General features: G+C 47.0%; 51 protein-coding genes, 1 other RNA gene and 1 pseudogene (1 of these 53 running past the window's edge). 36 read left to right on the top strand and 17 right to left on the bottom strand.

The window, feature by feature from the left end; genetic code table 11:
- From Nant_RS02380 to Nant_RS02370, 3 genes are all read right to left on the bottom strand, one after another.
- On the bottom strand, window positions 1-571 hold the 5' portion of the coding sequence (locus Nant_RS02380; RefSeq protein ID WP_054340049.1) for a TRAP transporter large permease. Its footprint begins 818 nt before the window's first position; 571 of the gene's 1,389 nt are visible here — the first part of the coding sequence; its start codon is at window positions 569-571; the stop codon falls past the left edge of the window.
- A gap of 2 nt (window positions 572-573) precedes the next feature.
- Window positions 574-1,098 (bottom strand): TRAP transporter small permease subunit, encoded by a 525-nt coding sequence (locus Nant_RS02375; protein WP_054340048.1) that lies wholly within the window; start codon window positions 1,096-1,098, stop codon window positions 574-576.
- Between the two features lie 136 nt (window positions 1,099-1,234).
- Window positions 1,235-2,302 carry a TRAP transporter substrate-binding protein gene (locus tag Nant_RS02370; protein ID WP_054340047.1) on the bottom strand — a complete coding sequence of 356 codons (1,068 nt, stop codon included), beginning with the start codon at window positions 2,300-2,302 and terminating at the stop codon, window positions 1,235-1,237.
- A 328-nt stretch (window positions 2,303-2,630) separates the two neighbouring features.
- Here Nant_RS02370 and pdhR point away from each other — a divergent pair, with 328 nt between their 5' ends.
- From pdhR to wecC, 5 genes are all read left to right on the top strand, one after another.
- Window positions 2,631-3,389: a pyruvate dehydrogenase complex transcriptional repressor PdhR gene (gene pdhR / locus Nant_RS02365; RefSeq protein WP_054340046.1), complete on the top strand. Its 759-nt coding sequence runs from the start codon at window positions 2,631-2,633 to the stop codon at window positions 3,387-3,389.
- 351 nt (window positions 3,390-3,740) lie between these two features.
- Window positions 3,741-6,401: a pyruvate dehydrogenase (acetyl-transferring), homodimeric type gene (gene aceE / locus Nant_RS02360; protein WP_202904932.1), complete on the top strand. Its 2,661-nt coding sequence runs from the start codon at window positions 3,741-3,743 to the stop codon at window positions 6,399-6,401.
- Between the two features lie 91 nt (window positions 6,402-6,492).
- Window positions 6,493-8,430 carry a pyruvate dehydrogenase complex dihydrolipoyllysine-residue acetyltransferase gene (aceF, locus tag Nant_RS02355; RefSeq protein WP_054340044.1) on the top strand — a complete coding sequence of 646 codons (1,938 nt, stop codon included), beginning with the start codon at window positions 6,493-6,495 and terminating at the stop codon, window positions 8,428-8,430.
- Between the two features lie 344 nt (window positions 8,431-8,774).
- The gene (gene wecB, locus Nant_RS02350) at window positions 8,775-9,896 is read left to right on the top strand and encodes a non-hydrolyzing UDP-N-acetylglucosamine 2-epimerase (protein ID WP_054340043.1); all 1,122 of its coding nucleotides are present in this window, start codon (window positions 8,775-8,777) and stop codon (window positions 9,894-9,896) included.
- 95 nt (window positions 9,897-9,991) lie between these two features.
- Window positions 9,992-11,245, top strand: coding sequence for a UDP-N-acetyl-D-mannosamine dehydrogenase (gene wecC / locus Nant_RS02345; protein WP_054340042.1), 1,254 nt, complete (start codon window positions 9,992-9,994; stop codon window positions 11,243-11,245).
- 190 nt (window positions 11,246-11,435) lie between these two features.
- Here wecC and Nant_RS02340 read toward each other — a convergent pair whose 3' ends face one another.
- Window positions 11,436-12,779, bottom strand: a complete 1,344-nt coding sequence (locus Nant_RS02340) for a UDP-glucose dehydrogenase family protein (protein WP_054340041.1) — start codon at window positions 12,777-12,779, stop codon at window positions 11,436-11,438.
- A gap of 310 nt (window positions 12,780-13,089) precedes the next feature.
- Between Nant_RS02340 and Nant_RS02335 the strand changes: the two genes are divergently transcribed.
- From Nant_RS02335 to Nant_RS02320, 4 genes are all read left to right on the top strand, one after another.
- Window positions 13,090-14,529: a mannose-1-phosphate guanylyltransferase/mannose-6-phosphate isomerase gene (locus Nant_RS02335; RefSeq protein WP_054340040.1), complete on the top strand. Its 1,440-nt coding sequence runs from the start codon at window positions 13,090-13,092 to the stop codon at window positions 14,527-14,529.
- 162 nt (window positions 14,530-14,691) lie between these two features.
- On the top strand, window positions 14,692-15,726 hold the full coding sequence (gene galE, locus Nant_RS02330; protein ID WP_054340039.1) for a UDP-glucose 4-epimerase GalE: 1,035 nt from the start codon (window positions 14,692-14,694) through the stop codon (window positions 15,724-15,726).
- Between the two features lie 459 nt (window positions 15,727-16,185).
- Window positions 16,186-17,595: an MBL fold metallo-hydrolase gene (locus Nant_RS02325; RefSeq protein WP_054340038.1), complete on the top strand. Its 1,410-nt coding sequence runs from the start codon at window positions 16,186-16,188 to the stop codon at window positions 17,593-17,595.
- Between the two features lie 24 nt (window positions 17,596-17,619).
- Entirely contained in the window at window positions 17,620-17,991 is a 372-nt protein-coding gene (locus Nant_RS02320) for a VanZ family protein (RefSeq protein WP_054340037.1), read from the top strand.
- Here Nant_RS02320 and Nant_RS02315 read toward each other — a convergent pair.
- From Nant_RS02315 to galU, 3 genes are all read right to left on the bottom strand, one after another.
- Window positions 17,966-19,234 carry a nucleotide sugar dehydrogenase gene (locus Nant_RS02315; RefSeq protein ID WP_054340036.1) on the bottom strand — a complete coding sequence of 423 codons (1,269 nt, stop codon included), beginning with the start codon at window positions 19,232-19,234 and terminating at the stop codon, window positions 17,966-17,968. The genes Nant_RS02320 and Nant_RS02315 overlap by 26 nt on opposite strands.
- Entirely contained in the window at window positions 19,231-20,880 is a 1,650-nt protein-coding gene (pgi, locus tag Nant_RS02310; protein WP_054340035.1) for a glucose-6-phosphate isomerase, read from the bottom strand. Before pgi ends, Nant_RS02315 begins: the two co-directional genes overlap by 4 nt.
- A 62-nt stretch (window positions 20,881-20,942) precedes the next feature.
- Window positions 20,943-21,839 carry a UTP--glucose-1-phosphate uridylyltransferase GalU gene (gene galU, locus Nant_RS02305; protein WP_054340034.1) on the bottom strand — a complete coding sequence of 299 codons (897 nt, stop codon included), beginning with the start codon at window positions 21,837-21,839 and terminating at the stop codon, window positions 20,943-20,945.
- 399 nt (window positions 21,840-22,238) lie between these two features.
- Here galU and Nant_RS02300 point away from each other — a divergent pair, with 399 nt between their 5' ends.
- On the top strand, window positions 22,239-22,823 hold the full coding sequence (locus Nant_RS02300) for a TMEM165/GDT1 family protein (RefSeq protein ID WP_082400031.1): 585 nt from the start codon (window positions 22,239-22,241) through the stop codon (window positions 22,821-22,823).
- A gap of 111 nt (window positions 22,824-22,934) precedes the next feature.
- Here Nant_RS02300 and Nant_RS02295 read toward each other — a convergent pair whose 3' ends face one another.
- From Nant_RS02295 to Nant_RS02270, 6 genes are all read right to left on the bottom strand, one after another.
- Window positions 22,935-24,425 (bottom strand): CoA-acylating methylmalonate-semialdehyde dehydrogenase, encoded by a 1,491-nt coding sequence (locus Nant_RS02295; RefSeq protein WP_054340032.1) that lies wholly within the window; start codon window positions 24,423-24,425, stop codon window positions 22,935-22,937.
- Between the two features lie 28 nt (window positions 24,426-24,453).
- Entirely contained in the window at window positions 24,454-25,611 is a 1,158-nt protein-coding gene (locus Nant_RS02290; RefSeq protein ID WP_054340031.1) for an iron-containing alcohol dehydrogenase, read from the bottom strand.
- Window positions 25,612-25,641: 30 nt separating this feature from the next.
- The gene (locus tag Nant_RS02285; protein WP_054340030.1) at window positions 25,642-26,994 is read right to left on the bottom strand and encodes a TRAP transporter large permease; all 1,353 of its coding nucleotides are present in this window, start codon (window positions 26,992-26,994) and stop codon (window positions 25,642-25,644) included.
- Between the two features lie 8 nt (window positions 26,995-27,002).
- The gene (locus tag Nant_RS02280; protein ID WP_054340029.1) at window positions 27,003-27,629 is read right to left on the bottom strand and encodes a TRAP transporter small permease subunit; all 627 of its coding nucleotides are present in this window, start codon (window positions 27,627-27,629) and stop codon (window positions 27,003-27,005) included.
- An 83-nt stretch (window positions 27,630-27,712) separates the two neighbouring features.
- Window positions 27,713-28,792, bottom strand: coding sequence for a TRAP transporter substrate-binding protein (locus Nant_RS02275; protein ID WP_054340028.1), 1,080 nt, complete (start codon window positions 28,790-28,792; stop codon window positions 27,713-27,715).
- A gap of 438 nt (window positions 28,793-29,230) precedes the next feature.
- Complete coding sequence (locus tag Nant_RS02270; RefSeq protein WP_054340027.1) at window positions 29,231-30,013, bottom strand: IclR family transcriptional regulator; 783 nt, start codon at window positions 30,011-30,013, stop codon at window positions 29,231-29,233.
- Window positions 30,014-30,214: 201 nt separating this feature from the next.
- Here Nant_RS02270 and Nant_RS02265 point away from each other — a divergent pair, with 201 nt between their 5' ends.
- From Nant_RS02265 to Nant_RS02220, 10 genes are all read left to right on the top strand, one after another.
- A complete protein-coding gene (locus tag Nant_RS02265) occupies window positions 30,215-30,571 on the top strand; it encodes a CidA/LrgA family protein (protein WP_054340026.1) in 357 nt (118 codons plus the stop codon).
- Window positions 30,571-31,278 carry an LrgB family protein gene (locus Nant_RS02260; RefSeq protein WP_054340025.1) on the top strand — a complete coding sequence of 236 codons (708 nt, stop codon included), beginning with the start codon at window positions 30,571-30,573 and terminating at the stop codon, window positions 31,276-31,278. Before Nant_RS02265 ends, Nant_RS02260 begins: the two co-directional genes overlap by 1 nt.
- 98 nt (window positions 31,279-31,376) lie before the next feature.
- On the top strand, window positions 31,377-32,483 hold the full coding sequence (gene zapE, locus Nant_RS02255; protein ID WP_054340024.1) for a cell division protein ZapE: 1,107 nt from the start codon (window positions 31,377-31,379) through the stop codon (window positions 32,481-32,483).
- 277 nt (window positions 32,484-32,760) lie between these two features.
- Window positions 32,761-33,189: a 50S ribosomal protein L13 gene (gene rplM, locus Nant_RS02250; protein WP_054340023.1), complete on the top strand. Its 429-nt coding sequence runs from the start codon at window positions 32,761-32,763 to the stop codon at window positions 33,187-33,189.
- 13 nt (window positions 33,190-33,202) lie between these two features.
- Window positions 33,203-33,595, top strand: coding sequence for a 30S ribosomal protein S9 (gene rpsI / locus Nant_RS02245; protein ID WP_054340022.1), 393 nt, complete (start codon window positions 33,203-33,205; stop codon window positions 33,593-33,595).
- A gap of 253 nt (window positions 33,596-33,848) precedes the next feature.
- Window positions 33,849-34,448 (top strand): ubiquinol-cytochrome c reductase iron-sulfur subunit, encoded by a 600-nt coding sequence (petA, locus tag Nant_RS02240; protein ID WP_054340021.1) that lies wholly within the window; start codon window positions 33,849-33,851, stop codon window positions 34,446-34,448.
- The gene (locus tag Nant_RS02235; RefSeq protein WP_054340020.1) at window positions 34,448-35,695 is read left to right on the top strand and encodes a cytochrome b; all 1,248 of its coding nucleotides are present in this window, start codon (window positions 34,448-34,450) and stop codon (window positions 35,693-35,695) included. The genes petA and Nant_RS02235 overlap by 1 nt, the downstream gene beginning before the upstream one ends.
- Entirely contained in the window at window positions 35,695-36,456 is a 762-nt protein-coding gene (locus Nant_RS02230) for a cytochrome c1 (protein WP_054340019.1), read from the top strand. The genes Nant_RS02235 and Nant_RS02230 overlap by 1 nt, the downstream gene beginning before the upstream one ends.
- A 95-nt stretch (window positions 36,457-36,551) precedes the next feature.
- Complete coding sequence (locus Nant_RS02225; protein WP_054340018.1) at window positions 36,552-37,184, top strand: glutathione S-transferase N-terminal domain-containing protein; 633 nt, start codon at window positions 36,552-36,554, stop codon at window positions 37,182-37,184.
- Between the two features lie 101 nt (window positions 37,185-37,285).
- Window positions 37,286-37,690, top strand: coding sequence for a ClpXP protease specificity-enhancing factor (locus tag Nant_RS02220; protein WP_054340017.1), 405 nt, complete (start codon window positions 37,286-37,288; stop codon window positions 37,688-37,690).
- Window positions 37,691-37,754: 64 nt separating this feature from the next.
- On the opposite strand, the gene Nant_RS02215 is transcribed toward Nant_RS02220, so the two are convergent.
- The 4 genes from Nant_RS02215 to Nant_RS02200 are packed head-to-tail and all read right to left on the bottom strand — an operon-like array spanning window position 37,755 to window position 41,130.
- Window positions 37,755-38,339, bottom strand: coding sequence for a BON domain-containing protein (locus tag Nant_RS02215; protein ID WP_054340016.1), 585 nt, complete (start codon window positions 38,337-38,339; stop codon window positions 37,755-37,757).
- A 4-nt stretch (window positions 38,340-38,343) separates the two neighbouring features.
- Entirely contained in the window at window positions 38,344-38,931 is a 588-nt protein-coding gene (locus tag Nant_RS02210; RefSeq protein ID WP_054340015.1) for an SIS domain-containing protein, read from the bottom strand.
- Between the two features lie 15 nt (window positions 38,932-38,946).
- Window positions 38,947-39,306, bottom strand: a complete 360-nt coding sequence (locus tag Nant_RS02205) for a YraN family protein (RefSeq protein WP_054340014.1) — start codon at window positions 39,304-39,306, stop codon at window positions 38,947-38,949.
- A 9-nt stretch (window positions 39,307-39,315) separates the two neighbouring features.
- The gene (locus Nant_RS02200; protein ID WP_082400030.1) at window positions 39,316-41,130 is read right to left on the bottom strand and encodes a penicillin-binding protein activator; all 1,815 of its coding nucleotides are present in this window, start codon (window positions 41,128-41,130) and stop codon (window positions 39,316-39,318) included.
- Between the two features lie 34 nt (window positions 41,131-41,164).
- Between Nant_RS02200 and rsmI the strand changes: the two genes are divergently transcribed.
- From rsmI to Nant_RS21190, 16 genes and pseudogenes are all read left to right on the top strand, one after another.
- Entirely contained in the window at window positions 41,165-42,001 is an 837-nt protein-coding gene (gene rsmI / locus Nant_RS02195) for a 16S rRNA (cytidine(1402)-2'-O)-methyltransferase (protein WP_054340066.1), read from the top strand.
- A 36-nt stretch (window positions 42,002-42,037) separates the two neighbouring features.
- Window positions 42,038-42,425: RNase P RNA component class A (rnpB, locus tag Nant_RS02465), an RNA gene on the top strand.
- Window positions 42,426-42,859: 434 nt separating this feature from the next.
- Complete coding sequence (mraZ, locus tag Nant_RS02190) at window positions 42,860-43,312, top strand: division/cell wall cluster transcriptional repressor MraZ (RefSeq protein WP_054340012.1); 453 nt, start codon at window positions 42,860-42,862, stop codon at window positions 43,310-43,312.
- 21 nt (window positions 43,313-43,333) lie between these two features.
- Window positions 43,334-44,275 (top strand): 16S rRNA (cytosine(1402)-N(4))-methyltransferase RsmH, encoded by a 942-nt coding sequence (gene rsmH, locus Nant_RS02185; protein ID WP_054340011.1) that lies wholly within the window; start codon window positions 43,334-43,336, stop codon window positions 44,273-44,275.
- A gap of 20 nt (window positions 44,276-44,295) precedes the next feature.
- Complete coding sequence (gene ftsL / locus Nant_RS02180; protein ID WP_082400028.1) at window positions 44,296-44,700, top strand: cell division protein FtsL; 405 nt, start codon at window positions 44,296-44,298, stop codon at window positions 44,698-44,700.
- Window positions 44,690-46,408 carry a peptidoglycan D,D-transpeptidase FtsI family protein gene (locus Nant_RS02175; protein ID WP_054340009.1) on the top strand — a complete coding sequence of 573 codons (1,719 nt, stop codon included), beginning with the start codon at window positions 44,690-44,692 and terminating at the stop codon, window positions 46,406-46,408. Before ftsL ends, Nant_RS02175 begins: the two co-directional genes overlap by 11 nt.
- On the top strand, window positions 46,405-47,964 hold the full coding sequence (locus Nant_RS02170) for a UDP-N-acetylmuramoyl-L-alanyl-D-glutamate--2,6-diaminopimelate ligase (protein WP_238377050.1): 1,560 nt from the start codon (window positions 46,405-46,407) through the stop codon (window positions 47,962-47,964). The genes Nant_RS02175 and Nant_RS02170 overlap by 4 nt, the downstream gene beginning before the upstream one ends.
- Window positions 47,961-49,367 (top strand): UDP-N-acetylmuramoyl-tripeptide--D-alanyl-D-alanine ligase, encoded by a 1,407-nt coding sequence (locus Nant_RS02165; protein WP_054340008.1) that lies wholly within the window; start codon window positions 47,961-47,963, stop codon window positions 49,365-49,367. The genes Nant_RS02170 and Nant_RS02165 overlap by 4 nt, the downstream gene beginning before the upstream one ends.
- 5 nt (window positions 49,368-49,372) lie before the next feature.
- Window positions 49,373-50,455, top strand: a complete 1,083-nt coding sequence (mraY, locus tag Nant_RS02160) for a phospho-N-acetylmuramoyl-pentapeptide-transferase (protein ID WP_054340007.1) — start codon at window positions 49,373-49,375, stop codon at window positions 50,453-50,455.
- Between the two features lie 61 nt (window positions 50,456-50,516).
- The gene (gene murD / locus Nant_RS02155) at window positions 50,517-51,926 is read left to right on the top strand and encodes a UDP-N-acetylmuramoyl-L-alanine--D-glutamate ligase (protein WP_054340006.1); all 1,410 of its coding nucleotides are present in this window, start codon (window positions 50,517-50,519) and stop codon (window positions 51,924-51,926) included.
- Complete coding sequence (gene ftsW, locus Nant_RS02150) at window positions 51,923-53,224, top strand: putative lipid II flippase FtsW (protein WP_082400026.1); 1,302 nt, start codon at window positions 51,923-51,925, stop codon at window positions 53,222-53,224. The genes murD and ftsW overlap by 4 nt, the downstream gene beginning before the upstream one ends.
- Window positions 53,214-54,293 (top strand): undecaprenyldiphospho-muramoylpentapeptide beta-N-acetylglucosaminyltransferase, encoded by a 1,080-nt coding sequence (murG, locus tag Nant_RS02145; protein ID WP_054340005.1) that lies wholly within the window; start codon window positions 53,214-53,216, stop codon window positions 54,291-54,293. Before ftsW ends, murG begins: the two co-directional genes overlap by 11 nt.
- Complete coding sequence (gene murC / locus Nant_RS02140; protein ID WP_054340004.1) at window positions 54,290-55,735, top strand: UDP-N-acetylmuramate--L-alanine ligase; 1,446 nt, start codon at window positions 54,290-54,292, stop codon at window positions 55,733-55,735. Before murG ends, murC begins: the two co-directional genes overlap by 4 nt.
- Window positions 55,732-56,676 (top strand): D-alanine--D-alanine ligase, encoded by a 945-nt coding sequence (locus Nant_RS02135; protein WP_054340003.1) that lies wholly within the window; start codon window positions 55,732-55,734, stop codon window positions 56,674-56,676. Before murC ends, Nant_RS02135 begins: the two co-directional genes overlap by 4 nt.
- A 1-nt stretch (window position 56,677) precedes the next feature.
- Window positions 56,678-57,490, top strand: coding sequence for a cell division protein FtsQ/DivIB (locus tag Nant_RS02130; protein ID WP_238377049.1), 813 nt, complete (start codon window positions 56,678-56,680; stop codon window positions 57,488-57,490).
- 6 nt (window positions 57,491-57,496) lie between these two features.
- Window positions 57,497-57,671, top strand: a pseudogene (locus Nant_RS21190) (cell division protein FtsA); the annotation flags it as partial.

Raw genomic sequence — 57,671 nt, 5'->3', positions numbered from 1 at the left:
CCATAAACAGATCACCAACCGATAAGCCCAGCTGATCAGCCATGATGACCAGCATAATGCTGGGCGGAATCAAAATGCCCAACGTACCGGCTGAGGCAATCGTACCCAATGCTAATGGCATTGAATAACCCTGTTTCGTCATCGATGGCAAAGACATCACGGCCAACAGCACAACGGATGCGCCGATAATACCAGTGGAGGCTGCAAGAATAATACCGATAGCCGTTACGGTTACCGCAAGCCCACCGCGAACACGGCCGAACAGCTCTTGCATCGAGTGCATCAGTTCTTCAGCAACGCCGGATTTATCCAGCATAATACCCATGAAGATAAACATAGGTAATGCGACCAGAATCCAGTTATCCATGATCTTATAAAGACGGTTTACCACCAGGCCCAGAGTGGTGTAATCCAACCCGGTCATCGTATCCAGGTAAACATCGGCGAACTGACCGATAAAAGCAAAAATAATTCCTACGCCGGCCAACACCCAGGCAACAGGAATACCGGTAAATAATAGAGCGATGAAAGATAAGAACATCGCAATGACCATAATTTCATTGACGTCCATCATCATTCTCCACGTATCAGTAAAACGGTGTCACGGTACAATCGAGACAGCATAGCAAGGCCCAGTAATGCAAAACTCAATGGAATGACCCCCTTGATAATCCAGCGGTGAGGCAGGCCAGAGGGCGATTGTGAGCCTTCACCGATGCGGTATGAGTCATAAAAGAATTCGATACTGTGCGCGAATACAATCACAATAAAAGGCATGACTAAAAGGAGAATGCTAAGAATCTCAATGATATGTTTAGTGCGTGCTCTGAAGTGCGCATAAAAAAGATCCACGCGAATATGTGAGTTAGTGGTCTGCGCATAAGAGAGTCCGAACATCACGCCCATCGCATAAAGATGCCATTGCAACTCTTCAAATATAATTAAACCGCTTGAAAATCCTTTTCGAAGCACGACCTGCAAAATGATTACAAAAATCAGCAGGACGTAGCACCAAGCAACCGACATGCCGACGCGCTGGATAAAGCGGTCGATCTTATCAGCCAGAGGTACTGATGGGAGAGTATCGTTCTCAGTCACAGGAAGGTACCTACATCGATTATTATTGTAAAAATGAAAGGCAGACAATGAAACACTGTCTGCCTTAACTTGGGTAGCTTAACTTATGTAACTCAGCTGACGTGGCTCAGTTTACATAACGCTGCTTGAAAGAGTATTAACGGCTACGTGGTAGGAATGCGTTAGATTCCCAAAGGTTATAGCCGGTACGGAATGTGTTCAAATCATCCCATACTTTCTTGAAGAACGGATCTTCAGCAGACTTCTCAACAACTACTTCACCCCACTTCTCTTCAAAGGCTTTAAGCATGGTGTCATTCCAGTAACGGATCTCAACGCCATTTGCTTTTGCGTCAGCCATCACAGGGAACTGCATCGCTTCACCTTCAGCAATAGAGTTGGTCATCGATGCTTTACAGGTGTTTTCAACTGTCGCTTGCTGTCCTGCAGACATTTTGCCCCACGCATCTTTGTTTACGAGCAACTCGAAAATTGTTGCTTGTTGATGCCAGCCAGGGAAGTAGTTGTATTTCATGATTTTCTGGAAACCAAGAAGCTTGTCGATTGCTGGCTGAGAGAACTCAGTTGCATCAATCGCACCTTTCTCAAGCGCACCAAAGATCTCACCGCCAGGTAGCTGTGATGTAGACACACCCATTTTTTCCATAACCGAAGCGCCCAGGCCGAAGAAACGCATGTTCAGGCCTTTAAGGTCTTCTGGTGTATTGATCTCTTTATTGAACCAGCCCGATGTTTCAGGAGAAATAATCGCACATGGAATAACTTTTACGTTATAGCCATTGGTGTCGTACATTTCCTGATACAGTTTCAGGCCATTACCATAATACATCCACGCCATGTATTCGCCTGCTTCAGGACCAAAAGGCACAGCAGAGAAGAAACCAGCAGCAGGCATTTTACCCTGCCAATAACCAGCAGTGGCATAGCCTGAGTTAACTTTACCGGATGAAACAGCATCCAGAATTTCAGGCGGAGCAACCAATTTGCCCGGCTCATAGATTTTCATCCTGATAGTGCCGTCACTAACAAGATTCAATTGTTCAGACACCCAGACAATTGGCGTACCCAAAGCAGGTAGATGAGAACCGAAAGCAATCGGGGTTTTCAGTAACGTTTTATCAGCTGCCTGTACAGGCACAAAAGCAGTAGCGGCTACACCTGCTAGTACAGCAGTAGATATCACAGACTTGGCGAACTTTTTCATGTCTCATCCTCAATGGCGATATTTATTTTTGTTAGATCCGTGACTGAATATACAACAGATACGTTGTTATAACAGTGCAAAAACGATCATTCTTGTTATATTGGTAAGACCAATTTACCATGCGTTGAAGTGTTACTGTATTTTTTTTGACCAGTGTTTGTCAATGGTTTTTTATAAGCCAAATATATATTGGCTTTTTTGTTAATAATAGTTAGTTTTACATTTAATTAAATTTAACATTATTGGTAATACCAATTATACAGTTGCGTAATATTAAATTTTTAAGTGCTGATGTAGTGCTTATACTAAGTGTTTAGAAGGTGTGAATATGGCCTATCAAAAGGTAAGGCAGCCTAAAATATCTGATGTCATTGTCGAGCGAATGGAAGAGATGATATTGGAAGGGACCTTAAAACCCGGGCAAAAGCTATTGCCTGAAAGAGAGCTTTCTAAGCAATTTGAAGTGTCTCGTCCTTCATTGCGTGAAGCCATTCAAAAATTAACAGCAAAAGGCTTGTTGGTAAGTCGGCAGGGGGGCGGTACTTATGTTTCTGAAGATTTGGGCGGCTCTTTTATGGATCCGTTGCTTGAGCTTTTCAAAAGTCATCCAGAGGCACAATATGATTTGCTTGAATTCAGGCACGCTCTTGAGGGGGTGACTGCGTATTATGCTGCGCTGCGAAGTACTGCAACCGATAAGCAAGCCATACAAACCAGCTATGATGCGCTGCAGGTGCACCATGAAAACAAGGATTTTGAGAAGGAGGTGTCAGCGGATGTGGACTTCCATCTGACTATTGCCGCGTCCACACATAATATGGTACTTCTGCATATGATGCGGGCATTGTTTAGTTTGTTGCGTCAGCATATTGGCGATAATTTACAGAATATTTACCCGAAATCAGGTTATAGGCAAAAAATTCATGATCAGCATTACAAACTGATGCAGGCAATTTTTTCGGGTGAACCGGATGCCGCTCAACGTGCAGCACATGATCATTTGGCGTATGTCGAAGAATCCTTGCTAGAGCAGGGGCGGGAAAATACCCGTGTTGAAAGAGCGATGCGGCGCTCAGGCAATTCATAGCCGGGCGTGAAAGCATAGTAAGGTTAGCTGTATTTTAAGACGTTTGTCTATAAATAGATGTATGTATAAAAACTACAAAAAATCTATTTATCGATCAATAGCATATAGTATTAGACCGTTTTATAGACAGATTCTGTAAAATTTTGTAGTATTACTACAAATAAAAAGAAAGAGAATAATGCTGCATTGCGGCATGAGAAGTTCTCTCAAGATAATAAAACAGACGGGTTAGCTGCGCAGATTGCTATAGCAGCGACATATATAGCGGCCGGCAGGCACCCACAGGCAACTAAAAGTCTGGATTTATAACAACAAGGGATAAATGCTTAACGCATACGTGGAGAAGGCAACGTGCAAGAACAATATATTAATGATATCGATCCGATCGAAACAAAAGAATGGTTAGAAGCACTAGAATCTGTGGCGACAAATGACGGCGATGACCGTGCGCGCTTTCTGCTAGCTCAGTTAGGCCGTAAAGCCTCTGATATGGGTGTAGAGAGTCGCGGTTCTGTTACCACTCCTTACCGGAATACTATCTCCCCTAAAGATGAAGTCCGTATGCCGGGTGATCTTTTCATGGAGCGCCGCATCCGTTCGTTTATCCGTTGGAACGCAATGGCAATGGTTATGCGTGCTAACGATAATAAAGAAGGTCTGGGTGGTCATATTTCCAGCTTCTCTTCTTCAGCGACATTATACGATATCGGTTTTAACTACTTTTTCCGTGGTAATGAAGGCGAGCAAGAATCAGATATGGTGTTTTTCCAGGGGCATATCTCTCCTGGTATCTATGCCCGCGCTTATCTGGAAGGCCGTTTGACGGAAGAACAGCTCGATAATTTCCGTCGTGAAGTCGATGGCAACGGTTTGCCTTCTTATCCGCATCCTTGGCTGATGCCTGATTTCTGGCAGTTCCCAACCGTATCCATGGGTCTGGGTCCAATCCAGGCCATCTATCAGGCACACGTGATGCGTTATTTGTCAGCGCGTAGCCTGATCGACCGTGGTGACCGTAAAGTATGGGCATTTTTGGGTGATGGTGAGTGTGATGAGCCAGAATCTCTGGGTGCGATCGCGCTGGCCGGACGTGAAAATCTGGAAAACCTGGTATTTGTAATCAACTGTAACCTGCAGCGCCTGGATGGTCCTGTACGCGGTAACGGAAAAATTGTTCAGGAATTGGAAGGTGTCTTCCGTGGTGCAGGCTGGAATGTCATCAAATGTTTGTGGGGTCGTCACTGGGATCCTCTGTTTGAAAAAGATGTTAATGGTCTGTTGCAAAAACGTATGGACGAAGTGTGCGACGGTGAGCTGCAGAACTTTAAAGCCAACGGCGGCGCTTATACACGCGAACACTTCTTCGGTAAATATCCTGAACTGCTTGAAATGGTTAAGGACATGTCTGATGACGAGATAATGAATCTTAACCGTGGCGGGCACGATCCTTATAAAGTCTATGCCGCTTATCATGCAGCATCGAACAACACTGGTCGTCCAACGGTTATCCTGGCGCAAACCGTTAAAGGTTACGGCACGGGCAAATCCGGCGAAGCGAAAAACGACACCCACTCGTTGAAGAAAGTGGCGATTGATGATCTGAAAGATTTCCGTGATCGCTTCACCATTCCATTGGATGATGAGCAACTGAAAGACGTGCCTTACTACCGTCCATCAGCTGAATCAGCCGAAATGAAGTACATGGTCGAGCGTCGCCAAAAACTCGGCGGTTTTTATCCGGTGCGTCGCAGCCAGGTAGAGACATTAGAGGTTCCTGCGCTTGAGGCTTTCTCTAACAACATGAAAGGCAGTGGCGAGCGTGAGCTGTCTACGCAGATGTCATTTAACCGCGTACTGAATACCTTGGTTAAAGATAAAAATATCGGTAATCGTATCATTCCGATTATTCCGGATGAGGCGCGTACTTTCGGTATGGAAGGTATGTTCCGTCAACTGGGTATCTACACCTCTGTCGGTCAGCGCTATGTACCGCATGATAGTGATCAGATCATGTTCTACAAAGAGTCTAAAACCGGACAGATTCTGGAAGAGGGTATCAACGAAGCCGGTGCGATGTCTGCCTGGATTGCGTGTGCTACTTCCTATGCAAACAACAATTGTCCTGTGATCCCGTTCTATATTTTCTACTCGATGTTCGGCTTCCAGCGCGTTATGGATCTGATCTGGGCGGCAGGCGATATGCAAGCGCGTGGATTCCTGATCGGTGCAACCGCTGGTCGTACTACGCTGAACGGTGAAGGTCTGCAGCATCAGGATGGCCACAGCCACTTGATGGCACAGATGGTCCCTAACTGTGTATCTTACGATCCGACGTATGGTTACGAATTAACAGTGATTGTTCAGGATGGTTTAGAGCGTATGTACGGAAAAGGTGAAAACCGTTTCTACTACATCACTACCATGAACGAAAACTACGGCCATCCGGAGATGCCGATAGGTGCAGAAGAAGGCATCATTAAAGGTATGTATCTGCTTAAAAATGGCAAAGATGCTGAACTCAAAGTTCAGTTGATGGGCTGCGGTACTATCTTGCGTGAAGTAGAGGCGGCTGCCGTTATTCTGCATGAAGAGTTTGGTATCGAATCTGATATCTGGAGCACTACATCGATTAACGAATTGCGTCGTGATGCGCAGGGCGTTGAACGTCATAATATGCTGCACCCGGAAGCAGAGCCAAAAGTAGCGTATGTGACTGAATGCCTGAAAGATCGTCAGGGTCCGGTTATTGCAGCAACCGATTATATGCGTCTGTATGCAGACCAGCTACGTGAATACATCCCAGCGCGTTATAAAGTACTGGGTACTGACGGTTTCGGTCGTTCTGATACGCGCTCAAAACTGCGTGAATTCTTCGAAGTGAATCGTTATTACGTCACGATTGCCGCGCTTAAAGCGCTGCAGGAAGACGGCAAAATTGAAGGATCAGTCGTCGCTAAAGCCATGCAGAAATTCAATATCAACCCAGAAAAACCAGCGCCCTGGACTGTATAAGCGCTGAGAGTTGCCTGAGCGTCAGCTCAGGCATGCTGATTTTGAAAGTTGAATTGAACGTAATGGCGAATAACGAAGAGAGGACATTATCGTGAGCATAATCACAATTACAGTTCCAGATTTAAGCGGCGCAGAAAACGTAGATATTATTGAAGTGCTGGTTAAGGCCGGCGATGTTGTTGCTGAGGGCGATAGCCTGATGGCACTGGAAACCGATAAAGCATCTATGGAAGTGCCGGCAGAGCAAGCAGGTACTATCGTAGAAGTGATGATTAAAGAAGGCGATACCTGCAACGAAGGTGACGTGATTCTGACATTGGAAACAGGCGCGGTAGCTGCTCCGGTTGCGGCTCCAGCTCCCGTAGCTGCGGCACCTGCACCTGCGGCAGCACCAGCAGCAGTGACAACTTCAACAAATGTCGAGCAGGTATTAGTACCAGACTTGAGCGGTGCTAGCGATGTTGATGTCATCGAAGTCATGGTTAAAGTAGGCGATGTCATTGAAGAGGGTGATAGCATTATTGCGCTGGAAACTGACAAAGCATCCATGGAAGTGCCGGCCCCTAAAGGCGGTACGGTTAAAGAGGTTCTGATCAAAGAAGGCACTACCTGTAACGAAGGTGATGTGCTGATTATGCTGGAAGTTGGCGGATCAGCAGCGGCTCCCGTAGCAGCGCCTGCGGCTCAGCCAGCAGCTGCAGCACCTGCGGTTGCCGCGCCTGACATAGCTGTTGTCGCCGGTGGTGTTGAAAACGTATTAGTGCCCGATCTGAGTGGCGCCACCGACGTTGACGTTATCGAAGTGATGGTCAAAGTAGGTGACGTTATTCAAGAAGGCGACAGCCTGATTGCACTCGAAACCGACAAGGCCTCTATGGAAGTACCTGCCCCTAAAGGCGGTACCGTCAAAGAAGTATTGATCAAAGAAGGCAGCACCTGTAACGAAGGTGATGTGCTTATCCTGCTGGAAGTGGCGGGTAGCGCAGCAGTTGCAGCGGCTCCTGCTCCGGTAGCAGCATCTTCAGCGCCAGCAGCCTCTGCTCCAGCGGCTCCTGCTAAAGCAGCAGCGCCGGCCAGCACTGTTAGCCAGATTGAACTTGAAAAGAAAAACCGTACCGTTAATGCAGGCCCTGCAGTACGTGCTATAGCGCGTGAATACGGAGTGGATCTGGTGGACGTTAAAGGTACGGGCCGTAGCGCACGTATTCTTAAAGAAGACGTACAGGCGTATGTGAAAAATGCACTCGTACAGCTGAAAACAAAACCAGCGGGCGCAGCCGTTACGGGTGGTTCGGGTATCCCGGCTATTCCAGCGGTTGATTTCAGTAAGTTTGGTGAGATCGAAAAAGTTGCGTTGACTAAAATCGGTAAATTAACCGCCGCCAATATGTCGCGCTGCTGGTTGAATATCCCGCACGTTACTCAATTTGACGATGCTGATATCACCGAGCTGGAAGCGTTCCGTAAAGGGATGAAAGAGGAAGCACTCAAAGCCGGTGTTAAATTAACGCCGCTGCCTTTCATGATCAAAGCGGTCGCTAAAGCACTGGCTGAAAATCCAAAATTCAATGCCTCACTAGATGCAGACGGTGAACACATCGTCTACAAAAAATACATCAACATCGGTTTGGCAGTCGACACGCCAAATGGCTTGATGGTACCGGTGATCAAAGATGCGGATAAAAAGTCAATTTACGAATTGTCTTTAGAAGCGAACGAACTGGCGGGTAAAGCAAAAAATCGCAAACTCAAGCCAAACGAAATGCAGGGCGCGTGTTTCACAATTTCCAGCTTAGGCGGCATCGGCGGAACAGGCTTTACGCCTATCGTTAATGCGCCAGAAGTGGGGATTCTGGGTGTGTCTAAAGCAGATATTAAACCACGTTGGAACGGTAAAGAGTTTGAGCCCCGTATGATGTTGCCATTGTGTTTGTCATACGATCATCGTGCTATTAATGGCAGTGATGCAGGTCGATTCTTAACTTACCTCAACAGCTTGCTGAGTGACATCCGTCGTCTAATGTTGTGATGTAAGTACCTACGTTAACAGCCTGCTGAGTGATGTCTGTCTTGTCTGATGTTGTAATGCACGTAACGTTTTAGCAAGTCCCTTGGCTAGCTTGACGGGGTTCCGAAAGGAACCCCGTTTTTTTGTGTCTTTTATCAGAAACTGACACTATATTCATCTATTAGCTTATAGTTCATTATATTGTTCATCCTGTTAGCAAATTTTAACCAAATATTGGTATTATAGGGATGAGTACAGGGCTTAACCTTGTAACATATACTCTAAAAAGTTAATTTATAAAAAGTTGTTCAATCGGCGCTTATTAGCGCTTTTATTTCGGCTGTTATTTATATTGAAAGGATGCTATGAAAAAGATATTGACGGTATTCGGCACGCGTCCGGAAGCGATTAAAATGGCGCCCTTGGTGAAAGCGCTTGCGCAAGAATCTCAATTTGAGAGTCGGGTGTGTGTGACTGCCCAGCACCGGGAAATGTTGGACCAGGTACTGGATCTGTTTGAAATTCAGCCCGATTACGATCTCAATATCATGAAACCCGGCCAGGATCTTTTTGATGTCACCACGCGCATACTGCTGGGTATTCGTGATGTATTGCGTGAATTCAAACCCGATATAGTCCTGGTGCATGGTGATACCAGTACTACATTTTCTACTGCGTTGGCTGCATTTTACGAACAAATACCCGTAGGGCATATTGAGGCAGGTCTGAGAACAGGCAACATCTATTCGCCGTGGCCAGAAGAAGCCAATCGCACCCTCACTGCTACTCTGGCAACCTGGCATTTTGCCCCGACGCAGTTGTCTTACCAAAACCTGATTGACGAAAAAATTCCGGCAGATCATGTCAGTATTACCGGCAATACTGTGATCGATGCGCTGCACTGGGTGGTCGACAGAATTAAAACGGACAGTACGCTGGAAGCGCAGCTGTCGGTACGTTTCCCGTTTCTGGACAGCAATCGCCGACTATTGTTGGTGACCGGTCACCGCCGCGAATCTTTTGGCGATGGCTTTGAGCGCATCTGTGAAGCGCTGGCCGACATCGCCGCACGCTATCCCGATGCCCAAATTGTTTACCCTGTGCACCTCAACCCCAATGTGCAGGAACCGGTTAACCGGCTGTTAAAGGGTATGGATAATATTTACCTGATCGACCCACAAGATTACCTGCCTTTCGTCTACCTGATGAACCGCAGCTACCTGATACTGACCGATTCTGGTGGTATCCAGGAAGAAGCGCCCTCCTTAGGTAAGCCAGTATTAGTTATGCGTGATAATACCGAACGTCCGGAAGCGGTAGATGCGGGTACTGTCGAGCTTGTGGGCACTGACTATGCGCGCATCGTTGCCGGTGTGGTTGAGCTTATGGAGTCACAAGAAAAATATGATTCCATGGCACGTGCCATCAACCCTTACGGTGACGGCACCGCCTGCCAGCAGATCGTAGAAACGTTAAAGCACAATTAAGTCAGCACAGCTAAGCTAGCAATGCTAAATAAGCACACAGAAACAGTGCTGGCACCGTACAGAATTTCACATTTTATTTGAACAGGTATGTATAGATGAGTATTGAAACAGTATCGGTTATTGGGTTGGGGTATATAGGATTACCAACGGCCGCTATCATCGCTTCACGCGGTATGAATGTTATTGGTGTTGATGTTATCCAGTCAGCGGTGGATACCATTAATGCCGGCAAAATACATATAGTAGAGCCAGATCTGGATATCGTGGTACGCAGTGTTGTTACCACCGGCAACCTGCGCGCTACTACCACGCCAGAGCCGGCCGATGTGTTTATGATCGCTGTCCCTACACCCTTTATCGCCAGTGACGATGGTCGGCATCAGCCGGATCTGTCGTATATCGAATCGGCCGTAAAACGCATCGCGCCAGTATTAGCGAAAGGTAACCTGGTTGTGCTGGAATCGACTTCACCGGTAGGCACTACCGAAAAAATGGCCGCCTGGTTGGCAGAAGCACGTCCAGACCTGAGCTTTCCGCAAGATAAAGGCAGCGCCGCCGATGTTAAAGTTGCGCATTGCCCCGAGCGCGTATTACCAGGTTACGTATTACAGGAGCTGGTTTCCAATGACCGCGTGATCGGGGGTATGTCCAAAGCCTGTAGCGACCGCGCCGTCGAGCTGTATAAAACATTCGTGCGCGGCGAATGCATCATCACCAATGCGCGTACCGCCGAAATGGCCAAACTCACCGAAAACTCATTCCGCGATGTTAACATCGCCTTTGCGAACGAGCTCTCGGTTATCTGCGACAAGCTAAAAATCAACGTATGGGAACTGGTCAAGCTAGCCAACCGTCACCCGCGTGTGAATATTCTTAACCCGGGTCCGGGTGTGGGTGGGCACTGCATCGCGGTTGATCCTTGGTTTATCGTCGATAGCTGCCCAGAAGAAGCTAAAATCATCAAGCAAGCGCGCCTAACCAATGATGCCAAACCGCACTACGTGGTAAGTCAGGTGGTTAAAGCGGCGGATGAGTTTAAGCGTCCGGTGGTCGCCTGTTTAGGTCTGGCCTTTAAAGCCGATATTGATGACCTGCGCGAAAGCCCGGCATTACAGATTGTTCAGGAATTAGCCAAACTGAATATTGGCGAAATTATCGCGGTAGAGCCCAATATCAAAGCATTACCAGAAAAGCTGGCAACAGCGGGTATTGCATTATCAAGCCTGGAAAGTGCACTGGATAGAGCCAATGTGATCGTTATTTTAGTCGATCATAAAGAGTTTAAAGCCGCCGATAAAACCCAGTTTGCTACTAAGGTAGTGATCGATACACGTGGCATTATTGGTTAATAAGAGCTGATAGGAAGCTTATTAATAAAGAACTGGGTTAATGAAGCGTAAGTAAATAAAGCTCTTAGTTAATAAAATCTGACTAATAAAAAAGGGGTTCTTAAAAGAACCCCTTTTTTTATCTCATCTGCTCAGCAATGCGCTAACTGTTAATTATTTGTTAATTATGTTTTAAAGCGCACTCAGCATATTAAATGCTTTTATGTAAAGAATCAGCACGGCCAACAGCGTAATACATCAAGCCTGCTTTTTTCACTTCGTCCGGATTGTACAGGTTGCGACCATCCACAATCACCGGGAAGTTCAGTTTGGCTTTTAACCAGCTGAAATCAACAGCACGAAAAGATTTCCACTCAGTACAAATCACCAGCGCATCGGCGCCTTCCACCGCAATTTCACGTGTGCCTACCAGTGATAGATCCTCGCGCTTACCGTAAATGCGATGGGTTTCATTCATCGCTTCAGGATCGTAAGCTACTACTTTAGCGCCAACTTTCCACAGTGACTCCATCAATATACGGCTAGGCGCAGCGCGCATATCATCCGTATTGGGTTTGAATGATAAACCCCAGATAGCAATAGTCTTACCGGCAAGGTCGCCATCAAAAGCGCGTTCAAGCTTGGCAAACAAGGTTTCTTTCTGGCGATAGTTAACGGCTTCAACCGCTTTAAGTAGTTGCGCATCGTAACCAACCGAATCAGCGGTGCGTGCCAGTGCCTGTACATCTTTTGGAAAGCAAGAACCGCCATAACCGCAACCAGGATAAATGAACTGATAACCAATACGTGGATCAGAACCAATCCCCAAGCGTACCTGCTCAATATCAACGTTAAGGCATTCCGCTAGTTGGGACATCTCATTCATAAAGCTGATTTTAGTTGCCAACATAGCGTTGGCCGCATACTTAGTCAGCTCGGCAGCACGTACATCCATAAAAATAAGTTTGTCGTGATTACGGTTGTAGGGGCCATAGCACTCATGCATTAACTCGCGCACTTGCTCGCAGTCGGTACCAATTACAATACGCGACGGCTTGGTAAAATCATCCAGTGCGGCGCCTTCTTTCAAAAATTCCGGATTAGAGCAAACAGCATAATCTGTATCGTAGCCACGCGCTGCCAAGACAGTAGCGATCGTTGCTTTTACTTTATCCGCCGTGCCAACAGGGACGGTTGATTTATCAATCACGACCTTAAAGCCGTCCATGTATTGGCCAATCGTATTGGCCACCGCCAGCACGTATTGTAAGTCGGCAGAGCCATCTTCATCGGGCGGCGTACCTACCGCAATAAACTGCAATGTACCGTGCTTAACAGCGGTTTCGGCATCCGTTGTAAAATTAAGGCGGCCTTCCTTGTGATTACGGATAACCATTGCTTCAAGGCCGGGCTCATAGATAGGAATAATACCGTTTTTAAGTCCTTCAACTTTGGTTTCATCAATATCAACGCACAATACATCATGGCCCACATCTGCCAGGCATGTACCTGTGACCAGGCCAACATAACCTGTACCAAACACCGTAATCTTCATGAAAGATCCTTTTAGCCTAAAAATAAATCAGATTATACCTAAAAACGTCAGCGTGTAGTGAGTTGGGGAGTAATGAGGAGTGTATTGGTGGATTAATAAAGCGCCCCAGCAGATTAAAATTAATAGGGGTGTAAAAAGCACATGCCAGACGGCGATATTAGGGTTGGATGAATATTGTGTTGAGCTATTATTTGGGTTTGTTGATGCCCGTAATTATTGTTAAAATCATGTTAATGAAGTCTGATGTTTTTCTTTTATCATTTGTGAATTAAAATAAAAACTCCCGAAATAATGGTTGTAAGGATGCAATATGATTCCCGTGGTTCTTTCTGGCGGTTCCGGTACGCGTTTATGGCCGTTATCACGTACACAATACCCTAAACAATTTTTACCGTTAAATTCCGATCAAACCATGTTGCAGGAAACAGTATCGCGTTTGGGTGATATTAAAACTGTTAATGTGATTTGTAATGAAGAGCATCGTTTTTTAGTGGCGGAACAGATGCGTCAAATAGAGCAGCCGTGTTCTATTTTCTTGGAACCCGTTGGGCGTAATACGGCACCTGCGATTGCGTTGGCTGCGTTGGATGCTGTGGCAAAAGGCCGTGGCAGCGAAGTATTGTTAGTGTTGGCGGCAGACCATGTGATTGAGAATGAACAGGCATTTAGGGATGTGGTAGCAATAGCGGCACCGTTGGCGGAAGCGGGCAAGTTTGTTACTTTCGGTATTGTTCCCACTCATGCTGAAACCGGTTACGGCTATATTAAGCGTGGTGGTAATGATGATGGGGCGGGTAGCTTTCCTGTTCAGGCGTTTGTCGAGAAGCCTGATAGCGAAACGGCTGAGGCCTATCTGGCATCGGGTGAGTATTACTGGAACAGTGGAATGTTTATGTTCCGTGCCGATCGTTACCTTGAGGTGTTGGGAGGTTTTAGGCCCGATATACTTAGCGCCTGCCAGGCGGCTATGCAATCCACGTCGGTAGATTTTGATTTTGTTCGTGTCGATGCAGAAGCATTTAAAACCTGCCCTGATGAGTCTGTTGATTATGCGGTGATGGAACCGCTATGTGCTGAGCCAGGGTCTGCTGAACAAGGTCATGATGCTGTTGTGGTCGTACCTTTGGATGCGGGTTGGAGTGATGTGGGCAGTTGGACAGCCTTGTGGGAAATTAAAACCAAAGATGTGCAGGGTAATGTTTTATCCGGCGATGTTATTGCGCATCACACGAAAAATTCATTTGTGATGTCTGATAATCGTTTAGTGACCACATTAGGTGTGAATGATCTGATTATTGTCGATACTAAAGATGCGTTGCTGGTCGCTCATAAAGACAGAATTCAGGATGTAAAAGCGATAGTTGGCCAAATAAAAGCAGAAAATCGTACCGAGCATTTTCAGCATCGTGAGGTCTATCGTCCCTGGGGTAAGTATGATTCGATTGATAATGGCGAGCGTTACCAGGTAAAGCGGATTACGGTGCGTCCCGGAGCTAAGTTATCAGTGCAGATGCATCATCACCGCGCCGAACATTGGATTGTGGTATCGGGTACGGCGAAGGTCACTATTGATGAGGTTGAAAACTTTATCACCGAGAATCAGTCTGTTTATATCCCGATCACGGCGGTACATGCACTGGAAAATCCGGGTAAGGTTGATTTGGAATTGATTGAAGTGCAATCTGGTTCTTATCTGGGCGAAGATGATATCGTGCGTTTTGAAGATAGATACGGACGTGTGAAGGTTTAGCTCAACCAGGCTTATGTCTGAAGCTATCAATAAAAGGAAAAGAAAAAGCCCCAGAATATCGGGGTTTTTTATTGCGTCAAATTATTACGTCAAAAAATCCCATAGAATAATGCTATGGAGTCAGCGGTAAGTAATGAACGGTAAACAGTAAAGGAGTTGAACATGGCAGTTTTGGTAACAGGTGGTGCGGGTTATATCGGTAGCCATACAGATGTGTTGCTGCTGGAAGCCGGCTTTGATGTGGTGGTGTTGGATAATCTCTGTAACAGCCATCCCGAGGTGTTTAACCGTATCGAAACTATTACGGGTAAGCGGCCTGTGTTTGTTGAAGGTGATATTCTTGATAAAGCCGTGCTGGAGCGGGTATTTACTGATTATAACATCGATGCGGTCATCCACTTTGCCGGGCTTAAAGCGGTGGGTGAGTCTGTCGCTAAGCCTGTGTTGTATTACCAAAATAATGTTGCCGGTTCTATTAATCTGTTTGAGTCAATGGCCGCGCATGGCTGCAAGCGTATCGTGTTTAGCTCGTCTGCTACCGTCTATGGCGACCCTGCAACGGTGCCTATTCACGAGGGTTTTCCGTTATCAGCGACCAATCCTTATGGTCAGTCTAAGTTGATGATCGAGAACATCCTGCGTGATATAGCCGTGGCTGATCCCGAATGGCAAATTTCTATCCTTCGTTATTTTAACCCGGTCGGCGCACATGAGAGCGGCTTGATTGGCGAGGACCCGAACGGTATCCCGAACAACTTGATGCCGTTTGTAGCTCAGGTAGCGATTGGTAAGCTTGCAAAATTGAATGTTTTTGGTGGTGATTATCCCACCATTGATGGGACAGGTGTGCGTGATTATATTCATGTGGTGGATTTAGCGGCGGGGCACTTAAAGGCACTGGCAGCGCTTTCTATAAAAGATGCTGAAGGCTTGGCACACGGTTGTCAGGCTTATAACCTGGGAACCGGCAATGGCTATTCTGTGTTGCAGGTGGTGAATGCATTCGGGCAGGCCAGCGGCTGCGAAGTTCCGTATCACATAGCCGAACGTCGTGCCGGTGATATCGCTACCTGCTACGCCGATCCCGCTTATAGCGCCGAAAAACTAGGCTGGACTGCTGAATTTGATATAGAACGTATGGTCACAGACCACTGGCGTTGGCAGTCGAATAATCCGAACGGTTATAGTGAGAGTTAATGGGTCTGTCTGTGCTATTTGGGTTTTCCAGACCTAACTCTTTGTTGTATGCATCTCGTATTTGAGTATGTCTATAGCAGTTAAACTGCCCTATAGCTCAACCACTAACCATCAATTCTTTTTGCGAGTTTTGGAGACATTGTTACCGTGGGCGAATGTTTAAAATAGCAGGAAGACAGTTACCTCCGTAACGCCAACCATCCTTTGCGAGTTCTCTTCCTGAGAATGCCTTCCATACTATAGGTTCATCATGAGCCCACGACCACTATAAACGCTCGCGTATGAACCTCAAGTAAACGAAACGGTAGGTTGTGATGGGTAAGGTGCTTACTTTAGTTTAACAAATGATTATTTGGAGTCAGTAAAAACTATCGTTGGGCTTTTTAGGCTGGGATCTCTGTTCAATGGAACCCTAAATAGGATAGGTTATAATTTTTATCTTAAAAGCAAGGAGGCTATATGGTATCTATTCAGCATCACGGTGCAGTACAGGGGGTGACTGGTTCGTGTCATCAAATGACATTAGCCAGTGGCGAAGCATTGTTGGTTGATTGCGGTATGTTTCAGGGTGCGGAGTCTTCCGGAAGAGAATTAGGCGAGAAGCAGATAGATTTTCCTCTGGATAATATTGAAGCGTTAGTCGTGACGCACTGTCATATTGATCACGTAGGGCGTATTCCGTTTTTACTCGCGGCTGGCTTTGATGGGCCGATTTATGCGACCGAAGCCACAGCGCGGCTGTTGCCTTTGGTTATTGAAGATGCGATTAAAGTGGGTGTCTCCCGCGATGAGCGTTTAATTCGGAAGGTATTGCAGCGTTTACAGCAATTGATAAAGCCTATTCCTTATGACCAGTGGTTTGTTGTTGATGGTTTGCCCAAAACCCGTGGGCGCTTTCGGGTCGCCGGTCATATTATGGGCTCTGCTTATGTCGAGTTTGATGCACAAGGTGAACGGGTGTTGTTTTCGGGGGACTTAGGTGCGCCTTATTCGCCATTACTACCTGCGCCCAAATCGCCCTATAAGGCTGATATTGTCGTCATCGAAAGTACCTATGGCGATAAATTACATGAAGGCCGCCGTACCCGTCGTAAGCTGTTGAAATCGATTATTGAACGTTGCCTTAAAGACAAAGGCACGGTGTTGATTCCTGCCTTTAGTATTGGTCGTACTCAGGAGCTGTTGTATGAGATTGAAGAGATTATTCATCGTAGTGCTGCTAAATCCAAAAGTGTTAATAAGGGTGCTAAGGGTACTGATAAAAGTCAGAGCCTATGGAAAAGTATCGACGTGATCGTTGATTCACCTTTGGCTTCTAAATTTACAGCGCATTATCGCGATCTGCGTCATTTGTGGGATGCTGAAGCCCGCAAGAAGCTGGCCGCAGGGCGCCATCCGTTGTCATTTGAGCAGTTGATTACTATCGAGAGTCATCAGGATCACATGAAATTGGTGGCACATCTGAAAGCTTCCGGTCGTCCGTCGATTGTGATTGCGGCCAGTGGGATGTGTGCTGGTGGGCGGATGCTAAACTACCTTAAGGCGTTGTTACCGGATTCTCGTACTGAGGTGCTGTTTGTTGGTTATCAGGCGCAAGGTACACCGGGGCGGGATATTCAAACCTACGGACCAAGAGGGGGCTATGTGTTTCTGGATAATCAGCGGATTGATATTCGTGCCGGCATTTATACCATCAATGGTTATTCTGCACATGCTGACCAGGCTAATTTGATCAATTTTATTAAACGTATTTATCGTAAACCGAAAGAGATTCGTATTGTGCATGGTGATGATGATGCCAAAGCAGAGCTGGCCACTAAGCTGCGAGCCATCGTGCCAGAGGCTAAGGTGTGGATTCCGTATGAGTGAGCTGTTGATGAATAAGAGAGTTTTATGAACTGGATAGTTTGGCGCTCGCCGTGGTTCCGGTACTGCTTATTTTTGTTGTGTGCCAGCGCGGTTGCCTACGGCATTTTCCGGCCGACACCGCCGCCGTTGTTTTTTCATCAGTCAGATAAAGTCGGGCATGTGTTGGCGTTTGTTAGCCTGGCATTAACCGCCCGGTTGGCGGTTCTGCGAGCGCGCTGGTTTTTCTTCTGGCCTGTATTGGTCGCCTTGGCCCCGTTGCTGGAGTACCTGCAGGGCGAGTGGCAGCCGTCACGGGTTTACAGTATTGAAGATAGCTACGCGAATCTGTTGGGCGTAGCTATCGCATTGTTACTACTGCTGATTTTAAAAGCTAGCGTCCGATACCGTAATAGATAAAGTTCAGGCTTTCCAGCAGGGCTTTGTTAAAGACGTTACGGCCATCAATGATGAGTGGCGCTTGCATGCGTGAGTGCATCATCTCAAAGTCGGGTGACCAGTATTCTGGCCACTCGGTCAGCAGTAGTAAGGCATCGGCATTGTTGAGTGCTTCGTATTTATCCCGATAGGTATGCACTTGCGGATGATCGCCATAGAGCTTCTCGATATTCTCCAGTGCTTCCGGGTCGTGAATATGTACATGGGCTTGCTGTGCGATTAGCGCGCTGATAATGCGCAGGCTGGGCGCGCTGTCGAGAGCGGCAGAACCGGGTTTGAATGAAGCGCCCCAGATGGTGATATTCAAATTATGGATATCACACTCATAATGTTGCCACAGTTTACGGAACGGCTGTTCTTTCTGTTTTTCGTTTTCCTGCAAAACCATGTCGAGTAGATGCGATTGGCGCTTTTCTGCGAGCAGGTTAGCCAGTCCTTTAATGGTTTGCGAAAAGGTGTTGCCGCCAAATCCGCAGCCAGGATTGAGGTAATGGTGTCCGATACGCGGATCAGCGCCCATACTTTGCTTAATCACATCAATATCGACATTCAGTTGTTCGGCCAGATTGGCGAGTTCATTAATGTAGCCAATGCGCAGTGCTAACATGCCGGTAATCGAGAGTTTGGCAAACTCGGCTTCTTTGGGCGTCATCACCAGCAGTTGCTCAAGATGCGCGCTAAACGGCCGCAACAGGGCCCTAATCATCATGCTGGCCCATTCATTAGTGCAGCCAAAGGTGATTGATTTTGGGTGACGCAGATTGTTGAGTGCTTCGCCTTCTGATATATTTTCTGCTAAATACGCCACCACTTGATCGTTGTCGTGATCAAGCAGGGTTTGTAGTTTATCGGTGCAGCCTACGCCAAAATGGCTCTGGTTGATGATGAGTAGTTTTTTTGAATTCAGTTTGGCTATGTCATCCACCACAATAGTGGCGTTTTCGAATGCGGCCGGGTTCATACTTAATATGTGTATGGAGAGTAAAGCGGCTGAGTCGCTGTTGATAAACTGTAAACGTTGTTTGGTAAATTGATCAGCGATCAGATCTTTTAATCCCGGTTCATTGCGGATGCTGCTGCCCATGAGTATCACTGGGTCGGTGATCGATGTGTCATTAACAATAAATACATCGTTGCCCGATTGCGCCAGTATGCCAGCAGTGGCCCATGCGGTGAGTTCAAGGCCCCAGATAGCTATTTTCATTGGCCTGGCTCCTGTTTATTTAGAATAGCGTTAAGCAGCCCTTCAGTTGAGCTGTCAAATGAGCTGTATGAGGGCTCATTTTCCAGTGGTTTTAACAAATCGGTTGCCATCTTCTTGCCCAGCTCAACGCCCCATTGATCAAACGGATTAATATCCCAGATTACCGACTGCACAAATACCTTATGCTCGTACAGGGCAATCAGCTGGCCAAAAGAGTAGGGGTTGAGTTCGTCCAGCAGTACGGTAGTGCTGGGTTGGTTGCCGCGATAGCGCTTGTGGATGGGGGCGGTATCATTGCCGGCAATAGCCGCATCACCGAGTGCTAACAGACGAGATTGTGCCAGGCAATTGGCCAGTGATAACTGGTGCTGTTGTTGCAGACCTTTGTTGTTGAAATCATCGTAGCGCCTGGCGGGTGCTATAAAATCGCACATCACGGACTCGGAGCCTTGATGCAGTAATTGGTAAAAGGCATGCTGAGCATTGGGGCCTATCTCACCCCAGAGAATCGGGCAGGTAGAATAACCAATCGCTTCGCCCTGGCGGCTCACGCTTTTGCCGTTGCTTTCCATTTCGAGCTGTTCGAGATAGGCAGGCAGATGGCTTAAACGACCGTCGTACGGCAGGATAGCGTGAGCGTGGATATTTAAAAAATTGATATTCCAGATGCCGATCATGCCGAGCCGTACCGGCAGATTTTCTTCAAAGGGGGCTGTTTTAAAATGCTCATCCATGGCATGTGCGCCACTGAGCATCGCTTTAAAACCTTGCATGCCGATGCGTAACGCAATAGGCAGGCCGATAGCCGACCACATGGAGTAGCGCCCACCGGTCCAGTCCCAGAAATTAAGCTGGCTGTTTTCTGGGATGCCCCACTGGTTCATTTTTTCGGCGCTGGCGGATATACCAATAAAGTGGCGGCGGTTCAGTAGCTCGGTTTTTACACCGCTGGCCGACTTCAGCCATTGACGTGCCGTGTTGGCATTGGACAGTGTATCTATGGTAGTAAACGACTTGGACGAGATGATAAATAAGGTGGTGGTGGGCACTAACCTGTCCAATAGATCAGCAATCTGGCTGCCATCCATAGAGGACACAAAATGCATCTTGAGCTGGTGGCCTTCGGGTGGTTGCGCATCACTTAACGCTTTGCATGCCATTAGAGGCCCGAGATCTGATCCGCCCACGCCGATATTAACAATGGTATCAATCGGCAGTCCGGAATAGCCACGCCACTGGCCGGCATGAATACGCTCGACCATGCTGGCCATGTGTGCCAGATTAGCGTGTACATCTCCAATAATATTGTGATTTGCCAGCGCTAAATGGCTATCCTCCGGTTGGCGTAGTGCTGTGTGCAGGGCGGGTCTATCTTCGGAGGTGTTGATATGGTCGCCGTTAAACAGCCGCGCTTTCCAGTCGTTAAGCTGGCAGTTATCTGCCAGTGCCTTTAGGAGTGTTAAGGTATTTTGGGTAATGCGTTGTTTGGAAAAATCCAGCAGTAGGTGTTCATGACTCAGACTAAGCTCATCGAAGCGTTTTTTGTCTGAAGAGTCTGCTAGAAAAAGATCACGCAGATGTGTGTTTTGCATCATGGCTGCATGATCTTCTAATGCCTTCCAGGCCGCTGTTTCAGTTACGCTCAAATTTCCATCTCCGATGAATTAGTCTGGCTGTTAGGCGCAAAATTTTTATTGCGAGCTGTTAATTAGAGTGATTTTAAAAAATTCTTAAAATCTGCGCCGGTTTCCGCATGGTCTAAACCAAATGCCACATTAGCCTGCAAAAAGCCCAGCTTATGACCGCAATCGTAGGTTTTACCGCGCATGCTGTAGGCATGTACCGGTGCTTCATGAATCAGTTGGTCCAGTGCGTCGGTGAGTTGGATCTCGCCGCCCGCGCCTGGCTGGGTTTCTTTCAGCAGTGCCATCACCCGTGCAGGTAAAATATAACGGCCAACAATCGCCTGGTTAGACGGTGCTTCTGCCTGAGGGGGTTTTTCAACCATGCCAACAATCGCCTGGCTCTGGCCCGGACTTAACGGTTTACCAGCGCAATCGACCACGCCATAACGCTCAACATGCTCAAAAGGTACCGCTTCAACCATAATCTGTGCGGCGCCGCTGCTGTGGTAGCCGGCTACCATATCGGCCAGGTCTGATTGGCCCGTGTGCGTGCTGTGAATCAGCATATCGGGGAGCATCACCGCAAAATCATCATTACCCACCACCGCTGCCGCACACAAAACTGCATGGCCTAAGCCCCGTGGCTGGTTTTGGCGCACAGCACAAATAGTCACGCCTTCTGGTAAAATATCGCGCACCGAGCGCAGCAGAGCATCTTTGCCTTTACGGGCGAGCTCGGTTTCTAATTCGTAATGTTTATCAAAATGATCTTCAATCGATGCTTTGCCATTACGAGTTACCAGAATAATCTCTGTGAAGCCTGCTTTAATCGCTTCTTCAACCACATGTTGAATCACCGGCTTATCAACAACGGTCAGCATCTCTTTAGGGATTGCCTTGCTGGCCGGCAGCATGCGTGTGCCTAATCCTGCGACGGGTATAACAATTTTAGTAAGCTTGCTATATATAAGTACAGACATCCATTTAATTCCTGTCGATTCTGTTGGCTTAATGTGACGAAAATAATGCACCGATATTAACATGCTTAAGGTAACAAAAAACTACCGCTGTGACAGTTCGCTTTAGGGTTAGCTCATTGCTGGCTCAAATCACTCGACGCCATCATGTGGTGATTAGTCGTCGCGGTTGGGGCTTTTCTGAAAACCTTTAATACAGATAGTGATGCGTTATCAGAGCCACGATCACGTGTGTACTTTTTACCTAAGGAAAAATATACCCGGCGCTTCTTTGGTTGATAAGTAATGCTGCGGTGCGATAAAAGTGTGCAGTTATGAAGGAAGCCGGTTTACAATACCGGCTTTTTATTGTCGGTTAATTCTCAAGCGAGTGTTAATACGTACTCTATCATGGCATCTGTAATGGATTTATTTACACCTTTTTTTGAAACGTTCTTTTTAGTATTTTTAGCTGAGTTTGGTGATAAAAGTCAGCTGGTTGCGATGACCTTAGCAGCGCGCTATCGTCCTGCGCCGGTGATTATTGGCGCTGTTGTTGCTTTCTCGGTGCTTAATTTACTGGCGGTGATTTTTGGTGCTGCGGTGGCGCAGTGGGTGCCGGGTTGGATTGTAGCGATAGTGGTTGCTGTGTTGTTCTTTGTTTTTGGTTTTCAGTCGTTGCGTTTTGATGAAGAGGCCGATGATGGCGGTGATGTTAAAGTGGGTAAGCAGTTATTAATATCCGTTTTCTTACTGATATTCATGGCTGAATTTGGTGATAAGACGCAGTTGGCCGTAGCTGCGTTGGGCAGTATTAATCATTTATGGATTGTATGGGGCGCAGCAACTTTGGCGTTGTTATTGACAACCTTGTTAGGTGTGTTGGTTGGCAGGAAGCTGCTATATAAGCTTCCATTGTGCTGGATTCATCGTGGCAGTGGAGTTTTGTTTGTCGTGTTCGGTTGTGTTGCTTTGTATGAGTCGGTTACTCAATTTATTTTAGTTTAGTTTAGTGGCAAGTCTTGCTGAGAAAATAATATTAAGCGACTGTAGATTTCTTAGCGCAGAAGTATGATAGAAGGTGAAGTTATGATAACTGCCACCTTCTATGTTTAGTGCTTAGCTAGGGAATGCGAAAGACACGCCTTCACGAACACCGCTGGAAGGCCAGCGCTGCGTAATCGTTTTGCGTTTCGTGTAAAAACGTACGGCATCAGGCCCGTAAGCGTGAAGGTCTCCAAATAAAGAACGTTTCCAACCGCCGAAGCTATGATATGAAACGGGTACAGGCAACGGTACGTTAATGCCAACCATACCGACTAATATGTTATCAGCGAAGTAGCGTGCGGCTTCACCATCACGAGTAAAGATGCAGGTGCCGTTGCCGTATTCGTGATCGTTGATCAGCTGCATGGCTTCGTCCATAGTGTTGACACGAACCACTTGTAGCACAGGGCCAAAGATTTCTTCTTTATAGCTGACCATCTCAGGTGTTACCGCGTCTATTAACGTGGCACCGACAAAGAAGCCTTCTTCAAACCCTGCAATCTGAGGGTTGCGCCCATCGACTACGATACGCGCGCCATCTTTTTCTGCACTGTCGATATAGCCGTTTACTTTAAGCTGATGCTGGCGGGTAATAACCGGGCCAAAATCGTTGTTGCTATCGGTGGCAGCGCCTACGTTGAGTGATTGCATGGCTACTGTCATTTTAGACACCAGTGCATCAGCGGCTGTATCGCCAACAGCGACAGCAACAGAAAGCGCCATGCAGCGTTCACCCGAAGATCCGAATGCAGCGCCTAATAGCTGATTAACTGCATTATCCATATCGGCATCAGGCATCACGATCGCGTGATTTTTTGCGCCGCCCAGAGCCTGGCAGCGTTTGCCATTTTTGTTGGCTGTTTCATAAATGTATTCTGCGATAGCCGTTGAGCCGACAAAGCTGACCGCTTGTATGCGCTTATCGGTGAGTAATACATCGACTGCTTCTTTATCACCATTAACGACGTTCATTACACCATCAGGTAAACCTGCTTCCTGCAGTAGTTCAGCAATATATAAGGTGGAGCTTGGATCACGTTCGGATGGTTTCAGAATGAAGGTGTTACCACAGGCAATAGCCATTGGGTACATCCATAACGGTACCATGGCAGGGAAGTTAAAGGGTGTAATGCCAGCCACCACGCCGAGTGGCTGAAACTCACTCCATGAATCAATATTAGGGCCGACATTCTTACTGTGTTCGCCTTTTAATAACTCGGCGATGCCACAAGCATATTCGACGTTCTCAATACCGCGTTGTAGTTCTCCGGCGGCATCGTGGCTGATTTTGCCGTGTTCTTCACCAATCATCTGGCATATTTTATCGGCATTTTGCTCAAGCAATGCTTTAAAGCGAAACATGACTGCAGCGCGTTTCCCGACCGGCGTATTTCTCCATGCCGGGTAAGCTGCTTGTGCCGCTGTGATAGCTTCTTCAACTGTTTCTTTGGACGCCAGTGCAACCTGTTTGCTGACTTTACCGGTAGCAGGGTTATATATATCTTGTGTACGGGTAGCATCAGGGCGATGTTGCCCGTTAATTAAATGTCCTACAGTATTCATGTGTCTTACTCTCTATTTGTTAGTTGGTTTACCAAAGTTTTTTATAGGTTTCGATAACTTCAGCGGCACTGGGTACACGAGGGTTGTTGTTGGGGGAGCCTGAAGCGAGTGCTTGTTCAGCCATAGACTGCAGTGATGCAAAGTATTCATCACGATTGATGCCGAACGCTTCCGGTGTCGGCACCTGAAGTTCATCATTGAGTGAGCGGAGTTCGTCAAGCAACTTGCTGTTGGCTGTATCATCCGTGTCTTGCTGTGTGGCTACACCGATAGCGCGGGCACAGTCTGCATAGCGTGATGGAGCGGCAGGGATAGAGAATTCAGTCACGGTTGGCAACAGCATGGCGTTAGACAATCCATGAGGTACATGGAAGGCTGCTCCGATAGGGCGGCTCATGCCGTGCACCATGGCAACAGACGCATTGGAAAAAGCAATGCCGGCTAATGTTGCCCCGAGCATCATCGCCTCGCGCGCGGCCTTGTCGTCGGCTTTATGGTACGCCTTGCGCAGGTTAGGGCCAATTAAACGCATAGCAGATAGCGCCTGACAGTCGCTATAGGGGTTAGCTTTTTTGCTGACATAGGCTTCAATTGCATGTGTGAGCGCATCGATGCCGGTATCCGCTGTAATACGGGCTGGCATGCTGAGGGTCAGACTGAAATCGATCAGTGCAGCGACCGGCATAAAGCCGATGCCCACACAGAGCATTTTCTCATCAGTCGTTTCGTCTGTAATAATAGTAAAGCGCGTTACTTCTGAACCTGTACCTGCCGTAGTGGGTACAGCAATGATCGGTAATCCGGTTTGATTGACGATAGTAGGAAATTTGTAATCCTGCATCTTGCCGCCAAATTTACTCAATATGCTAATCGCTTTGGCGCTGTCGATCGGGCTTCCGCCACCCAGTGCGATAATGCTGTCGAAATCGCCTGTTCGTACTTTATCCACACCGGCCTGAATCGAACTAATCGTTGGCTCAGGTACGGTATCTGAGAATACTTCAGCCGTTATCTGCTGTTCTGATAAACATTGCTGGAGTGTTCCTGCGTAACCCAGTTTCACCATCATTTCATCAGTAATGATGAGTGGTTTCTGGCATCCCAGACTTTTAAGAATATCGGGTATTGCTAAGCTAGCCCCTTCACCAATCTGCATAATGCGGGGAAGAATTACTTGAATAGACATAAATGTCTCCTGGTCGAATAGGTTGATTTATTAGGAGTAGGCTGTAGTCGGTAGCCAGGTAACAATACCTTCCCAGTAAAATACGATGCAGAGGGCAAAAATCTGTATCAATATGAAAGGTATAACACCCCGGTAAATGTGAGCTAATGTAATCCCTTCGGGTGCGACGCCTTTGAGGTAAAAGAGTGCAAATCCGACGGGCGGCGTAAGAAATGATGTTTGCAAACAAACGGCAAACAAGACAGTGAACCACACCAGATCAAAGCCTAATGCTGCTACAACCGGGGCAACCAGTGGCAGGATGATCAGGGTGAGCTCTATCCAGTCGAGAAAGAAACCCAATAGAAATGTCACGGCCAGAATGCAGATGACAATGCCTGTTGGCCCGAATGGTAATCCCAGCAGTGCGCCTTCTATCATTTCGTCTCCGCCTAAGCCGCGTAATACCAGCGAGAATGCGGTTGCGCCAAGCAGTAGGGCAAAGATAAACGAGGTTGTTTTTGTTGTTTCGCGGCCTACGTCACGTAATACGCTAAGCGATAAGCGGCCTTTACTCCATGCCAGCAGAGTGGCGCCTAATGCGCCGACACCGGATGCTTCGGTAGGCGTTGCTATGCCGAAGAATATTGAGCCCAGAACGGTGAGGATCAATGCGAGTGCGGGTAATACTGACCAGATAACGCCAAATAAAAGTGAGAGCGTTACCTTTTCAGCATTGGCGGGCGTGGGTGCCTGTGAAGGACGAAAATAAGCGATGAGCAGGATGTAGGTGACATATAGCGCGGCCAGTAATAAACCGGGAAATAGCGCGCCAAGAAACAGGTCGCCAACAGAAATACCGATTCGATCGCCCATCATTACCAGCATGATGCTGGGCGGTATAAGGATGCCAAGTGTACCGGTTGAGCATACGGTGCCGCAGGCCAGTTCTTTGCTGTAGCCTTCGCGCATCATCATAGGTATGCCAAGGACGGCCAGTAATACCACTGACGCACCGATAATACCGGTTGATGCTGCCAGTAATAGCCCAACAAAAGTAACGGTGACGGCCAGGCCACCTCTGACTTTGCCGAACAAACGAGCCAGGTTGGACATGAGGGATTCAGCTATGCCTGAGCGATCGAGCATCAGGCCCATGAACACAAACATGGGTAGGGCTACTAATACCCAGTTAGTCATCACGGCCCACATGCGAGGGATGACGATGGAGACATAGTTCCAGTCGATACCGATAAAAGCATCAAACCAATGGTCTGTAAGCATGGCGATTACCGAAAATAAAATCGCAACACCGCCTAATACCCAGGCAACTGGAAAGCCTGTGAAAAGTAACAAGATAAAGCTGCCAAACATGCAAATGGCTAGAATTTCATTCGTTTCCATGTCGGTTCCTAAGAGGGTTTTTTCGTAGACGGGGGAGTGGCATTGGTATCAGAGCGCTGTAACAAAAATTGACTCACCCGGTACAATCGAGACAGAGTTGCCAGTGATAACAAGGCAAAGCCAATGAACAGAACTGATTTTATGAGCCAGCGATAGGCTAAGCCTCCGGGAGCATCAGATACTTCGCCTAGGCTCCATGAGTACAAAATAAACGGTATGGAATACCAAAGCACTACTATCACGAAGGGCATAAGCAGGAATAATATGCCAAAAAATTCAATAACAGCCTGCGCTTTAAGAGACAGTCGGTCGTGAATTAAATCAACACGAACATGGTCGTCGGCGACAAGGCAATAGGATAAGCCGACTAACCAGCCAATTGAGTAGAGATGCCACTGAATTTCTTCAAACTCTATGCGGCCCTGATTGAAAACATAGCGCATCAGAACATTGCCGATGATAACGAGCATCAACACAACCCATACCCATGACATGGCATTGCCGATGATCTTTATCACCGAGTCGATGAAGGTGGATAAGCGAGTAGCGGGGTATTCTGTGTGGTGAACTAGTTCGTCTAAACTAAGGGGATGCGGCTTGACTTCGGGCGCTCCGATATTATCTTCATTATACATAATGCTTCCGTTGACTTACTGGTTACCTGACCTTGTGTGTAGGGTAAATGCGGGGAGGTGTTCCCCGCTTTATTGAGGCTCAGTTAAAAGTCGCGTGGTAAGTAGGCGCGTTCTTTCCATGGCTTGTATTCGGCCATGAATGCTTGCTGTGATTCATAAATGTGCTTGAAGTCGGCATCTGCAGCGGCTTGCTCCTGCATGACTTCATCGGTCAGCGTTTTGAGCTGCTTCAGCATCTCGGTCGGTACCTGGCGTGCAGTTACCCCTTTCGCCGCGTAGCCTTTAAGTACTGCACCCTGCAGTGATTCACCACGGGTCAGAGCGCGGAAGGCTCCTGCAGTACAAGCCATGTCAATCATTGCCCGGTTAGAATCTGACAGTTCATTCCATGATTCATTGTTGATCAGCAGATGTGATGCGGTAAAGGTTTGATGCCAGCCCGGGAAGTAGTTGTTTTTGGCGACTTTATCAAAACCCATTAGCTGATCAATGGCGGGCATTGAGAATTCGGTCGCATCAATAGCGCCTTTTTCCAGAGCCGGGAATATTTCTCCACCAGGTATCAAAGTAACGGATGCACCTGCTTTTTGGAGTACTTTTCCGCCAATGCCTGCAAAACGAATTTTCAGGCCTTTGAGGTCTTCCATTGTTTTAATTTCTTTGGTGAACCAACCGGCTGTTTCTGGTCCGATGACGCTGCAAAGTACGGGGTGAACATTATGCTTTTCGTAGAGGTCTTCTGCCAGTTCCTTGCCTTCACCTTCATACCACCATGTTGCGTATTCCCATGGTTCCATTCCGAAGGGAACCGCTGCAAAAAGCGCAGACGCAGGTATTTTCCCCTGATCGTAACCCAGCCAGGTGTATCCTGCGTTGAGCTGTTTGTTTTTAACAGCTTCAGTAATACCAAAGGGAGGCACTAGTTTACCCGGTTCGTATATTTTGAACTGAATATTGCCTCCACTCGCGGCGTTAATTTGTTCTGCGACCAGTTTTATCGGGTCTCCAAGCGCGGGTAAATGTGTACCGAACACTGCTTGTACTTTCCAGCGGATAGTTTCTGCATCGGCTGCTTGTGCTGTGGAGTATCCTGCGGTAAGTACGCAGCTAGCGGCTGTAAAATTAACCAGGCATTTTCTTAAGGTGGAGGATATCTCGTTCATTAGTAATTCCTTCGTTCATCTCATGCTAGTGATTGTCAGCCAGCATATTTTTTTATTTATTAGATAGATGTTACGTATAACGATACGGTTTTTATCATTATGTATATTTTTGTTTCTGTCAAATGATTATTTATACTGATACTAATCGTATCGTTATAAGTTTTTTTTTGTGATGAGGTTGGCTACATAAAAATGCTGCGGTTGCGCTGTTAAAGAGCTACAGAGTCAGCCGTGTGGCAACCTCTACAACAGGCGCGGGATGATCGCTGTTGTAGAGAAAAAGTACCGTGTTTGGCGGAGGAGGCTATGTCGTGTTCAGGAATTAATTATTGCAATTGCACAATCAATTATTGGTGCTGAGAGGATGCCGGCAATCGATTATGCCTGCATGTTGAATTGAGCTCAGATTTTGCTAAAAATTGATAATCGGGTGATAACTCAGTCGTGATCAGATAAATCGGTCGTGATTAAACTGCCTAATTCTAAGGCGGCTTCGCGCATGAGAGGCTCGAATGTGATGAGTTCAGTAAGGCTTTTGCGGATAACGGGGGCGTGAGTAAATAAGCAGGCAAATAGTTTACCTGTCTGATCTTTTATAGGGACCGAACAGGCAACCATGCCGTCGATGAATTCTTCATTGTCGGTGCCTATTTGTGTCTCGGCGATATTGATAATATCCTGCTCTAGCTTGTCTAGGTCTGTCAGTGTGTTGCGGGCTAGTTTATCTACCGATAGGTTTTGAATAATACGGTGACGCCGTTCTTTCGGCAGCGTGCTGAGATACAATTTTCCGCTTGCGGTACATGAAACGGGTGTGTGGCTACCAATCGGAAGATGGATACGCAGAGGCTGGTTTGTTTCTACTCTGTCGTAGTAAATCATGTCAGTGCCGTTGGGTATGGCTATGCCGCAGGTTTCTCCCACTTTATGGGCCAGATTTTTTAAAATGGACTGTCTTAATGCTTTGTAGCGGCTGCTGTGTAAAACGCCCAAAGCGATTCCGTGCATCCGAGCCCCCGGTACCAGAAGGCCGCGCATGTTGGTTTGAATATAATTGCTGGCTTCGAGTTGTTGTAAGAGTCGGTGAATACTCGGTTTAGGGATATCTAAAGCAAATGATAATTCAGTAGCAGAAATGGGACGTTCTGCGCGGGATATCGCTTCGATTATTTCTAATACGCGTGTGATTGACGAGCCTTTTTCTCTGCGTTGTTCGTTCATTACGTAACCTGCTCACACATTTAGCATTAAATTGTATCAATTATTGCTCCATAAGATAAACCATCGTGATGTATTTAACGTTCGTGTTGCACTGCGATAGTCAAATGGCTGGCTGTGACCCTATAATATATAATCATTTTTTGGTTGCATCGCTTTGTATGAGTCTGGCAGACAGTTGATTGTTATTTGAGGGGATAGACTATGCTAAATGGTTTTTTAGCGCTTTTGTTATGTCAGTTACTGGGTGAATGGGTTGTATTGGCAACATCCATACCGGTGCCAGGGCCTGTTGTAGGTATGGTGATGCTGCTTGTTTTATTGATGTTCAATAAGCGAATACCTGAGTCAGTACGCAGCGTATCTGAAAGTTTACTTCGTTATCTGGCCTTTTTGTATGTGCCTGCAGGTGTTGGTTTGATGCTGCATTTGGAAATCATATCTGATTATTGGTTGGCTATCCTGGTTTCTCTGTTTGTGAGTACGTTTATTACGCTGTTGGTAACCGCATGGATATTTAAAATACTTATTAAAAAAGTAAAAAAAAGTGAGGCTCTTTAATGGAGTTTTGGATTTATTTTGCTACTAAGCCTTTATTTTGGCTGGTTGTTACGTTGTCGGTATTTATTGTTGCAGTCCGCCTTAACCGTTTGATGCAAGGCACGCCTTTTTTGCATCCGGTATTGGTATCTATGCTTATTATTATTAGTTTTTTACTACTAACTAATACCAGTTATGAAGTGTATTTTGGTGGGGCTCAATTTATCCACTTTTTATTAGGGCCTGCTATTGTTGCTTTGGCTGTGCCTTTATATGACCATTTTTCTCGCATTGCACAAATGTGGTTGCCGTTGCTGATAGTCTGTGTGACGGGTGCACTGACGGCGATTTTATCAGTGTTGGCGATAGGCTATTTATTCGATTTACCTGATGCGGTGCTACTGTCATTGGCACCTAAATCGGTTACGTCTCCGATTGCGATTGGTATTGCTGAAAAAATTGGCGGTTTGCCTTCATTGGCGGCGGGTTTGGTATTGATTACCGGTGCTATGGGAGGTGTTTTAGCGCCTTTTGTTTTCAAGTTAATTAAAGTAGATGATGATGTGGTGAAAGGCTTCAGTTTAGGGCTGGCGGCGCATGGTATGGGTACCGCTTATGCTTTCGAATTCAGTGCGCTTGCCGGTGCTTTTGCTGGGCTTGCTATGGGGTTGACTGGGTTGTTGACAGCTTTTCTGCTGCCTCTTGTTGTTTCATTGTTGGGTTTTTAGGCGACTTGTCCTATTGTCCAATTTGCTAAATGAAGTGTGGCTCGCTAGAGTTCGCACCTTTCTTTTTGAGTGTCTATAGATCAGGGTGATGTGGAAGAATGACGCCGTTAAAACGTTATAAACAAGACTTGTTGCGTGATGATTTTTCGTACGATCCGGCTCAGGAAGTTGCTATTGGGCATCTTCAGCGCTTATATGATGATCTGATTGCGGCTGAAAATGTTCAGCCTCCTTCTTTTATACAGCGTTTTAGTGGGAAGTTCAAAAAGCAGGAAGCAGAGCCGGTTAAAGGGTTGTATTTCTGGGGTGGTGTCGGCCGCGGTAAAACCTACATGATGGATACGTTTTACGATAGTTTGCCGTTTGAACGTAAACGACGCACGCATTTTCATCGCTTTATGCAAGGAGTTCATGCTGATTTGCGTTTGCTGGACGGTACTAAAAACCCGTTAGTTGCGATCGCGAAAAAGTATTCGGACCAGGCTCGGATTATCTGTTTCGATGAGTTTTTTGTGTCTGATATTACGGATGCGATGATTCTCGGTAGTTTGTTTGAGCATATGTTTGCTAACGGTGTTTCGCTGGTGGCTACGTCAAACATTATTCCTGATGGTCTTTATAAAAACGGTTTGCAGCGAGCTCGTTTTTTGCCAGCGATTGCGTTGCTGAATAAATACACTGAAGTGGTCAATGTTGATGGCGGTATAGATTACCGTTTACGCACATTGGAGCAAGCGGAGCTTTACCACTATCCGTTGGATGTGCATGCCGATAAAAGCCTGAATGCCAGTTTCGAGAGTCTTGCTCCTGATCTGGAAGAAGCTGCAGACGGTGAGCTGATTGATGTTAATGGTCGTGGGATTCCTTCTCTGCGTGTGTGTGAGGATGTGGTGTGGTTCGACTTTACTGCGCTATGTGAAGGGCCGCGTTCTCAGAATGATTATATTGAAGTGGCTAAGGTTTATCATGCGGTGCTGTTGTCGAATGTCCCCCAGCTGGGTGCTTCGAATGATGATGCTGCGCGTCGTTTTATTAATTTGGTCGACGAGTTTTACGATTGTGGTGTGAAGCTGATTATCTCTGCCGCTGTGCCTATTTATGAAATTTATACGGGTGGACGCTTGTCGTTTGAAATTGAGCGTACGCAAAGTCGTTTGCTGGAAATGCAGTCGCATGAGTATCTGGCAAAAGCACATAAATCCTGATCTGGCGGGTTGCTAAGTATGCCGTTGAAAAAAAGCGGCATATCTAGGTAATTTAGTGTTAGAAGGGCTCGCATTGACGGGCCTTTTTGACTATAATTTGCGCTCCTTGTTTTAGGGCGAGGTAACGTACGTTGTTTTTCTCTCTTTTACCGTTCCTTTTGTTAGGGCGTTATCTCCAAGAGTCAGACAACCAATAATTATAAGGTAAGTCGGGCACGGGCTATTCTGATGGTCAGATCCGTTATCCAGACTTAATTTAAATATAGGCGAACAATAGATGACTACTTTTGTTGCTAAACCAGCCGAGGTAAAACGCGACTGGTACGTGATTGACGCAGAAGGTAAAACTCTGGGCCGTATGGCTACTGAAATTGCCCGACGTCTGCGCGGTAAGCATAAGCCGGAATTCACTCCACACGTTGATACTGGCGACTACATTGTTGTAGTAAACGCTGAGAAAGTACACGTGACCGGTAATAAGCGTAAAGCTAAAATTTACTACCGTCATTCAGGGTATCCTGGTGGTCTGAAACAGGCTAACTTTGAGACCATGATTACCAGCCAGCCAGAAAAAGTAATTGAATTGGCTGTTAAAGGTATGCTTCCTAAAGGTCCTCTGGGTCGTGCTATGTACACTAAATTGAAAGTGTATGCAGGTACTGATCATCCACACCAGGCTCAGCAGCCTTTAGAACTGAAACTCTAGGAGATAGTAGATAATGTCAACTACTCAGTATTACGGTACAGGTCGTCGTAAAACGTCTACTGCCCGTGTATTCTTGCGTCCAGGTACAGGCACAATTTCTATTAACGATCGTACTATCGAAGTTTACTTCGGTCGCGAAACTGCACGTATGATCGTTCGTCAGCCGCTTGAGCTGACTGAAACACTCGAAAAATTCGATGTTTACGTTACTGTTAAAGGTGGTGGTAATTTCGGTCAGGCGGGCGCTATCCGTCACGGTATTACCCGCGCATTGATGGAATACGACGAAACTATGCGTCCTGCACTGCGTAAAGCTGGTTTTGTTACCCGCGATGCACGTGAAGTTGAACGTAAGAAAGTTGGTCTGCGTAAAGCACGTAAGAAACCACAATTCTCTAAACGTTAATTGCTGGCCGGTTTCCGGCCTTCAATTTGGAAAACGCTCGCGCCCCTGTGGCCCGGGCGTTTTTTTTTATCTGTGTTCAGGTCAATACTTAGTCTTATAGGTACTCCTTAAGGGATAATTCACCTTGTAATATAAGGGTATTCTCTTTACTATTTGGCCCATTTTACAGAACCTGATTTCGTGTTTTTTTTATACTTAATGGCTGGTGTTATTTGCAGTTGCAATAGCCTGGTCGAGTGAGGGGATATACTTGATGAGCAATGACGGCGTGAATAAGGGTCGGCGTCGTCTCCTAATTGGTGCCACTTCTGCCGTTGGAGCAGTGGGTGCAGTAGGAGCGGCAGTCCCGTTCGTAGCTTCCTGGAATCCAAGTGCCAAGGCGAAAGCCGCTGGCGCACCAGCTAAAGCTGATATTAGCAAGCTGGAACCAGGTCAGCAGATGATTGTTGAATGGCGTGGAAAACCCGTGTGGGTTGTTAAGCGTGGCGAAGAAGCGATGGCTAATCTGAAGAATTTTGATGTGGATACGCTTTCAGATCCAAATTCTCTGGTAGAGCATCAGCCGGACTATGTATCTAAAGATGCATACCGTGCTATTCACAAGGAAATTTCAGTTCTTGTGGGTATTTGTACTCACTTGGGTTGTTCGCCTTCGTATCGCCCTGAAATAGCCCCTGAAGACTTAGGCGCTAGCTGGGTCGGTGGTTATTACTGTCCGTGCCATGGCTCGCGTTTCGATCTTTCGGGTCGAGTGCTAAAAGGGTCTCCGGCACCTACCAACTTGGTGGTCCCTCCTTATAATTTTGAGAGTGATAATATTCTTATCATTGGTGTAGATCAGGAGAAAGTGTAATGGCTGGCTACCGTAATAAAGGCAAAGGCGGTTTCATGGGCTGGGTCGACGATCGTTTCCCTGCAACGGCTATGTGGGAAGATCATCTATCTAAGTACTATGCGCCAAAAAACTTTAACTTTTGGTATTTTTTCGGCTCTTTGGCCATGCTTGCTTTGGTGAACCAGATCCTTACCGGTATCTGGTTGACTATGAGTTACAACCCTTCTGCTGAAGGCGCATTTGCCTCAGTTGAATACATCATGCGTGACGTTGATTACGGTTGGTTGCTGCGTTATTTGCATTCAACCGGTGCTACTGCGTTTTTTGTGGTGGTCTATCTGCATATGTTCCGTGGCATGTTATATGGCTCTTACCGTAAGCCGCGTGAATTGGTATGGCTTTTCGGTATGACTATTTATCTGGCGCTGATGGCTGAGGCTTTCATGGGTTACCTGCTTCCATGGGGTCAGATGTCTTATTGGGGTGCTGCGGTAATTGTATCTCTGTTCCAGGCGGTACCGTGGATTGGGCCTGAATTGGCTGAATGGATTCGTGGTGACTATCTGATTTCAGGTGTTACTCTGACTCGTTTCTTCTCTTTGCACGTCGTTGCTCTGCCTATCGTGATATTAGCGTTGGTTGTTCTGCATATTATTGCATTGCATGAAGTCGGTTCTAATAACCCTGATGGTATCGAAATTAAAGACAATAAAGACGAAAATGGTGTGCCATTGGATGGTATTCCTTTCCACCCTTACTACACAGTGAAAGATATTGTGGGTGTTGTGGTTTTCTTGTTTGTTTTCTGCACGATTGTTTTCTTCTTTCCGGAAGGGGGTGGTTATTTGATCGAGGCGCCAAACTTTGAGCCTGCGAATCCGCTGAAAACGCCTCTGCATATCGCGCCTGTATGGTACTTCACGCCATTCTACGCAATGTTGCGTGCGATTCCGCCAATTGCTGCTTCACAGTTTCCGGGTGTCGTTGTGATGGGTGGAGCGATTGCTATTCTGTTTGTATTGCCTTGGTTGGATCGTAGTCCTGTTAAATCAATGCGTTACAAAGGCATGATGAGCAAAGTCATGTTGCTGATCTTTGCTGTAAGTTTTGTGATCCTGGGTTATTTGGGTGTGGTTGCTTCTACTCCTGGGCGTACAATCGTTGCTCAGATCTGTACAGGACTATATTTTGCTTTCTTCTTCCTGATGCCGTTCTACACCAAGATGGAGAAAACTAAACCAGTACCAGAAAGGGTGACAGGATAATGAAAAAGTACTTAGTCGCATTCGTTATTGCCCTGTTGCCAATGACAGCGGTAGCTTCAGGTGCGGGTCCGAAATTGGATCATGTAGAAATTGATTTGCATAATCAGGCTTCTCTTCAGCGCGGTATGCAGACGTTTGTTAACAACTGTTTGGGTTGTCACTCAGCGCAGTATCAGCGTTATGGTCGTGCTGCTGAAGATTTGGGCATGCCGATTAAGCTGGTTGAGCAGAACTTGCTGTTAGGTGATCAGAAAGTGGGTCAGCAAATGACTAACACTATGCCTAAGCAAGATGCCAATAAATGGTTTGGTAATGCGCCGCCGGATTTGACGCTTGAAGCGCGTTTGCGTGGACCTGACTGGATCTATACCTATCTGCATAGTTTCTATAAAGATACTGAGCGTCCTTGGGGTGTGAACAACATTATATTCCCTAGTGTCGGTATGCCGAATGCTTTGGAATATCTGCAGGGTGAGCAGACTCTTCACTGTACTCTTGACGAGCTTCATCATGAAACCGGTAAGATCGATCCGTTAACCGGTAAAGAGATGGGCGGATGTCTCACGATTAGTAAAAAAGGCCAGCAGTCAGCAGAAGAGTTTGATAGAACTGTGACTGATTTGGTTAATTTTATGGCTTATATTGGTGAGCCCTCTAAATTGGAGTCTCACCGTATCGGTACAAAAGTGTTAATCTTCCTGTTCTTGTTCTTCTTTGTTGCTTATGCACTGAAGAAAGAATACTGGAAAGATGTTCACTGATTTTACAGTGTGAATCTGTTAGAATCGCTTTTTGCACGGCCTGTCTCAGGCCGTGCTTGTTTATTTTCAGCATTAAGTGATATGGGGATATATTGATGGGAGTTGTGGCTAAACGTTCTTCCATGACCTTTTACTCTGATGGTTCTGATCATTACAGCCATCGTGTTCGCATTGTATTAGCGGAAAAAGGGGTAGCGGTTGACGTTATTGATTGTCAAGTTGAGGATCTGCCTGAAGATTTAGCAGGTTTGAATCCTTATAATAGTTTGCCTACTCTCCTAGATAGAGATTTGGTTCTATATGAGCCAAACGTAATGATGGAATATCTGGATGAACGTTTTCCTCATCCACCGTTGTTGCCTGTCTATCCTGTTGCTCGTGCAGAAAGTCGCTTGTATATGCATCGAATCCAGAAAGATTGGTGCAAACATGTTGATATTTTGGTGGCAGGTAAAGCATCTGTTGAAGAGCTCGAATCGGCTCGTAAAGAATTACGTGATAGTTTAGTTGCTATTTCACCGATTTTTGCAGAAAAGCCTTACTTCATGAGTGAAGAGTTTACGCTGGTTGACTGCTGTCTTGGCCCGTTGTTATGGCGCTTGCCTTCTTTGGGTATCGATCTGCCTGAAGCGCAGTGTAAAGACTTGCACAAATATATGAATCGCTTATTTGAGCGTGAAGCATTCCGTGAGAGCTTGTCTGAAGCTGAGCGTGAAATGCGCGACTAATTAGTTGCAGGGTGCTTTAGATTTTAAAGGGATGATATTATCATCCCTTTTTTATAAGCGTTTTATAGGTGGGTTATGCTTTTTATACGGATGGAGTGTTTATGAAACCGAGTCGTCCTTACCTGATTAAGGCTTTACAGGAATGGTTGCTTGATAATGACTGTACGCCGTATCTTGCTGTAGATGTAGCTGTTAAAGGCGTTATGGTGCCTGAACAGTTTATTTCTGATGGTCAAATCGTGCTTAATATTAGCCCCTCGGCTATACAAAATTTTGTTCTGGATGATGAAGCTATTAGTTTTAATGCTCGTTTTGGCGGCGTTCCTATGAATATTTATGTGCCCATGGCGGCCGTGCTGGCTGTTTATGCCAGAGAATCAGGCGCGGGTATGGGGTTTGGTATGGAGCCGGGTGCTGATTATTATGAGCAGGAATTGGACGGCAGTGAAAATCCTGAGCCGCCCAAGCCATCGGGTGGGCGGCCATCATTGAAAATTGTTAAGTAGTTTTTATAGTAATATATTGTAGAAAGCAGATCTGTTGAATTGATCTGCTTGTTGCTTTATCGATTTATCGGCGCGGAATATATTCGAACACTTTGACGATCCGCTGTACGCCAGGGATGGTGCGAATGATATTGACGGCCCTATCTGCTTCTTTTTCTGTCACTAATCCCATCAAATAAGTAGAGCTGTTTTCGGTGACTACCTTGATGCGGCTACCCTCTACCGTTTCATCTGTCAGTAATTGCAGTTTTATGCGGCTGGTAAGATAGGCGTCATTACCTCTGACGATGCTGGATGTCGGGCCTGAAATTTCAAGTTCGTTGTGAATTTTGCGGACTTTGCGCGTCTGCATGGTGATCTGTTCTGCTTCCTGTTTAGCTGACTCGTTGGGAACCTGGCCGGTCAGTAGAAGTATGCCATTGTAACTGGTTACGCTGATATGTGAATTTTTGACAGTTTCTGAACCTTTGTTTAAATTCACCAGCGTTTTGTTTTCGATCACCTCATCTTCAACATAGGCGCCTATCGTACGGCTACCCTGGTCTTCTCGAATGGGTTCTTCGCGTGATGCGCTAATCAGGTTAGAACAGCCTGCCAGAGTGCCTAGCATGCATGCCGCAGTGATACATTTCAGGATGGTGGTGTTCATAGTATCAGGCTCCAAATAGTTGAAATTCAATCAAATCGCATAAGCAATGAAGTATCAGCAAGTGTGCGCTATAAATCATTGCGTTGTCATCAGATGGCACGCATATTTCGACTTCATCCGGCCTTAAAAGTGCAGAAATATTGCTGCTGTCATGGCCGGTGATTGCGATGACTGACATATCGCGATCGTGGGCTGCTTGTATCGCTTGTACGAGGCTGTTTGAGCGTCCCTGATTGGAGATGACCAATAAGATATCTCCGGGTTGCCCAATCGCACGAATTTGCTTTGAATACACTTCACTGAAGCTGCTTTCTTCTGCAATACCGGTTAGTACCGCGCTATCTGCGCCGACGGTTAAAGCGGGCAGGCCAGGGCGTTCGTTTCTGAAGCGGCTTAACAGTAGCGCTGAAAAATGCTGTGCCAGTGCTGCTGATCCGCCATTTCCGACACAGATTATTTTCATTTCGTTTGCCAGGCTGGCGAGCATAAGTTCGCTGGCGTGAGCAATCATCGGAGTGTACTGCTCAATCGTATGAGCATTGGTGTCCATCGAATTGTGGAAAAGAGTTACAATTCGTTCTTCAAGTTCCATTCATTATTTCCGGTCTTAAAGTCTGAAGGCGTCTTTATACCATATTGGTTTGTTTTCTTCAGAAGGTGTTTCAAAAGCAATGACATCAAAGCGACAGTTATGCTGCTGAAAGTCAGGATGCGTCATCAAAAAATGTTGTGCAGCACGGATTATTTTACGTTGTTTGCTGATGGTTACAGAGTTTGCTGCGCCACCATAACGCTTATCCGCACGGTATCTTACTTCTGTAAATACCAGTATGTTGTTGTCGATGAGTATCAGATCAACTTCACCTAGTTTACAAAGGTAGTTTCTGGTGACTGGCTTCAGGCCTTGTTGAATGAGCCAGTGCCAGGCTTTTTGTTCGGCATCCTTGCCGCGTGTTTGTCTGTCCATGATAGTCCGCTATTCAATGATTCTAGGTGTGCCGTTATCAAATACGGCCCACTGCAAGTGTCTGTGTATTTTGTTGTTCTGGGTTAAGGATAACTGGCCTGTTTCGCCTTGCAGGATGGCTCCCTGTGCTGCGCTTAGTTGTTGTAAATAAGGATAGAGATTGTAGGCATCAATACCTAAAGCGTAAAGTCTGCCGAAACGTGTATCGGTGTTGTCCCGAATGGCGCTGAGTGAAAGCCGGTTGGGTGAAGGCGGTGATAGAACCCAGGGGATATCGCCAAACATGATGCCGTTAAGGTCGAGATCGGAGGCAGGGTCGATCTCTCCTGAGAATACCTGAGAGGTTGCATAGATCGGTAGGTCGCCTGCAAAATAATAAGACAGGATAGGCTTGATTAAACGCGCATCTTGCGGACGGGCGGAGAGAAGGATGACATCAGCATCTTGCCTGCGTCGTTCTTCGAATTCGAAATTTAATCCGGTGACCCGCCTGAGGCTTTTTGCTCTATTTTTGCTCTCATCTGTTTTTAGTAGTTCTGCGATGTCTTGATTCAGCGAATCTTTAATGAATGTTTTGCGCTCCACCACACTGCCACCGAGTTGAGTAAATGTGTCAGCAAAGGCGGTTTCAGATCGTTTCCCCCAGTCCGTGTCAGGTGTCAGTATCAGAGCCATGCGTTTGCCGGCATTGATCGCTTGAGTTGCTGCATCGCGTGCCTCATCTTCGGCGGAGAGCCCGAACTGGTAGAGGTTCTCTGCATTTTCGTCAATATAGTTAAGTGCCAGAAAAGGGATGGGAAGCGATCCGTATTGGCTTAGTGAGTTGACCTTATCTTTGTCGAGAGGGCCAATCACAAGCTGTAGGTTTTTATCCACAACGCTCTGAAGTATTTCATCAGCTGATGTATATAACGAGCTGTCTATAAATATTAATTCTGGTGCGCTGCTGCCTGTGTTCTGTTGTGCGTAGTGGGCAGTCATTATGCCGTCTTGAATCGCCTTAGCGGCGGAGGCAAGTGCTCCGCTGCTGGGCAGAAGAATGCCGATGCGTGCCACGTTGATTAGCTCAGCGCTCTGCGGAGATGCTACCGTACCTGGCATCAATTGTGCTGCAGGATGCAGTTGCCAAAGGTTTAACCAGTTTTCGATGTTGTTGGTTTGTGTTGTGACATCGGCAATCGAACGGGCAGCTAATGCCAGTTCAAGCCAGCCCTGTAGCAGGTAATTATTATTGGGCTGCTGAAGAGCGGTATAGAGATCTGCGTTGTTGGTCGATTGCAGCGCTTGCCAGATCCTATCATGCAGCATCTGCAACTTTTCGGGATCTTGAATGTAGTTAGTTCCTTCGATCAGAATTTTCGCTTCGTTCAAAGGCTGTCCGTTGAGGCTGTAAGCATCGGCGTAGAGTTGCTCTGATAATAAAGCATCCCCTTCCGGTAATGTGCTAAGCGATGGCATATAAGCAAGATAGCTTAAGGCTTGCTGGCCATCATTGTTTTCCAGCGCCTGCTGGGTTTGCAATCTGATGACGTTGAATTGTAGCGTTGGGGGTAGTGTCGAAGTGTCAATATCTTTCAGGATGTCTGCTGCGCGCTCGGGTTCACCTTGGTCTGCCAGTATTTGTGCTGCCTGTAATTTAAGTTCGGCGGCGCGAATAGGCGTGGATTGGCGCGCCTGTGTGAGAAGCGAATCAATATCTATATCCTGGTAGGCCGTTGATGATTGGCTGCTGATAACCAGCGGTGGCGATATAGGCGGCATTGCACAGCCAGCAATAAAGCTGGTTAGAGCGACAGTTAGAGACAGGCGTTTCAAAATCATCATATACTCTATCACCCTGATGATGGATGGAAAAATTATGTCTGACGCGGTATTTTATGTTGTAGCCACGCCTATCGGCAATCTGGGGGATTTGACACCCCGGGCAGTGGATGTTTTACAGTCCGTTGCCCTGATTGCTGCCGAAGATACACGACACAGTGGCCGCTTAATGGGGCACTTTAACATTAAAACACCTATGATTTCAGTGCATGATCATAATGAGCGTCAACGACTGCAGACAATACTGGATAAATTAGCTGCTGGCGACAGTATTGCACTGATTTCTGATGCGGGAACGCCATTAATTTCTGATCCGGGCTTTATTGTGGTCCGGGGAGTGCGTGAAGCGGGCTATAAAGTTGTACCTATTCCGGGGTGTTGTGCTGTTATTACGGCGATGTGTGCCGCAGGTTTGCCGACGGATCGATTTGTGTTTGAAGGTTTTCTACCGGCAAAGCGCTCGGGACGTCAGCAAAAGTTGTCGGAGATTATCGGTGAAACCAGAACGGTGATTTATTATGAGTCGACTCACCGTATTCTGGATTCTCTGCAGGATATGATTGATGTATTCGGCCCTGATCGGTATGTGGTGTTGGCGCGAGAATTAACTAAAACGTTTGAGACAATACACGGTGATCATGTGCAGGCGTTACTGGAATGGGTTAAGCAGGACCATAACCAGCAAAAGGGAGAGTTTGTTGTATTGATTCAAGGCGTTGAGCCGGTCGTGATGGAAGGCTTTTCAGCCGAAACATTGAAGGTTCTGGACATCATGTTGGCCGAGTTGCCGGTTAAGCAGGCGGCCGCATTGACCGCTAAAATTACCGGCGAAAAGAAAAATGCCTTATATCAAGAGGCTTTAGCGCGCAAGTAGTTGCTAATCGCTTGATTGTTGGTATCCTTGCGCCCAAGAGTTCGCCGGACAGTCGCTGTTTCTCTTATTTGCACTTGTGTAAGTAAGCGGGAGGGAGGAAAGTCCGGGCTCCAAAGGGTAGAGTGCCAGATAACGTCTGGGCGGTGTAAGCCGACGGAAAGTGCAGCAGAGAGCAGACCGCCTAAGTATCTGAGGGTCAAGTATCTTCGGATAACGGTAAGGGTGAAAGGGTGCGGTAAGAGCGCACCGCATGGGTGGCAACATTCCATGGCATGGTAAACCCCACTCGGAGCAAGACCAAATAGGGATCCATATAGGTGTGACCCGCACCGGATCCGGGTAGGTCGCTTGAGGCGTGCAGTGATGTACGTCCCAGATGAATGACTGTCTATTACAAAACCCGGCTTATAGGCGGACTCTTACTTTTTTCTTCGTTTCGAGCTTTAACACTAAGCTTTAAGCTTCTGATTTATGTCTTTGATTCACATCTTTGATTGTCTGCATCATTCAGATTTTTCTGACCAGGGTGACCTGGTTGGTCTTTTCTGGTTTGATTTGTAGTTAATTTCCCTGCCTTTTTTAATTTAATATCTGCTTGGAACCATTCATAACATTACTCGTGAAACAGAGTCAGGTCCTATCAACAGCTAATAATTGACTGAATTCTAAGGTCTTTATTATGTGCTGTGTTTTCTTGCTTTGATTCGCTTCAAAATCCTTTCCTTTATATCTGATTTTAGCCGTATGTCGCTGCCTTACCACACTTGCATAAATGAGGGGTAGTTTCTATAGTGTGTGTTAGTGGGTAATTGTGGGTAATTGTGGTTTTTATGATGGGTTTAGGTGAGCGAATGGCTAATGTTTCGCGGAGTTAATCAGATAAATCTGGATGTGAAAGGCCGTATGGCCATTCCTGCCCGCTACCGGGATCAAATCTCGGTGCAGTGTGCCGGGCATCTGGTGTTGACGATTGATACCGAAGAGCGCTGCTTGCTTCTGTATCCCATTGATGAATGGGACATTATACAGGCCAAAATTGATGCGCTACCCAGTCTGAATCCAGTTGCCCGCCGTTTACAGCGTTTGTTGGTGGGGCATGCTTCAGATCTTGATATGGACAGTCATGGGCGGCTATTGATCCCGGCGCTTTTACGCGATTACGCAGGATTAGATAAAAAGACCATTTTGTTAGGTCAGGGGCGGAAGTTTGAAATTTGGGACGAGTCTAATTGGAATACGACTCGCGACAGATACTTACAGGAAGTCGAAGGTGAAGCGCTGCCAGAAGCATTGCTTAATTTGTCACTTTAATTTTTAAAATAGGATCTTTCTGTGAGTACTGAAACATTACAACATATTACCGTGCTGCTTGACGAAGCCGTCGCTGCTTTGGTTCAAAATCCTGATGGGTTCTATATAGACGGAACATTTGGGCGAGGCGGGCATTCTGATCTGATCTTAAAGCAGTTATCTTCAGAAGGTCGGTTAATGGCCATTGATAAAGATCTTGAAGCCATTACCTGCGCTCACACTCGGTTTGCTGATGATGCGCGCTTTGAAATCGCACATGGTTCGTTTTCTGAACTACAGCAGTTTGTTACCGATCGAGACATGTTCGGTAAAGTTGATGGTGTTCTGCTGGATCTGGGCGTGAGCTCTCCTCAATTAGACGACCCTTCACGTGGTTTTAGTTTTCAGAATAGTGGTCCGTTGGACATGCGCATGGATACGACCTCAGGTCAAAGTGCGGCAGAGTGGATTAAGCGTGCGTCCCAAGATGAAATCGCAGATGTGATTTACACCTATGGTGAGGAGCGTCATGGTCGACGTATGGCTAAGGCTATTATTGAAGCCCGGGCTATTGCTCCGATTGAAACAACGGCTCAATTAGCAAAAATTATAACTGACGCTAATGCTTCCTGGGAAAAAGGTAAGCATCCTGCCACACGCGCATTTCAGGCTATCCGTATCCATGTTAATCGTGAATTGGAAGACCTGGAAAAGTGTCTGGATCAGTCGCTTGATTCATTGAAAGTGGGTGGGCGTCTGGTGATTATTAGTTTCCATTCATTAGAAGACCGCATCGCTAAGCGCTTTATTCGTAAGCATGTGAAGGGTGATGATCATCTTCCGATGAGCATTCCTATTACCACTGATATGTTGAATCAGCGATTGAAAGCGGTCGGGAAGATGGTTAAAGCCAGTTCTTCGGAAGTGGATATTAATCCGCGTTCTCGCAGTGCGGTTATGCGAATAGCCACCAAAATCGCGTAATACGACAGGGTAGCGTTAGCATGTCGTCGTCATTCATATCGTCATTTGTCTCGTCATTAAAGGTGCGCATTTTGTTTTCCACACCAAAATGGTTAAGCAGAAACAAAGAGAAGGAAGCAATACCACAACCGATGCTAAGTGTTGAGGCTGTGGCTCGTCCTGTATTTGTTGTTGCCATTTTGGTTGTTCTTATTGTGTGTAGTGCTTTGGCTGTTACGTATGAGGCTTTTCAATATAGGAATCTTTTTAATAAACAGCAAATTATTGTTCAGCAGTGGGATGGCTTTCAAGTTGAGTGGGGCCAGTTACTGCTAGAGCAAAGTGCGTTAGGTGCGAATAACCGAGTTGAGCGTGTGGCATCAAAACAGTTGAATATGATAGCGCCGCAGCCGAGTATGATCGAGATTGTTCAGTATGAGCGATAATACAGCTCCTGTTATTGTTGAGTCTGCGGGACGCAGCTGGCGATTGATTCTTATGTCAGTGCTTTTGCTTCTGGTCGCGGGTGGTATTGTTACAAAGCTGGTTTCATTGTATACGCTTGATCAGGATTTTTTACAGCGTCAGGGTGATGCCCGTAGTTTGCGAACGACCTTGATTCCTGCTCATCGTGGCCTGATCACAGATAGAAATGGTGAGCCATTGGCGGTGAGTGCGCCGGTAGCCACTATTTGGGCTGATCCAAGTAAAGCAGATACGCATCACCGGGGAATGGCAAGGCTGGCCTTTTTGTTGGATATGAAACGTGGCGATTTGGTTTCTGATCTTGAAAAAGATGTCGAACGTCAATTTATCTATCTAAAACGCCAGGTGACACCCGAACTAGCTGATCAAATTGATGCACTTAATGTGCCGGGTATTCATGTTGATGTTGCGTATAAACGCTACTACCCGGCAGGTGAGGTCTCAACTCATCTGGTTGGATTTACCGGAATGGACGGCGAAGGTCAGGAAGGTATGGAGCTGGCTTATAATGATGTATTGCACGGTGAACCGGGTCGTAAACTGGTCATGCAGGACCGTCTTGGGCGGACCATTAAACATATTAAATCTATTGAGCACGCTAAGCCTGGTCAGGATCTACAGCTAAGTATCGACTTGCGTCTTCAGTATATGGCGTATCGTGAATTGAAGGCTGCGGTTCAGGTACATAAAGCAGATTCTGCTTCTGTTGTGGTTCTGGATGCGCGAACAGGAGAGGTGTTAGCGATGGTCAACCAGCCCTCCTATAACCCCAATGACCGCAGTAAAATGAACTTGGCCGGATTGCGTAATCGTGCGCTTACGGATCTGTTTGAACCCGGTTCTACCGTCAAGCCTTTAACTATCTCTGCGGCATTAATGAGTGGTAAGTATAGCGTTGATTCCATTGTCGATACGTCGCCGGGTTATATTCGCGTACGTGGCAATACGATTCGCGATCACCGTGATTATGGAAAGCTGGATTTAACATCAATCATCACTAAATCGAGTAACGTTGGTGCAACAAAAATCGCACTGAGCTTACATGAAGATGCCATCCGTAACCTGTTTCATAATGTCGGTATGGGGCAGCCTTCGGGTACCGGATTTCCCGGAGAGCGTAATGGTAGCCTCCCTTATTATGCACCAAAACGCGTGGTTGAACGGGCCACTATGTCTTACGGCTATGGCTTATCAGTAACGCCATTGCAATTGGCACAGGCGTACTTGCCGTTGGCTAATGATGGCGTGGTTCTGCCTGTTAGTTTGTTAAAACAAGAGGGTGTGGTTAAGGGTAACCGGGTCATGCCTGCGGCGATTTCAAAAGCAGTGCTGGGCATGATGGAAACGGTTACTCAGACGGGTGGTACAGGACGTCGTGCTGCTGTGTATGGTTATCGTGTAGCGGGTAAAACCGGCACCGTTCATAAGAGTAGCCAGGGTGGTTATGCGGATGACAAGTACCTTTCTGTGTTCGCGGGTATTGTTCCGGTTTCTGATCCGCGATTCGTTGTTGTTGTGATGGTGAATAATCCAAAAGGTCAGGAGTATTACGGTGGCTTAGTTGCCGCGCCTATATTTTCGCGTGTTTCAAGTAACGCATTACGTTTGATGAATGTGACGCCTGACCAGTGGCCGGATGATCCGAAAGATACGGTCGTGATGAAATGATTAAATTTATGCCAACCACATTACAAGCGCTTTCTATTGTTGCTCCCGATCATGCGGCGGCAAATTGTAAGGTAATGGGGCTCTCCTCGGATAGTCGCCATGTTCAGCCGGGTGATCTTTTTGTCGCGCGTGATGGCATCACTCATCGCGGTGTTGATTTTATCGAGCAGGCGGTCGATGCCGGTGCTATTGCTGCTGTAGTTGAAGCTTGGACAACATCGCAGGATGACCTTAGTTGTTTTGGTATTCCTGTTATTCGAATAGAAAATTTGGCTGATAAAGCCGGTGTTTTTGCCGCGGCAATGCTCGGTCAACCCAGTACGAAAATGACGTTGATCGGTGTGACCGGCACTAACGGCAAAACGTCCTGTGCGCATTATATAGCACAGGCATTAACTGCATTAGGTACAAAAACGGCGCTGATCGGCACGGTAGGTAATGGTTTTCCTGATGCATTAAATACGGCGACGCATACCACCCCCGATGCGATTACTGTGCAGCGCTTACTGTCTGATTTTTATGCTCAGGGTGCGCAAGCAGTGGTGATGGAAGTGAGTTCGCACGCGCTGGATCAGGGGCGTGTTTCTGGCGTTCAGTTTGATGTGGTGGCGTTGACAAACCTCAGTCGTGATCATCTGGATTATCATGGCTCTATGGATGCTTATGCCGAGGCTAAGTCGCTCTTATTTACAACTAAGAATGTTGCTATTGGCGTAGTGCACAAAAAACGCAATATCGTTTTGAATGCAGATGATGATTTCGGCCGTCAACTGGCCCGGCAGCTAACCGCAGGTAACGTGCCGTTCTGTCTGTTTAGCTCGGATCTGAATAATACGCAACTTACTAACACAGAGTTAAATAGCGGAGTGCTTAAACAAGCTGATGTTGCTGTTAATCAGTGCGTGTTAAGCCGCCTAGGCGTTCAATTGTCGCTAACAATTCCAGGCGGCAGGGTTCGCTTTGAGGCGCCTGTTGTGGGTGATTTTAATGTATCTAACTTATTGTTAACGGTGTCAGTATTAAGTCAGTTGGACTTGTCTGCAGCGCAGATTGAAATGGCGATGGCGCAGGTGTCTGCTGTGCCTGGGCGTATGGAATGTTTGACGTGTGCAGGGCGACCAGCCGTTGTCATCGATTACGCGCATACACCTGATGCGCTTGAAAAAGCACTATTAGCAGCGCGGAAACACTGTTCGCAACAGTTATGGATTGTGTTTGGTTGCGGCGGTGATCGCGATACCGGCAAAAGAGCAGAAATGGCTGCCATTGCTGAACAGTTTGCTGATCGTGTTGTTGTTACCAGTGATAATCCGCGTACCGAATCCCCCGACGCTATTATTGAGATGATTATGCGGGGTTTTAATCGGCCGGGGCAGGTAGTTACGCTGGCCGATCGATACGAAGCAATCAACATGGCGATGCAGCAGGCAAGTGCTGAGGATTTGGTTTTAGTTGCGGGTAAAGGGCATGAAGATTATCAAGAGATCATGGGTGTTAAATACCCGTTCAGTGACAAAGTTGTCGTTGAAAGTCTGTTAGGAGACGTTGACGCATGATATTAAATCGTTGCCGGATCAGCGCATTGGTTGATGTATTAGATGCCAGGCTAGTAAGTCTTGAAAGTAAGTCGCATCTTGAAAACAAGTCACATCAGGATGTTGAATTTTTGCGCGTCACTACAGACACGCGTGCCATCAGCGTAGGTGATCTGTTTGTTGCGCTCAAAGGTGAGCGTTTTGATGCACACGATTTTGCGGAGCAGGCCAAAGCAGCAGGGGCTGTCGCTCTGGTTGTCGATCACGAACTTAATGTCGATATTCCTCAGCTGATCGTTACTGATACCCGTATCGCTTTAGGGAAAATAGCCGAATATAATCGCACTTTTTTTGAGGGTACGTTGTTCGCTATCACTGGTAGTAGTGGTAAAACCACCGTGAAAGAGATGCTGGCTGAAATTCTGTCAGGTGCCGGCCAGGTGCTGGCGACGAAGGGTAATCTTAATAATGAGATCGGCGTGCCGCTTACACTGTTAAGTCTGTCTGGCGGTGATCAATACGCTGTGATTGAAATGGGTGCGAGTGGCGCAGGCGAGATCGCTTATTCCGCGCATCTGGCGCATCCTGATATTGCATTGATTAGTAATGCAATGGGTGCGCATCTGGCTGGGTTTGGCTCTTTACAGGGCGTTGTTGAAGCGAAAGGTGAAATTTACGACGCATTAAGTGCGGTGGGTATCGCAGTTATTAATCGGGACGACCCGCATGCCGATCAGTGGATTAAACGCAGCGGCGATAGACGCATCATTAGCTTCGCGCAGAATGTACCGGATGCAGACATTAAAGCGCTTCAGTTATTGCAGCATGATAACGGTTGTTACAGCTTTACGTTGAGTCATGATGACGAATGTGAAAGCGTCCATCTGAATGTCATGGGGCGTCACAATGTGTCGAATGCTTTGGCCGCGGCGGCGTTAACGGTAGCGGCGGGATTGCCTCTCTCATTAGCTGCAGCGGGTTTAGGGCGGTTTCAGGCAGTGAAAGGTCGGATGTGTAGTCTTGAGGGTGTTATGGGGGCGCGTGTTATTGATGATAGTTATAACGCAAATCCCGGTTCAGTTAAGGCGGCAATACAGGTACTAAATGAATTAAAAGGCGAACGGGTTTTGATCTTGGGAGATATGGGTGAGCTAGGCGCTGATGCTGAGCAAATGCATCGTGATATCGGGCAGTTTGCAGCAGAACACAAGATTGATAAATTATTGGCTGTCGGGCCTTTAAGTAAAGCCGCTGTTGAAGGTTATCAAGACGCACAAGGCTTGATGGCTGAGCATTTTTCCGACCAGCAAAGCTTAGTAAATATGATTCGTCCATGTGCGCATCCCGGCATGGTGATCTTGATTAAAGGGTCCCGCAGCGCCGGGATGGATAAAGTTGTTAGCCGTTTAACGGAAGAGGTGTAAAAGAGATGTTGCTAATTCTGGCTGATTATCTTACGGAGTATTTCTCGGCAGTTGCTGTCTTTAAGTATCTGACCTTAAGAGGGATTTTGGGGGTATTAACCGCGCTGTCTATTTCACTTTTTATCGGTCCTAAGTTGATCCGTTATTTAAAAGAAAAACAGATTGGCCAGTCGGTACGTAATGACGGCCCGCAGTCTCATTTGAGTAAAGCGGGAACGCCGACCATGGGCGGCGCGTTAATTATTTTGTCAATCGCCGTCAGTACGCTGCTGTGGGCTGATTTGTCTAATCGCTACGTCTGGATTGTTTTGATAGTGACACTGATTTTTGGTGCCGTTGGCTGGGTTGATGACTGGCGTAAAGTGGTTGAGAAAAACTCCAGAGGCTTACCGGCGCGGTGGAAATATTTATGGCAGTCGGTGGGTGGCCTGGGTGCCGCCTGTGTCTTGTATTTTACCGCACAGACACCGGCAGAAACGCAGTTAATCGTACCGATATTTAAAGATGTTGCGATCGATATGGGCATCTTTTTCATTGTGTTTACCTATTTCGTTATCGTGGGCACATCAAACGCTGTGAATCTGACAGACGGGCTTGATGGTTTGGCTATTATGCCCACGGTGATGGTGGCCGGTGCGTTGGCTGTTTTTGCGTATCTGAGTGGGCATATTCGTTTTGCGGATTATCTGAATATTCCTTATATCGCAGGGTCAGGTGAGTTAATTGTATTTTGTGGCGCCATTGTGGGTGCCGGTTTGGGGTTTCTGTGGTTTAACACCTATCCCGCTCAGGTTTTTATGGGAGATGTAGGTGCGTTAGCGTTAGGCGCGGCATTGGGTACCGTCGCTGTGGTGGTTCGCCAGGAATTGGTGCTGGTGATTATGGGGGGTGTATTTGTTATGGAAACGGTGTCGGTCATCCTGCAAGTTGCTTCTTATAAGCTGACCGGGCGGCGAATTTTCAGGATGGCACCCATACACCATCATTTTGAATTAAAAGGCTGGCCAGAACCGCGTGTCATTGTTCGTTTCTGGATTATTACCGTTATCTTGGTGCTGGTGGGTTTAGCGACGCTAAAATTACGTTAGTCAAAGATAACAAAAGTTAGTTAGTAAATTTGATATTAAAAGACAAATAGCAGGAAAACGAATGTCATTAATTACGTCAGATCAGTTGAAGGTAGTGATCGGTTTAGGGCAAACCGGGCTTTCTTGTGCGCGTTATCTGGCGAAAAAAGGACTACGTTTTGCGTTAGTTGATACCCGCGATAATCCACCCAATCTTGATGAGATTAAAACAGAATTTGTCGGGATCGATATTAGATTAGGTGAGTTGGATGCTGTCTATCTTATGCAAGCCAGTGAGTTGATACTCAGCCCTGGCGTATCACAGCAGTTACCGGCTATCAAAGCGGCGGTTGCCGGTGGTGTGGCGCTGATTGGTGATATTGATCTGTTTTGTCGTGAAGTTAGCGCGCCAATTGTTGCCATTACGGGCTCCAATGCTAAGAGCACAGTGACGACGCTGGTGGGTGAAATGGCAAAAACGGCCGGCATTGATGTCGGTGTCGGTGGTAATTTGGGCACGCCGGTACTGGATATGCTGACGGCGGGAGAACAGTCGCTGTATGTGTTGGAGTTGTCTAGTTTTCAGCTTGAAACAGTCCATGATCTGCGTGCGCAGGTGGCAACCGTACTGAACATTAGCCCTGATCATCTGGATCGTTACGAGGGCATGCAGGGGTATTATCAGGCTAAACATCGGGTTTTTCGTGGTTGTCGTAGTGCCGTTGAAAACCGTGATGATGCGTTAACTCATCCTTTATTGCCTAAAGGCGTTGAATTAGTGGGGTATCGTCTTAGTAAGCCGGATTTGAAAGTGTTTGGTCTGATTGATGAAGCTGAGTCAGGTTCAGACGTTGCCGTTGAGTGGCTCGCAATAGGTAATCAGAAATTGATGCGAAGCTGCGATATCAAAATGCCGGGTCGACACAATGTTGCTAATGCATTGGCTGCACTGGCGTTAGGGCGTGCCGTTAATATTCCAATGGATGCGATGCTTGATACCCTGAAAATATTTGGTGGGTTGGAACATCGTTGTCAGTGGGTTGCGAAAAAGAATGATCTGACTTTTTATAATGATTCCAAAGGTACCAATGTTGGTGCAACCGTGGCAGCGCTTGATGGGCTTGGCGCTGGTTTGGTCGCCGGGCAGCGTATTGTTTTGATCGCGGGTGGTGATGGTAAAGGTGCTGATTTCGATGATCTGATCGTGCCAGTAAATCGTTATGTACGCGCAGTAGTACTGATTGGTCAAGATGCAGGAAAAATTCGTGCGACGCTTTCTGATAATCAAGGTGCGGTTAAGGCAGAGGGTATGGCTAAAACTAGTGCGAACATTCGGCTAGAAAACACATTAGAAAGCGCCGTGCAGCGTGCAGTTAATGTTGCTTTGCCCGGCGATATTATTCTGCTTTCTCCTGCGTGTGCCAGTTTCGATATGTTCAAGGGTTATGCTGATCGTGGGCATCAGTTTGTTGCCGCTGTGAGTGCGTTATGAATGCCGTAAATGCTCTGCGAGAACCTGCTTGGTTTTCATTTCCTAAACAGGGCGTTTTACCTTTTGACCCTTGGTTGTTGGGTCCGGCGATAGCGTTAGTGTTGACGGGTTTTGTGATGATTACTTCGGCATCCATGGATGTTGCGGCGGAAAAATTCGGTGGTCCTTTCTTTTTCGCAGCAAGGCACGGTTTTTTTATCTTATTAGCGATGGTTGCTTCCATCGTTGCCGTCAGAATACCTATTAAGTATTGGGAGAAATATGGTCCGATATTATTAGGGGTCGGTTTTGTCTTATTGATTTTGGTACTGATTCCAGGGATAGGTCGGGAAGTGAATGGTAGCCGTCGCTGGATTAGTCTGGGGCTGTTAAACCTACAGGCTTCCGAAATCGCGAAGTTTTGTATGGTGATTTACGTTGCAGGGTATCTGGTGCGCCGCTTATCTGAGGTGAGAAGCAGTTGGGGCGGTGTGGTTAAGCCGGTTTTGCCGTTAGCCTTTTTTGTGTCTTTGTTACTGGTCGAGCCAGATTATGGTGCAGCCGTGGTATTGATGGGTTCTGTCATGGGGATGATTTTCCTCGGAGGGATGCGTTTTGCCCAATTTCTCATGGTGTTGTTGTGTGCCGTCGGGATGATTGTGGTGATGGCTGTTGCGCAACCGTATCGTATGGCTCGGTTGAAATCGTTTCAGGACCCGTGGGCTGACCCGTTTGGTAGTGGTTATCAGCTATCACAGGCCCAAATCGCTTTTGGTCGGGGTGAGTGGTTTGGCACAGGCCTGGGCAATAGTGTCCAGAAATTATTTTATTTACCCGAGGCGCATACGGATTTTGTGTACTCAGTGCTCGCCGAAGAGTTCGGTTTGGTTGGTGCTCTGCTGGTGGTGATTATATACGGCATCATGATCTGTCGGATTTTTATTATTGGCCGCCAGGCAGAAAAGCAACAGCAGTTTTTTATGGGCTATATCACCTACGGTTTCGGGCTGATTTTTGCTGCACAGGCATTAATTAATATTGGCGTAAATGTTGGTGCTTTGCCTACAAAAGGACTGACCTTACCGCTAGTGAGTTATGGCGGTAGTAGTTTGTTGGTCTGTAGCGTGATGATCGCCATTATTTTGCGTGTTGATTATGAATTGAAAAAACTCAGGATTGCCGGGCCAGAAATGACGGCATCAGTGGGTACTTCAGAGACAGTTTCCAAGTCGGCTAAGAGAATGCCTAACAAGACGGCTAACAAAACATCTAAGAAACCCCCTTCATCTATACCAATCAGGGGTAGTCATGAAAAGTAATAAAACAGCATTGGTGATGGCAGGCGGTACCGGAGGCCATGTGTTTCCTGCTTTGGCCACAGCCAACTGTCTGCAGCAAGAAGGCGTTACCATCCATTGGATGGGCACGCAGAAAGGTATTGAATCAACGGTGGTGCCGAACGCAGGTATTCCTTTGCATACGATTGATGTGCAGGGGTTGCGCGGTAAAGGTCGGCTGAGTTTAGTGCTGGCTCCGTTTAAATTGCTTAAAGCTATTTGGCAGGCGGTTAAGGTCGTGCGTTTGGTAAAACCTGATGTGGTGCTGGGGATGGGGGGCTTTGCTTCTGGCCCCGGTGCGGTGGCGGCCCGATTGCTGGGTATACCTTTAGTGATTCATGAACAAAATGCGGTTGCGGGTATGACTAATCGCATTTCAGCAAAATTGGCGCAGCGTATTCTGGTGGCATTTCCGGATGCTTTTGGAGCAAACGTTAAGGTTGAGCAGACGGGTAATCCTGTGCGAGGGGCTATTTTAGATCTGCCCGAGCCTGCGCAGCGTTATGCGGCGCGAAGTGGCTCGATAAATTTGCTGATCGTTGGCGGCAGTCTGGGTGCCAAAGGTATTAATGAATTAGTCCCTGAGGCGCTCGCGCAGCTAAGTGCAGATGAGCGCCCGAATGTCTGGCATCAGACGGGTAAGCAGCACATCGATGCAACCCGGAAAAAATACAAAGCGCTGCAGGTTGAGGCGCGCGTTGATGCTTTTATCGAACATATGGATGAAGCATACGGCTGGGCTGACCTTGTTATCTGCCGGTCGGGCGCGTTAACGGTGAGTGAGTTGGCAATTGCCGGTGTACCTGCGTTGCTGATTCCTTTCCCATTTGCGGTGGATGACCATCAAACGGCTAATGCCCATTATCTGGAGCAGGTTGGCGCGGCATGGATCGTCCAGCAAGCTGATTTGAAAGTCGATGATATTATTGAGGTTTTACGTAACAAGGCAGATCGTAGTTCACTGGCGAAAATGGCACTTAACGCACGCAGTGTGGCAAAGCCCGACGCCAGTAACCAGGTTGCCAGAATCTGTCTGGAGAGTATGAAATGAGTTTAGTTGCACAAGCACCGACGGTCTATGAAGTACCTGAAATGAGACGTATCCGTACCATTCACTTTGTCGGTATTGGTGGGGTAGGTATGTGTGGTATTGCCGAAGTTTTATGTAATCAGGGATACCAGATCTCAGGTTCGGATATCCGGGCATCAGTGACTACTGATCGTCTCGTCGAGATGGGTGCCACTATTCATATCGGGCATGCGAAAGAAAATATACAGGGTGTTGATGTTGTTGTTATTTCCAGCGCCGTTAATGATACCAACCCAGAAGTGAAAGCAGCACGTGAAGCACGCATTCCCGTTGTACGTCGTGCAGAAATGTTAGCAGAGTTAATGCGTTACCGTCATGGTGTGGCGGTAGCCGGAACGCATGGTAAAACCACCACCACGAGTTTGTTGGCTTCTGTTTTTGCAGAAGCAGGATTAGATCCGACGTTCGTAATTGGCGGTCGGCTTAACAGTGCGGGCACTAATGCGCGTATGGGCGCCAGCCGTTATTTGATCGCTGAGGCTGATGAAAGTGATGCGTCATTCCTGCATCTGCAGCCTATGGTCTCGATTGTGACCAATATTGATGCCGATCATATGGATACTTATGGTGGCGATTTTAATGTGCTAAAACGCACCTTTGTCGAATTTTTGCATAACCTGCCGTTTTACGGCTTAGCGGTACTCTGTACTGATGACGCCATTGTGCAGGAGATATTGCCTGAGATCAGTCGCCCTGTAGTGACATACGGCCTTAATGATGGTGCTGATTACCGCGCTATTAATATTAGCCAGACAGGGATGCACACGCACTTCACTGTTAAGCGTCCTGACGGTCATTCTGATCTGGATATTACGCTGAATATGCCAGGTGTTCATAACGTGCTGAATGCATTGGCGACCATTGCTGTAGCGACCGATGAGGGTATTGATGGCGTTGCTATCGCTTCTGCATTGGAGAAGTTTTCCGGTGTCGGACGGCGTTTCCAGGTACTTGAGGATATTACGCTGGAAGGTGGTACTGCCATGCTGGTAGATGACTACGGACATCACCCGCGTGAAGTCGAAGCGACTATCAAAGCCGTCAAAGCCGGATGGCCTGAGCGTCGTTTAGTCATGATTAATCAACCGCATCGTTACACACGAACCCGCGACCTGTATGAAGACTTTGTCCAGGTGTTGTCTGGCGTTGATGTCTTAATGTTGATGGAAGTCTATGCCGCCGGTGAAGAGCCTATTGCCGGTGCTGACAGCCGTAGTATGTGTCGTAGTATTCGTCAGCGGGGAACTGTTGAACCTGTCTATGTGAAAGGTGCCGATGAAGTGCCGGAACTCTTAAGAAATGTGCTGCGTCCGGGTGATTTAGTGCTGACACAGGGAGCCGGGAATATAACCGCACTGGCTCATCAGCTATCAGGGCTTGATCTGTCAGGAGCCAAAGTATGACCTACCGGATAAGCGAAGAGCAAGCGGCTGCTTTTGGTCGGGTCGCTGTTATCTACGGTGGTAACTCAGCCGAGCGTGCGGTTTCGTTAAATAGCGGCACGGCAGTTTTAAAAGCATTACTAGTGGCGGGAGTGAATGCTTTTCCCCTTGATCTGTATGGCGCAGAAGGCGACTTAAACCCCGTTCAACAATTACAACAGGAACCGATTGATCGTGCTTTTTTGATTTTGCACGGTCGTGGTGGAGAAGACGGCACGATTCAGGGTTTGCTTGAAATGCTGCAAATTTCTTATACCGGAAGCCGGGTTGCCGCTTCTGCACTAGGTATGGATAAGTTACGTAGCAAGCAAGTGTTTGTTGGTGCGGGTCTTCCGACGCCTCCTTTCAGAGTTTTGCGCACGGAGAATGATTTGTTGTGCGCGCAGGAACTTGGTTTTCCATTGATGATCAAACCCGCCCATGAAGGTTCCAGTATTGGCATGCACAAGGTCAATAATGCGGTGGATTTGGCCTCAGCATGGACCGATGCCTGTGGCTATGACCAGTGCGTGATAGCAGAGAAATGGATCACCGGTGCGGAGTTTACGGTAGCGATTCTGAATGATAATGCGCTACCCGCTATTCGCTTAGAAACACCCAATGATTTTTATGATTACGAAGCCAAGTATCAGGCGAATGATACGCGTTATTTGTTTGACGATACCTTAAGTGAAGAAAAAGCGACTGAGCTTCTAAGGTTGTCTGAGCAGGCGTTTCAGGCGCTGGGCTGCAAAGGTTGGGGGCGTGTCGATTTAATGCAGGATAAGGCCGGGCAGTTTTATCTGCTTGAGGTGAATACCACGCCGGGTATGACCGATCATAGTCTGGTGCCAATGGCTGCGAAGCAAGCAGGTCTGAGTTTTGAGCAACTGGTCGTTGAAATTCTGAAAGAGGCCCAATGATATGGCGGTAGGACTCCATAGACTGAAAGTGTTTGATCAATCCTCGTTGCCTCCAATGGCAGCGAAGGATGACGATGAGGCAGATGTCCGGGAATCCGAAGGTTATTGGCGTCCGTTATTGATATTAACCGCATTTTTGATTTTCAGCAGTTTAGTGCTGAGTGCTTATGGACAGATGATGGCGTGGTTAGATAAGCCCATCACCGAAATCAGAATATTGGGAGCAACAAAATACCTGAATAAGCGTGTTTTGGCTGAGAAGCTAGCGGCGGGGATTAACACACCCTTGATGAATATTGATATTGAATCTTTACATGAGTCAATTCTTGATGAGCCATGGGTGCATAGTGCGCAGATTCGACGAGATTGGCCACCGGCCGTAGAAGTGATTATTGGTGAGCAGATTCCGGTGGCTCGGTGGGGTTTAAAAGGTCTGCTAAACCACCAGGGTGATATTTTTTGGCCTCCGGCAACTGATGCATACATAAACTTGCCCGTTTTGAATGGTCCGGCCACAGAAACACAACATTTGATGGCACAGTATCACGATTTGAGTCGGCTATTTCAGGGCGCAAATGTTAAAATGACAGGTCTATCTATGGAAGCGCGGGGTGCCTGGACGCTTTTGTTGGATAACGGCATAGAAGTGGTTATCGGGAAGGAGCAGTTAAGGGAGAGGTTGCAGCGTTTTTTACATATTTACAAAAAAGAGTTGGCGTCACGTGCAGCTCAAATTGAAAGAGTAGATATTCGTTATACCAATGGCGTTGCTGTGAAGTGGCGTAAGCTAGAAGAACAGGTTAAGGCGGGTTAAGAAAATATGTCAGATGCTAATATGATCGTTGCACTGGATATCGGCACCTCTAAAGTGGTGTGCCTGGTAGCCGAGGTAATGCCGGATGGCCATATCGAGGTCGTGGGTATCGGTTCGCATCCGACGCGGGGCCTGAAACGGGGTGTCGTAATTAATATAGAGTCGACGGTCGGGTCGATTC

This window comes from Neptunomonas antarctica (genome assembly GCF_001305295.1).
GTDB classification, from domain to species: Bacteria; Pseudomonadota; Gammaproteobacteria; order Pseudomonadales; family Balneatricaceae; genus Neptunomonas; species Neptunomonas antarctica.
This window is presented reverse-complemented; position numbering and strand designations above follow the sequence as displayed.

What these genes read in the sequence shown, in the direction of transcription:
- Nant_RS02275 (WP_054340028.1), bottom strand. Translation starts at nt 28,792, where the DNA reads ATGAACGAGATATCCTCCACCTTAAGAAAATGCCTGGTTAATTTTACA.
- Nant_RS02175 (WP_054340009.1), top strand. Translation starts at nt 44,690, where the DNA reads ATGAGCGATAATACAGCTCCTGTTATTGTTGAGTCTGCGGGACGCAGC.
- rplM (WP_054340023.1), top strand. Translation starts at nt 32,761, where the DNA reads ATGACTACTTTTGTTGCTAAACCAGCCGAGGTAAAACGCGACTGGTAC.
- Nant_RS02210 (WP_054340015.1), bottom strand. Translation starts at nt 38,931, where the DNA reads ATGGAACTTGAAGAACGAATTGTAACTCTTTTCCACAATTCGATGGAC.
- Nant_RS02215 (WP_054340016.1), bottom strand. Translation starts at nt 38,339, where the DNA reads ATGAACACCACCATCCTGAAATGTATCACTGCGGCATGCATGCTAGGC.
- Nant_RS02230 (WP_054340019.1), top strand. Translation starts at nt 35,695, where the DNA reads ATGAAAAAGTACTTAGTCGCATTCGTTATTGCCCTGTTGCCAATGACA.
- Nant_RS02225 (WP_054340018.1), top strand. Translation starts at nt 36,552, where the DNA reads ATGGGAGTTGTGGCTAAACGTTCTTCCATGACCTTTTACTCTGATGGT.
- Nant_RS02325 (WP_054340038.1), top strand. Translation starts at nt 16,186, where the DNA reads ATGGTATCTATTCAGCATCACGGTGCAGTACAGGGGGTGACTGGTTCG.
- wecC (WP_054340042.1), top strand. Translation starts at nt 9,992, where the DNA reads ATGAGTATTGAAACAGTATCGGTTATTGGGTTGGGGTATATAGGATTA.
- galE (WP_054340039.1), top strand. Translation starts at nt 14,692, where the DNA reads ATGGCAGTTTTGGTAACAGGTGGTGCGGGTTATATCGGTAGCCATACA.
- Nant_RS02270 (WP_054340027.1), bottom strand. Translation starts at nt 30,013, where the DNA reads ATGAACGAACAACGCAGAGAAAAAGGCTCGTCAATCACACGCGTATTA.
- murG (WP_054340005.1), top strand. Translation starts at nt 53,214, where the DNA reads ATGAAAAGTAATAAAACAGCATTGGTGATGGCAGGCGGTACCGGAGGC.
- Nant_RS02280 (WP_054340029.1), bottom strand. Translation starts at nt 27,629, where the DNA reads ATGTATAATGAAGATAATATCGGAGCGCCCGAAGTCAAGCCGCATCCC.
- Nant_RS02295 (WP_054340032.1), bottom strand. Translation starts at nt 24,425, where the DNA reads ATGAATACTGTAGGACATTTAATTAACGGGCAACATCGCCCTGATGCT.
- murC (WP_054340004.1), top strand. Translation starts at nt 54,290, where the DNA reads ATGAGTTTAGTTGCACAAGCACCGACGGTCTATGAAGTACCTGAAATG.
- Nant_RS02315 (WP_054340036.1), bottom strand. Translation starts at nt 19,234, where the DNA reads ATGAAAATAGCTATCTGGGGCCTTGAACTCACCGCATGGGCCACTGCT.
- Nant_RS02320 (WP_054340037.1), top strand. Translation starts at nt 17,620, where the DNA reads ATGAACTGGATAGTTTGGCGCTCGCCGTGGTTCCGGTACTGCTTATTT.
- rpsI (WP_054340022.1), top strand. Translation starts at nt 33,203, where the DNA reads ATGTCAACTACTCAGTATTACGGTACAGGTCGTCGTAAAACGTCTACT.
- Nant_RS02235 (WP_054340020.1), top strand. Translation starts at nt 34,448, where the DNA reads ATGGCTGGCTACCGTAATAAAGGCAAAGGCGGTTTCATGGGCTGGGTC.
- Nant_RS02260 (WP_054340025.1), top strand. Translation starts at nt 30,571, where the DNA reads ATGGAGTTTTGGATTTATTTTGCTACTAAGCCTTTATTTTGGCTGGTT.
- rsmI (WP_054340066.1), top strand. Translation starts at nt 41,165, where the DNA reads ATGTCTGACGCGGTATTTTATGTTGTAGCCACGCCTATCGGCAATCTG.
- Nant_RS02135 (WP_054340003.1), top strand. Translation starts at nt 55,732, where the DNA reads ATGACCTACCGGATAAGCGAAGAGCAAGCGGCTGCTTTTGGTCGGGTC.
- Nant_RS02370 (WP_054340047.1), bottom strand. Translation starts at nt 2,302, where the DNA reads ATGAAAAAGTTCGCCAAGTCTGTGATATCTACTGCTGTACTAGCAGGT.
- pdhR (WP_054340046.1), top strand. Translation starts at nt 2,631, where the DNA reads ATGGCCTATCAAAAGGTAAGGCAGCCTAAAATATCTGATGTCATTGTC.
- Nant_RS02130 (WP_238377049.1), top strand. Translation starts at nt 56,678, where the DNA reads ATGGCGGTAGGACTCCATAGACTGAAAGTGTTTGATCAATCCTCGTTG.
- mraZ (WP_054340012.1), top strand. Translation starts at nt 42,860, where the DNA reads ATGTTTCGCGGAGTTAATCAGATAAATCTGGATGTGAAAGGCCGTATG.
- Nant_RS02205 (WP_054340014.1), bottom strand. Translation starts at nt 39,306, where the DNA reads ATGGACAGACAAACACGCGGCAAGGATGCCGAACAAAAAGCCTGGCAC.
- Nant_RS02170 (WP_238377050.1), top strand. Translation starts at nt 46,405, where the DNA reads ATGATTAAATTTATGCCAACCACATTACAAGCGCTTTCTATTGTTGCT.
- wecB (WP_054340043.1), top strand. Translation starts at nt 8,775, where the DNA reads ATGAAAAAGATATTGACGGTATTCGGCACGCGTCCGGAAGCGATTAAA.
- murD (WP_054340006.1), top strand. Translation starts at nt 50,517, where the DNA reads ATGTCATTAATTACGTCAGATCAGTTGAAGGTAGTGATCGGTTTAGGG.
- Nant_RS02220 (WP_054340017.1), top strand. Translation starts at nt 37,286, where the DNA reads ATGAAACCGAGTCGTCCTTACCTGATTAAGGCTTTACAGGAATGGTTG.
- ftsW (WP_082400026.1), top strand. Translation starts at nt 51,923, where the DNA reads ATGAATGCCGTAAATGCTCTGCGAGAACCTGCTTGGTTTTCATTTCCT.
- Nant_RS02300 (WP_082400031.1), top strand. Translation starts at nt 22,239, where the DNA reads ATGGATTTATTTACACCTTTTTTTGAAACGTTCTTTTTAGTATTTTTA.
- Nant_RS02340 (WP_054340041.1), bottom strand. Translation starts at nt 12,779, where the DNA reads ATGAAGATTACGGTGTTTGGTACAGGTTATGTTGGCCTGGTCACAGGT.
- Nant_RS02335 (WP_054340040.1), top strand. Translation starts at nt 13,090, where the DNA reads ATGATTCCCGTGGTTCTTTCTGGCGGTTCCGGTACGCGTTTATGGCCG.
- Nant_RS02285 (WP_054340030.1), bottom strand. Translation starts at nt 26,994, where the DNA reads ATGGAAACGAATGAAATTCTAGCCATTTGCATGTTTGGCAGCTTTATC.
- petA (WP_054340021.1), top strand. Translation starts at nt 33,849, where the DNA reads ATGAGCAATGACGGCGTGAATAAGGGTCGGCGTCGTCTCCTAATTGGT.
- Nant_RS02200 (WP_082400030.1), bottom strand. Translation starts at nt 41,130, where the DNA reads ATGATGATTTTGAAACGCCTGTCTCTAACTGTCGCTCTAACCAGCTTT.
- mraY (WP_054340007.1), top strand. Translation starts at nt 49,373, where the DNA reads ATGTTGCTAATTCTGGCTGATTATCTTACGGAGTATTTCTCGGCAGTT.
- Nant_RS02290 (WP_054340031.1), bottom strand. Translation starts at nt 25,611, where the DNA reads ATGTCTATTCAAGTAATTCTTCCCCGCATTATGCAGATTGGTGAAGGG.
- galU (WP_054340034.1), bottom strand. Translation starts at nt 21,839, where the DNA reads ATGTCTGTACTTATATATAGCAAGCTTACTAAAATTGTTATACCCGTC.
- Nant_RS02265 (WP_054340026.1), top strand. Translation starts at nt 30,215, where the DNA reads ATGCTAAATGGTTTTTTAGCGCTTTTGTTATGTCAGTTACTGGGTGAA.
- Nant_RS02165 (WP_054340008.1), top strand. Translation starts at nt 47,961, where the DNA reads ATGATATTAAATCGTTGCCGGATCAGCGCATTGGTTGATGTATTAGAT.
- ftsL (WP_082400028.1), top strand. Translation starts at nt 44,296, where the DNA reads ATGTCGTCGTCATTCATATCGTCATTTGTCTCGTCATTAAAGGTGCGC.
- zapE (WP_054340024.1), top strand. Translation starts at nt 31,377, where the DNA reads ATGACGCCGTTAAAACGTTATAAACAAGACTTGTTGCGTGATGATTTT.